Source organism: Roseofilum capinflatum BLCC-M114, from assembly GCF_030068505.1.
GTDB lineage: Bacteria > Cyanobacteriota > Cyanobacteriia > Cyanobacteriales > Desertifilaceae > Roseofilum > Roseofilum capinflatum.
Map to the genome: position 1 here is coordinate 1 of NZ_JAQOSO010000012.1, position 57,671 is coordinate 57,671.

At 45.8% G+C, this 57,671-nt stretch carries 53 protein-coding genes and 1 pseudogene; 19 read left to right on the forward strand and 35 right to left on the reverse strand.

Annotated features, from left to right (window positions below):
- The 3 genes from PMG25_RS03065 to PMG25_RS03075 all read left to right on the forward strand — a co-directional run.
- A partial coding sequence (locus PMG25_RS03065; RefSeq protein ID WP_283765443.1) for a WD40 repeat domain-containing protein occupies positions 1-410 on the forward strand: 410 nt, incomplete at its 5' end.
- Complete coding sequence (locus PMG25_RS03070) at positions 407-1,477, forward strand: ATP-binding protein (protein ID WP_283765444.1); 1,071 nt, start codon at positions 407-409, stop codon at positions 1,475-1,477. The genes PMG25_RS03065 and PMG25_RS03070, both read left to right, overlap by 4 nt.
- The gene (locus tag PMG25_RS03075; RefSeq protein WP_283765445.1) at positions 1,465-1,785 is read left to right on the forward strand and encodes a hypothetical protein; all 321 of its coding nucleotides are present in this window, start codon (positions 1,465-1,467) and stop codon (positions 1,783-1,785) included. The genes PMG25_RS03070 and PMG25_RS03075 overlap by 13 nt, the downstream gene beginning before the upstream one ends.
- On the opposite strand, the gene PMG25_RS03080 is transcribed toward PMG25_RS03075, so the two are convergent.
- The 3 genes and pseudogenes from PMG25_RS03080 to PMG25_RS03090 form a co-directional block, all read right to left on the reverse strand.
- Positions 1,747-1,968 carry a hypothetical protein gene (locus tag PMG25_RS03080; RefSeq protein ID WP_283765446.1) on the reverse strand — a complete coding sequence of 74 codons (222 nt, stop codon included), beginning with the start codon at positions 1,966-1,968 and terminating at the stop codon, positions 1,747-1,749. The genes PMG25_RS03075 and PMG25_RS03080 overlap by 39 nt on opposite strands.
- Before the next feature lie 368 nt (positions 1,969-2,336).
- Positions 2,337-3,439 (reverse strand): annotated as a pseudogene (locus PMG25_RS03085) (transposase).
- A gap of 205 nt (positions 3,440-3,644) precedes the next feature.
- On the reverse strand, positions 3,645-4,172 hold the full coding sequence (locus PMG25_RS03090; RefSeq protein WP_283765447.1) for a hypothetical protein: 528 nt from the start codon (positions 4,170-4,172) through the stop codon (positions 3,645-3,647).
- A gap of 78 nt (positions 4,173-4,250) precedes the next feature.
- Between PMG25_RS03090 and PMG25_RS03095 the strand changes: the two genes are divergently transcribed.
- A complete protein-coding gene (locus tag PMG25_RS03095; RefSeq protein WP_283765448.1) occupies positions 4,251-4,700 on the forward strand; it encodes a Crp/Fnr family transcriptional regulator in 450 nt (149 codons plus the stop codon).
- A gap of 60 nt (positions 4,701-4,760) precedes the next feature.
- On the opposite strand, the gene PMG25_RS03100 is transcribed toward PMG25_RS03095, so the two are convergent.
- The 7 genes from PMG25_RS03100 to PMG25_RS03130 form a co-directional block, all read right to left on the reverse strand.
- Positions 4,761-5,318: a hypothetical protein gene (locus PMG25_RS03100; RefSeq protein WP_283765449.1), complete on the reverse strand. Its 558-nt coding sequence runs from the start codon at positions 5,316-5,318 to the stop codon at positions 4,761-4,763.
- Between the two features lie 30 nt (positions 5,319-5,348).
- Positions 5,349-5,987 carry a transaldolase family protein gene (locus PMG25_RS03105; RefSeq protein WP_283765450.1) on the reverse strand — a complete coding sequence of 213 codons (639 nt, stop codon included), beginning with the start codon at positions 5,985-5,987 and terminating at the stop codon, positions 5,349-5,351.
- A 29-nt stretch (positions 5,988-6,016) separates the two neighbouring features.
- Positions 6,017-6,652: a hypothetical protein gene (locus PMG25_RS03110; protein ID WP_283765451.1), complete on the reverse strand. Its 636-nt coding sequence runs from the start codon at positions 6,650-6,652 to the stop codon at positions 6,017-6,019.
- Positions 6,653-6,662: 10 nt separating this feature from the next.
- Positions 6,663-8,543: a two-component system response regulator gene (locus tag PMG25_RS03115; protein WP_283765452.1), complete on the reverse strand. Its 1,881-nt coding sequence runs from the start codon at positions 8,541-8,543 to the stop codon at positions 6,663-6,665.
- A complete protein-coding gene (locus PMG25_RS03120) occupies positions 8,536-11,910 on the reverse strand; it encodes a PAS domain S-box protein (protein WP_283765453.1) in 3,375 nt (1,124 codons plus the stop codon). Before PMG25_RS03120 ends, PMG25_RS03115 begins: the two co-directional genes overlap by 8 nt.
- Before the next feature lie 76 nt (positions 11,911-11,986).
- The gene (locus tag PMG25_RS03125; RefSeq protein ID WP_283765454.1) at positions 11,987-14,827 is read right to left on the reverse strand and encodes an ATP-binding protein; all 2,841 of its coding nucleotides are present in this window, start codon (positions 14,825-14,827) and stop codon (positions 11,987-11,989) included.
- 117 nt (positions 14,828-14,944) lie between these two features.
- Positions 14,945-17,728, reverse strand: a complete 2,784-nt coding sequence (locus PMG25_RS03130) for an adenylate/guanylate cyclase domain-containing protein (protein WP_283765455.1) — start codon at positions 17,726-17,728, stop codon at positions 14,945-14,947.
- A 251-nt stretch (positions 17,729-17,979) separates the two neighbouring features.
- On the opposite strand from PMG25_RS03130, the gene PMG25_RS03135 reads away from it, so the two are divergent.
- Positions 17,980-18,240 (forward strand): DUF4351 domain-containing protein, encoded by a 261-nt coding sequence (locus PMG25_RS03135; RefSeq protein ID WP_283765456.1) that lies wholly within the window; start codon positions 17,980-17,982, stop codon positions 18,238-18,240.
- Between the two features lie 119 nt (positions 18,241-18,359).
- Complete coding sequence (locus PMG25_RS03140) at positions 18,360-18,605, forward strand: DUF4351 domain-containing protein (protein ID WP_283765457.1); 246 nt, start codon at positions 18,360-18,362, stop codon at positions 18,603-18,605.
- Between the two features lie 40 nt (positions 18,606-18,645).
- Here the strand turns inward: PMG25_RS03140 and PMG25_RS03145 are convergent, their stop codons facing one another.
- Both PMG25_RS03145 and PMG25_RS03150 read right to left on the reverse strand, forming a co-directional pair.
- Positions 18,646-18,942: a hypothetical protein gene (locus PMG25_RS03145; RefSeq protein ID WP_283765458.1), complete on the reverse strand. Its 297-nt coding sequence runs from the start codon at positions 18,940-18,942 to the stop codon at positions 18,646-18,648.
- A 28-nt stretch (positions 18,943-18,970) separates the two neighbouring features.
- Positions 18,971-20,119, reverse strand: coding sequence for a hypothetical protein (locus PMG25_RS03150; protein ID WP_283765459.1), 1,149 nt, complete (start codon positions 20,117-20,119; stop codon positions 18,971-18,973).
- A 64-nt stretch (positions 20,120-20,183) separates the two neighbouring features.
- Here PMG25_RS03150 and PMG25_RS03155 point away from each other — a divergent pair, with 64 nt between their 5' ends.
- Both PMG25_RS03155 and PMG25_RS03160 read left to right on the forward strand, forming a co-directional pair.
- Entirely contained in the window at positions 20,184-20,978 is a 795-nt protein-coding gene (locus PMG25_RS03155) for an ABC transporter ATP-binding protein (RefSeq protein WP_347178732.1), read from the forward strand.
- A 21-nt stretch (positions 20,979-20,999) separates the two neighbouring features.
- Positions 21,000-21,356, forward strand: a complete 357-nt coding sequence (locus tag PMG25_RS03160) for a hypothetical protein (RefSeq protein WP_283765461.1) — start codon at positions 21,000-21,002, stop codon at positions 21,354-21,356.
- Positions 21,357-21,397: 41 nt separating this feature from the next.
- On the opposite strand, the gene PMG25_RS03165 is transcribed toward PMG25_RS03160, so the two are convergent.
- A complete protein-coding gene (locus PMG25_RS03165; protein ID WP_283765462.1) occupies positions 21,398-22,084 on the reverse strand; it encodes a Uma2 family endonuclease in 687 nt (228 codons plus the stop codon).
- 142 nt (positions 22,085-22,226) lie between these two features.
- Between PMG25_RS03165 and PMG25_RS03170 the strand changes: the two genes are divergently transcribed.
- The 3 genes from PMG25_RS03170 (at position 22,227) to PMG25_RS03180 (ending at position 28,547) form a co-directional block, all read left to right on the forward strand.
- Positions 22,227-24,812 carry an ankyrin repeat domain-containing protein gene (locus PMG25_RS03170; RefSeq protein WP_283765463.1) on the forward strand — a complete coding sequence of 862 codons (2,586 nt, stop codon included), beginning with the start codon at positions 22,227-22,229 and terminating at the stop codon, positions 24,810-24,812.
- 93 nt (positions 24,813-24,905) lie between these two features.
- Entirely contained in the window at positions 24,906-26,048 is a 1,143-nt protein-coding gene (gene corA, locus PMG25_RS03175; RefSeq protein ID WP_283765464.1) for a magnesium/cobalt transporter CorA, read from the forward strand.
- A 78-nt stretch (positions 26,049-26,126) separates the two neighbouring features.
- Positions 26,127-28,547: an endonuclease MutS2 gene (locus PMG25_RS03180; protein WP_283765465.1), complete on the forward strand. Its 2,421-nt coding sequence runs from the start codon at positions 26,127-26,129 to the stop codon at positions 28,545-28,547.
- 293 nt (positions 28,548-28,840) lie between these two features.
- Here PMG25_RS03180 and PMG25_RS03185 read toward each other — a convergent pair whose 3' ends face one another.
- The 5 genes from PMG25_RS03185 to PMG25_RS03205 all read right to left on the reverse strand — a co-directional run bounded on the left by PMG25_RS03185 (position 28,841) and on the right by PMG25_RS03205 (position 33,159).
- Complete coding sequence (locus tag PMG25_RS03185; protein ID WP_283765466.1) at positions 28,841-30,574, reverse strand: diflavin flavoprotein; 1,734 nt, start codon at positions 30,572-30,574, stop codon at positions 28,841-28,843.
- 240 nt (positions 30,575-30,814) lie between these two features.
- Positions 30,815-31,051, reverse strand: coding sequence for a photosystem II protein, Psb35-related (locus tag PMG25_RS03190; RefSeq protein ID WP_283765467.1), 237 nt, complete (start codon positions 31,049-31,051; stop codon positions 30,815-30,817).
- 160 nt (positions 31,052-31,211) lie between these two features.
- Positions 31,212-32,510: a bifunctional folylpolyglutamate synthase/dihydrofolate synthase gene (locus PMG25_RS03195; RefSeq protein ID WP_283765468.1), complete on the reverse strand. Its 1,299-nt coding sequence runs from the start codon at positions 32,508-32,510 to the stop codon at positions 31,212-31,214.
- The gene (locus tag PMG25_RS03200; RefSeq protein ID WP_283765469.1) at positions 32,500-32,868 is read right to left on the reverse strand and encodes a hypothetical protein; all 369 of its coding nucleotides are present in this window, start codon (positions 32,866-32,868) and stop codon (positions 32,500-32,502) included. Before PMG25_RS03200 ends, PMG25_RS03195 begins: the two co-directional genes overlap by 11 nt.
- Before the next feature lie 168 nt (positions 32,869-33,036).
- A complete protein-coding gene (locus PMG25_RS03205) occupies positions 33,037-33,159 on the reverse strand; it encodes a photosystem II protein Y (RefSeq protein WP_283765470.1) in 123 nt (40 codons plus the stop codon).
- A 222-nt stretch (positions 33,160-33,381) separates the two neighbouring features.
- Here PMG25_RS03205 and PMG25_RS03210 point away from each other — a divergent pair, with 222 nt between their 5' ends.
- Complete coding sequence (locus PMG25_RS03210) at positions 33,382-35,034, forward strand: DUF3352 domain-containing protein (RefSeq protein ID WP_283765471.1); 1,653 nt, start codon at positions 33,382-33,384, stop codon at positions 35,032-35,034.
- Here the strand turns inward: PMG25_RS03210 and PMG25_RS03215 are convergent.
- The 12 genes from PMG25_RS03215 to PMG25_RS03270 form a co-directional block, all read right to left on the reverse strand.
- Positions 35,016-35,795, reverse strand: a complete 780-nt coding sequence (locus PMG25_RS03215) for a sulfite exporter TauE/SafE family protein (RefSeq protein WP_283765472.1) — start codon at positions 35,793-35,795, stop codon at positions 35,016-35,018. The genes PMG25_RS03210 and PMG25_RS03215 overlap by 19 nt on opposite strands.
- Positions 35,796-35,872: 77 nt before the next feature.
- The gene (locus PMG25_RS03220) at positions 35,873-36,847 is read right to left on the reverse strand and encodes an acetamidase/formamidase family protein (protein WP_347178733.1); all 975 of its coding nucleotides are present in this window, start codon (positions 36,845-36,847) and stop codon (positions 35,873-35,875) included.
- Between the two features lie 96 nt (positions 36,848-36,943).
- Positions 36,944-37,867: a DNA adenine methylase gene (locus tag PMG25_RS03225; protein WP_283765474.1), complete on the reverse strand. Its 924-nt coding sequence runs from the start codon at positions 37,865-37,867 to the stop codon at positions 36,944-36,946.
- Between the two features lie 407 nt (positions 37,868-38,274).
- Positions 38,275-39,249: a Gfo/Idh/MocA family protein gene (locus PMG25_RS03230; protein WP_283765475.1), complete on the reverse strand. Its 975-nt coding sequence runs from the start codon at positions 39,247-39,249 to the stop codon at positions 38,275-38,277.
- 12 nt (positions 39,250-39,261) lie between these two features.
- The gene (locus PMG25_RS03235) at positions 39,262-40,167 is read right to left on the reverse strand and encodes a substrate-binding domain-containing protein (RefSeq protein WP_283765476.1); all 906 of its coding nucleotides are present in this window, start codon (positions 40,165-40,167) and stop codon (positions 39,262-39,264) included.
- Positions 40,168-40,175: 8 nt separating this feature from the next.
- Positions 40,176-41,057 (reverse strand): ACP S-malonyltransferase, encoded by an 882-nt coding sequence (gene fabD, locus PMG25_RS03240; RefSeq protein ID WP_283765477.1) that lies wholly within the window; start codon positions 41,055-41,057, stop codon positions 40,176-40,178.
- A gap of 162 nt (positions 41,058-41,219) precedes the next feature.
- Positions 41,220-42,212: a beta-ketoacyl-ACP synthase III gene (locus PMG25_RS03245; protein ID WP_347178730.1), complete on the reverse strand. Its 993-nt coding sequence runs from the start codon at positions 42,210-42,212 to the stop codon at positions 41,220-41,222.
- A 48-nt stretch (positions 42,213-42,260) separates the two neighbouring features.
- On the reverse strand, positions 42,261-43,316 hold the full coding sequence (gene plsX / locus PMG25_RS03250; protein WP_283765479.1) for a phosphate acyltransferase PlsX: 1,056 nt from the start codon (positions 43,314-43,316) through the stop codon (positions 42,261-42,263).
- A gap of 90 nt (positions 43,317-43,406) precedes the next feature.
- The gene (gene rpaB / locus PMG25_RS03255) at positions 43,407-44,132 is read right to left on the reverse strand and encodes a response regulator transcription factor RpaB (protein ID WP_271937641.1); all 726 of its coding nucleotides are present in this window, start codon (positions 44,130-44,132) and stop codon (positions 43,407-43,409) included.
- Between the two features lie 918 nt (positions 44,133-45,050).
- Positions 45,051-45,395, reverse strand: a complete 345-nt coding sequence (locus PMG25_RS03260; protein WP_283765480.1) for a XisI protein — start codon at positions 45,393-45,395, stop codon at positions 45,051-45,053.
- Positions 45,396-45,439: 44 nt separating this feature from the next.
- Positions 45,440-45,799 (reverse strand): XisH family protein, encoded by a 360-nt coding sequence (locus tag PMG25_RS03265; RefSeq protein ID WP_283765481.1) that lies wholly within the window; start codon positions 45,797-45,799, stop codon positions 45,440-45,442.
- Between the two features lie 92 nt (positions 45,800-45,891).
- Complete coding sequence (locus tag PMG25_RS03270; RefSeq protein WP_283765482.1) at positions 45,892-46,233, reverse strand: XisI protein; 342 nt, start codon at positions 46,231-46,233, stop codon at positions 45,892-45,894.
- Positions 46,234-46,291: 58 nt separating this feature from the next.
- On the opposite strand from PMG25_RS03270, the gene PMG25_RS03275 reads away from it, so the two are divergent.
- Positions 46,292-46,474: a hypothetical protein gene (locus PMG25_RS03275; protein ID WP_283765483.1), complete on the forward strand. Its 183-nt coding sequence runs from the start codon at positions 46,292-46,294 to the stop codon at positions 46,472-46,474.
- On the opposite strand, the gene PMG25_RS03280 is transcribed toward PMG25_RS03275, so the two are convergent.
- The gene (locus tag PMG25_RS03280) at positions 46,471-46,731 is read right to left on the reverse strand and encodes a hypothetical protein (RefSeq protein ID WP_283765484.1); all 261 of its coding nucleotides are present in this window, start codon (positions 46,729-46,731) and stop codon (positions 46,471-46,473) included. The genes PMG25_RS03275 and PMG25_RS03280 overlap by 4 nt on opposite strands.
- 251 nt (positions 46,732-46,982) lie before the next feature.
- Here PMG25_RS03280 and PMG25_RS03285 point away from each other — a divergent pair, with 251 nt between their 5' ends.
- The 6 genes from PMG25_RS03285 to PMG25_RS03310 all read left to right on the forward strand — a co-directional run bounded on the left by PMG25_RS03285 (position 46,983) and on the right by PMG25_RS03310 (position 49,558).
- Positions 46,983-47,279 (forward strand): hypothetical protein, encoded by a 297-nt coding sequence (locus PMG25_RS03285; protein WP_283765485.1) that lies wholly within the window; start codon positions 46,983-46,985, stop codon positions 47,277-47,279.
- 3 nt (positions 47,280-47,282) lie between these two features.
- Entirely contained in the window at positions 47,283-47,687 is a 405-nt protein-coding gene (locus PMG25_RS03290) for a type II toxin-antitoxin system VapC family toxin (RefSeq protein ID WP_347178731.1), read from the forward strand.
- A gap of 236 nt (positions 47,688-47,923) precedes the next feature.
- Complete coding sequence (locus PMG25_RS03295; RefSeq protein WP_283765487.1) at positions 47,924-48,220, forward strand: hypothetical protein; 297 nt, start codon at positions 47,924-47,926, stop codon at positions 48,218-48,220.
- Positions 48,221-48,227: 7 nt separating this feature from the next.
- Positions 48,228-48,632 (forward strand): type II toxin-antitoxin system VapC family toxin, encoded by a 405-nt coding sequence (locus tag PMG25_RS03300; RefSeq protein WP_283765488.1) that lies wholly within the window; start codon positions 48,228-48,230, stop codon positions 48,630-48,632.
- Between the two features lie 217 nt (positions 48,633-48,849).
- Entirely contained in the window at positions 48,850-49,146 is a 297-nt protein-coding gene (locus tag PMG25_RS03305) for a hypothetical protein (RefSeq protein ID WP_283755854.1), read from the forward strand.
- Positions 49,147-49,153: 7 nt separating this feature from the next.
- Positions 49,154-49,558 carry a type II toxin-antitoxin system VapC family toxin gene (locus tag PMG25_RS03310; protein WP_283765489.1) on the forward strand — a complete coding sequence of 135 codons (405 nt, stop codon included), beginning with the start codon at positions 49,154-49,156 and terminating at the stop codon, positions 49,556-49,558.
- Positions 49,559-49,669: 111 nt separating this feature from the next.
- On the opposite strand, the gene PMG25_RS03315 is transcribed toward PMG25_RS03310, so the two are convergent.
- The 4 genes from PMG25_RS03315 to PMG25_RS03330 all read right to left on the reverse strand — a co-directional run bounded on the left by PMG25_RS03315 (position 49,670) and on the right by PMG25_RS03330 (position 56,842).
- Entirely contained in the window at positions 49,670-51,460 is a 1,791-nt protein-coding gene (locus tag PMG25_RS03315; protein WP_283755858.1) for a DUF262 domain-containing protein, read from the reverse strand.
- Between the two features lie 191 nt (positions 51,461-51,651).
- Positions 51,652-51,906 (reverse strand): hypothetical protein, encoded by a 255-nt coding sequence (locus PMG25_RS03320; RefSeq protein WP_347178734.1) that lies wholly within the window; start codon positions 51,904-51,906, stop codon positions 51,652-51,654.
- 109 nt (positions 51,907-52,015) lie between these two features.
- Positions 52,016-54,607, reverse strand: a complete 2,592-nt coding sequence (gene acnB, locus PMG25_RS03325; RefSeq protein WP_283765491.1) for a bifunctional aconitate hydratase 2/2-methylisocitrate dehydratase — start codon at positions 54,605-54,607, stop codon at positions 52,016-52,018.
- A 300-nt stretch (positions 54,608-54,907) separates the two neighbouring features.
- Positions 54,908-56,842: an ATP-binding protein gene (locus tag PMG25_RS03330; RefSeq protein ID WP_283765492.1), complete on the reverse strand. Its 1,935-nt coding sequence runs from the start codon at positions 56,840-56,842 to the stop codon at positions 54,908-54,910.
- Between the last annotated feature and the right edge of the window lie 829 nt (positions 56,843-57,671).

The following is a 57,671-nucleotide window of genomic DNA, read 5'->3' on the forward strand; positions in this document are numbered from 1 at the left end:
TGTGGAATTTGCCCAGGGGGGAATTAGAACAAACCTTCTCCGGTCATAGCTCCTATGTTAATGCCGTAGCGGTGACCCCGGATGGGGAGCGGGTGATTTCCGGTTCATGGGACAAGACCCTGAAACTGTGGAATTTGCCCAGGGGGGAATTAGAACAAACCTTCTCCGGTCATAGCTCCTATGTTAATGCCGTAGCGGTGACCCCGGATGGGGAGCGGGTGATTTCCGGTTCATGGGACAAGACCCTAAAACTGTGGAATTTGCACAGTGGGCAAGTGATAGCTAACTTTTCTGGAGACGGTTCTATCCGTTGCTGCGCCCTTTCCCCAGATGGCCAGACCATCATTGCCGGTGAATCATCCGGTCGCATCCATTTCCTACGCCCAGTGGGACTGGAGCCAAACCCATGAACACCGCTTCCCTGCTCGCGGCTACCCCTAGGGAGTTTCACGCCCATCTGCGGCAGGTGCTGAACCAGTTCCAGCCCCGTCCCCAGGTCTCGGCTGCCTTTGAGCGGTTTTGTACCCGCCACCCACGGGGCTACTTCACCCTCATCGGCCCCCCCGGAACCGGTAAAACCGCCCTCCTGGCCCACATGGCCACCACCCGTCCCCTGGTCATCTACTACAGCGCCCAACTGCCGGGAAAAGCCCAAGCCGACACCTTTCTGCATACCCTCTGCACCCAACTGGCCCAAATTGCTCGCACCCACGGCATCCCCGTGCCAGACTCTCCCAGGGCCGACAGTAGCCAGTTTGCCCACCTGCTGCAAACCCTCAGCGACCATCTCCCCCCCCAGGACAAGCTCATCCTGGCCCTAGACGGCTGTGACCTAATTGACCTGCGCCACCAACCCCCCGGCACGAACCTTTTTTATCTGCCCCGCTATCTCCCCCATCGGGTGTATGTCATCCTGGCCCGTCGTCCCTTCCTCCCCAGTCAATCGCGCATTTTAACGGAATCCCCCCAGCAGCGCCTACATCTGCTCGACGATGCCGACAGCACCCGCCAGGCAATCCGCGCCTATATCGATGCTTATTTTAATACCCATTCTCTCCCCAATAACCCCCAACTCTACGACGACCTGGTAAGGTTGAGCGAAAATAATTTCATGTTTCTGAGCCAAATTTTACCAAGTCTTCCGCAAATCTCCCACCCCTTCCAACCCTCTCCACCGGGCTTAGTCACCTACTATGAACAGCACCTCACCCAGATGAACCTCACCTCATCAAGCCTGAAACCGGCGCTCCTCCAGCACCTCGCCACTGCCTCAGATGCCTGCTCTGCGGAAGCCCTAGCCACCGCCCTCGATGAAGACGAGTACGACATCGAGACCATCTTGCAGGAATGGACACCCTTTTTACAGGTGGAAGAAGCAGCCAGTGAACCGGTGTATCGGTTGTATCATCGCCATTTTGCCCAGTGGATTGGGGTAGGGAGATGGGGAGATGGGGAGATGGGGGAATGGGGGGACTAGAAACCCAGTTTCAAAGGGGGACTTACCTATTGCCTATTGCCTATTGCCTATTGCCTATTGCCTATTCCCCATTCCCTATTCCCTATTCCCCCATTCCCCATTCCCCATTCCCTATTCCCTATTCCCCATTCCCCATTCCCTATTCCCCATTCCCCATTCCCCATTCCCCATTCCCCATTCCCCATTCCCTATTCCCTATTCCCCCATTCCCCCATTCCCCCATTCCCCCATTCCCCCATTCCCCCACGACAGCGCGAAGCTCTGTATTCTCAAAATGGGGGATCGTCCTCTTCATCTACCGATTCTAAATAGGGAGAGTCAGCCTCAAAACTTTCCGGTTGGGGTAACGTCACCTTTTCTGCAATATCCATGATTTCTCCCTGGAAAAACTCGGCGAATTGTTCGGCGGCTTGTCTAACTTTATGCTTTTCCTGTTGTTGTTCTGGATCTAAATTCGGTGCAGGTGGAGGAGTCGGCGATCGCTTCATCACCGATATCTACTTACTCTGTGCTGACTATGCCGATTATATCCACTGTCAAGAGCGCGTCAGTGATGCCTATCAAGACCGGGCAAGCAGGACAGCGCCCTTCGACTTCGCTCAGGACAGCGCCTGCGGGAGAAGGGGGTAGGGGGATGAGGGGCAATCGTTATATCACTCATTTAGGTTTGCTATATAGCTAGTCTAAATGAGTTGTGCAACTGGAAATGCCCTCTCCCCCCCTCCATAAATTTCTTCTGTCACTCTCCGATAATGAAGATAGAATAAAATAGAGTATCAATAGCTAAAAGCGAGATAGAGCAATGGATGTAGAGTTACAGATCTTAAAACATTTGCCGCTTTATCCCTCTTCTTTCACTCTAGGCAGAGGAAAATAAGAAATCAGGCTCAAGGGAGAGAGGAAAGAGGGCAAGACCAGCAAGATTAATCAAGGAAATTAATCGTGGGAATCCCAAAGATAAGTGACCAATAGGAAAGACCTCTAACCAAGAGAGAATTAAGTTAAAGCACATCAAAGGAAGAAGAAGTAGACGGAGATTGTTTAAGCCACTCTTCCAGTTTTTATTCGAGTCCCAATGGGGATGTTGATGACTCGCTTCAATCAAAATTTCTTCGGAAGGAGTTGGTGGTTGTGAAGCAGAAGAAATGAAAGGAGGAGCCATCAATGTAACCAACAAGTAGGCCGTACAAATCATTTCCCACCATCGTTCAATGTGAGGATAATGAGTCAAGCGAAAATCGGCCCACCCTAATTCATGTTTACACTGTCGAAAGCCATATTCAACCCAAGTTCTTTCTCCATAAATATTTCCCACGTTTGAGTATTTCAAGTGGGGAATATTACTCATGACAAAGCTGGTAGAATTGTCGGGTAAGGTCTGAGGATCTGTTGTCACTTCCCAATAAGTAGGCTTACCTCGTTGCCCAAAAATAATTTCTCGCACGTAGCGAATTTCTTTTTTTTCATCGCTCATAATGCGCTCGAATTTTCTCCATCGATTCGCTCTTACCCTTGCTCCAGAAGGAAGCCAGACCCCATGATTACTTCGTATAGCTACCATATAATCAAGTCCTAATCTTTCTAATTTCCTGATAAACTTTTCTTCACTTTCTCCATATAAGCTATCTGATAGAACTCCTTTAATCCCAAAACCTAATTCCACTATTTTTTCAATAAGTTCTCCAGCAATTTCCGGTTTAGTTTTATATTTCTCTCCTTCCTTTAGGCGTTTTTTAGGCTTGAATATTTTAAATAATATAGGGAACCCTATTCCTTCGAGAAATCCATAAGCAACTACGGATACTATCCCCGATTCTATTTTTTCCAAACGACCTAGATATTGACGAGATACATAGTCAGTTTTATATCCGATAATATCCCTACATGAAGTTCCTTGAATGCCTCATAACTTCTAACATCTGAAAATAGATTTCTATAGAAATCGCAATATTTATCAATCATAGAGAGGGTCGGTTGAACCGCTCTTGGTGCAATCCTAGTTCTGATCAGGCTTTCAGCCTTTTTTCTTTATTATACTCTTCCCAGAGTGAAAGAAGAGGGTTATACCCAAATCTTGTAGACTGACGACTATTTTGTATTCATGTCCGCTTGCGGAAACCCGCACGAACCCACCATGTCTCTACAGTAAACAGAAAGTAGCAACCATTTAAGGATTTGATATAACGGGGGGAATGGGAAAACCATGGTCAGGGGTGCAACTGTAACAGGGATAACCATCCGGGTCATACCATAATCCATCATTGGGTAGAAAAAAGAAACCATCCTGGGTGCTGGGAGGATTGGGAAAACCATTTTCAGGGGTACAGGAGTGGCAGATCCCACCATCGGGAGCAATCCACTGGCGAGCTTGAGTATGCCAATAGATTGCACCGGTTGCATGGTAAATTGGCATATCCCGATCGACTTCAATCCAGAGGAATTCATGATGGCGGTCAAAATGACATTTTCCTTTTCTTCCGGTACTATTGATTCGCCAGTAGACTTCATTGCCCTGTTGTCCGGTAATCTGGACATCAGCACGGTAAGTATCAAAGCGATTCATGACCTCGTTTTTGCACCATCCTGGACGTTGCTCTGGTAAATTGACTTGAGCGCGAACGGGAAGCGTGTCTAAAAAGAGGGTTGTCCATCCCGCTAACAGCCAGAAACCCATATGAACAATCTTTTTCTTCATAGAATTTTCATACCAATTGATAGAACTAGATTTGTAATATATTCAGTATATATCCCTCTTTTATCACTGTAAGTCCCTATGTTAGATCTTAATGAACGTTTGGCGATTGTGCGGCAAGTTCCCATTTTTCAGGAAATTGAGAACGAGGAAATTTTGGAACATCTTAATGCTGCTTTATTGGAGTTATGGTATCCTTCCGGTCATCTGATTCTGGATGAAGGGCGCAAGGGAGGATTGCTGTATATTCTGTTGTCGGGGAAAGTTGAAGTCGTGAAGGATCGTGCCGTGTTAGCCCAACTGGGTAAGGGAGATTTTTTCGGCGAGATGTCGATTTTCAATGCGGCTCCCCTGTCGGCTTCTGTGCGGGCGGTGGATGAGTGCGAGGTGTTGTTGTTAACTCAGCAACAGTTGTATGAGGCGATCGAGGTTTCCCCAGGGGTGGCTGTTTATATTATCCGCATTTTGTGTAGGCGGGTGAATCAGATGAATCAAGCGTTATCGGAGTTTCAACAGGCTCAGAAATCTTAAGGAACCAGAAACCCGACTTGTTGAAGAAGCCGGGTTTCTGAGGGCCCGATCGCTTAGATCTTAAGCACCCGCTAGGACTAAATCTACTTCGTCTGTGCCATCGGTTGCCCCTTGACCGGAGGTGATTTGCTCACCATTGACTTCTACTGCCAAAGGAGTATCGTCAAGGGTAATATTGTAGTCTGTTGCATCAGCCGTATAACCTACACTGGCAATCATTTGCCGCCCGGCATCGGTATAGACAAAGGCTAACATTTGATTTTTTTCTTGTTGATTATCGAAAGCCCAAATCACCATATACTGGGTATCTTGATAGTCGAAGATTTTGGGCGGACGGGTGGGCACATAGCGCCCTGGAGCGCCAAAACTTGCATCTAAGAAGCCTTGTACGGACTCTGGTTCAACGCTGACATATTGAATGACTGGCTCTTCAGGGGAGAAGGTGGCCATCTGAGCGGCAGCCGCTTGCTCTGCTTCTTCTGCTGCTGCTTCATCATTGAGGTCTCCTTCTACGGGTTCTTCTTTGTCTCGATTGCGTAAGTAGTCAACGGCTAGTTTTGTGCCAATTCCACCGACGGCGGCGACACCAGCGCCAATGAGTAGGTTGCGAAGCTTCATGTTTTCTCCTGATGGTTAGAGAGCATGGGTTTAATCTACCATTCCCCGCCCGTTTTGGTTAAATTCAACGACGGTTTGCTCGGAGAGGGGATGGGTGGTCATCTCTTGTAGAAGATTGAGGGGGACGGTAATCACGTTTGCCCCAGCTTGTAGGGCGGATGCGGCTTCGTCGGGGGATTTGAGGCTGGCGGCTAGGATTTGGGTATTGCTGCCTTGTAAAACTTGAGCCATGGCTTGGACGAGGGCTAGGCCATCCCCTAGGAGTCGGGTGGCGCGGTTGACGTAGGCGATCGCATATTTGGCTCCGGCATCTTGGGCGATCGCCGCTTGTGCTGCACTATAAATAGCGGTAACGGAACAGTTCATCTGTGGCGATAGCTTGGCAGTGGCTTGAAACCCGATCGCCGTTGCCGGAATTTTTAACACGGTTTTTTCGCCAATCATCTCATAGGCCCGTTCGGCTTCCGCAAGCATCCCCTCATAGGTGGAGGCGGTGAGTTGATAGAATAATTCGTAGGGAGCGATCGCCGCCAATTGGGTTAACGTTTCTTCTGGAGATGAGTCACTTTTGGCTAACAGGGTGGGGTTGGTCGTAATTCCCTTCACCCATCCCCATTGAATCGCGGTTTGTGCGTCAGAAATTGAGGCAGAATCGAGATAAATTGCCATGGATACTTAATCTTCTTCTAGGTTTAACCTTAATTGAGCGATCGCACTTGGAGATACCTGAGTATGATCTCAGCACGGGGAGCAAACCCATCTCCCATATCCCCAGCATAAGCCAGGGTTACCCGGAACACCTGTCCTTGAGATTGGCCCAGATAGACCATACCGAGGATATTATCTTCAGCATGAATAAAGGCGATCGCCTTTTTCATCCAAGGATAAACGAGAATCTCCGGCTCTGTATAGTCTGCCTGGTGTTGCCAACCATTACTTACCAACAATCCGCGATCGCCCGTGACTCCCGCTTCTAGCTCCTCCAAGGTCATTTCTCCAGGAGGAAAAAACACATGAACTTGAGCGTTAGGAACCTCAAAAAACACCCCACACCCCTCATCACTACAAGCCGTATTAACCATTAAATTCTCAGGATAGTACGTCAGCACAGGAATAGACTCTTGCTGATAGAGCTTTAGGGTAATCTCTTGTGGTTCTCCCTCCACAAAAATCGTTTCTGTCTTCGTTTGGGGTAAATCACTCACTAAGGAAGTCTCAGCAGAACTCACCGCCACACTCCCTGGGTTAGGTGCGGAGGCTTCCGGCACACTACACCCCACCATCAAGACTAACCCAACTCCCAAAAGGCGATCGCCTAAAAATTTATTCATCATTCCTCCTGCTTCAATAATCCAAGTAGTCCGACGACCAACAGGGAACCGTTGCTAACAATTCTCCCATAGCTTCACCCTCTAAAGGTTTAGACAAAAAATAACCTTGCACTTCTTCACACCCCATTTTAGACAATTGCGTTAATTGGGAAGCCGTTTCCACACCTTCAGCCGTCACTGTAATATTTAAATGATGCGCTAACGTAATAATCGCTTCGACAATCGCTGCATTTTCTCCCTGTTCCCCCATATGACTAATAAACGAGCGATCGATTTTCAACGTATCAATCGGAAACCGATGTAAATAACTCAAAGAAGAATAGCCCGTACCAAAATCATCAATGCTCAGTTTAATCGAACGTTGTTTAAGCTTCTCAAGGGCACTGGTTGCCAAGTCTGGATTATCCATGATCGCACTTTCAGTGATTTCTAACTTGAGATTTTTACTCTCAAAATTAGTTTTTACTAAAATTCGATCCATTTGATCGATTAAGGTCGATTGATTAAATTGCTTAACCGACAAATTCACACTCATGGTCACCGTATCATCGATCCACTCTTTTTTTCGCCAACACTCGAATTGACTACAGGCTTCTTGCACCACCCATAACCCAATCGGGACAATTAATCCCGTTTCTTCTGCAATCGGAATAAAAGCACCCGGTGAAATAAACCCCTGTTGGGGATGTTGCCAGCGAATCAGAGCTTCAAATCCAGAAATATAACCCGTTTTCAAAGAAATAATTGGCTGATAATGTAGCACAAATTCCTCGTTTTCAATGGCCAACCTTAAATCTGTTTCGATCTGAAACCTTTTTTGGGTATTGCGACGCATAAAGGCATCAAACACTTGATAGGTTTTATGGGTTCCTTTCGCCCGATACATGGCAATATCTGCATCCCGGAGAAGTTGCTCTGGTTCTTGATAGTCAGGAGTGCTAAAAACAATGCCAATACTGGCATTCAAGAAAATTTCTTGTTGATTCCAATGAAAGGGCCAGGTTAAAGAATTTTGGATTTTTTGAGCTAGGTTGATCGCGATTTGTACCGTTTCAATTTGATGCATTAAAATAGCAAATTCATCCCCGCCAAATCTCGCTAAAACTTCAGTCGAGCGTAAGCAAGATTGCAAACGACGAGCGACAGAAATCAGCACATGATCGCCAACTAAGTGACCCAAGGAATCATTCACCATTTTGAAGCGATCGCAATCTAGAAACAGAATAGCAAACTGATGGTTTTTATCCGATTTGAATCGGTCTAACGCTTGAATTAAGCAATCCATGAACCACACTCGATTGGGTAATCCCGTCAGAGCATCATGGGAGGCCATGTGGAGCAATTTTTGTTGAATTTTTTGGCGCTCTGAAATTTCAGATTCCAATTTTTTATTGGTACTAATCAATTTTTGATTCATGTCTTGCAGTTGCTCCGTTCGCACCTGCACCCGGTGTTCTAATTCGCTATTGAGTTTGGTTATTTCTGCTTTAGCTTGGGTTAGAGCCAACTGATTTTCTATGCGAGCAATAACTTCTTCGAGATGAAAGGGTTTGGTAATATAATCAATGCCGCCCACCTGAAAGGCCTTGACTTTATCGAAGACATCATCTAAGGCACTCAAGAAAATGACCGGAATATCCTGAGTTTTAGCATCTGCTTTGAGTTGTTTACACACTTCATAGCCGTCCATTTCCGGCATTTTAATATCGAGCAAAATCAAATCCGGAGGAATGGTCTTAGCCGCAGTGATCGCCATTTGACCATTGGTCACCCCTCGTACTTTATAGCCTTCTTCAATTAGGCTATTGGATAACAGTCGTAAATTATTTAGGGTATCATCGACAATTAATAGATTGCCCTTAGACGATGACGATATTGAACCAGGGTTATTCATGGTTAAAGTTACACTGAGCTATTTTCATAATTCGATCGAAACAAAATTGATCGACTAAACTCGCGATCGCCTGCTTGAGAGTTTCATGGTCTGCGGGCAATTGCTCCAAAAGTTGATAAATCCCCTCTGCATCAGCTCCCGCAGCACAATGATAAAGTTGAATCACCCAATTTTCAGAAAGTCCCTCAAGGTTAGTCTCCTCCACCAGAGTATGGGATAAAGTTGGGTGAGCATCCACAGTTGGATGCAAGCCCTCCACTGTCCCATAAACATATCGAACGGCAAGATACTTGGCCATTGTCTCAAAAATTTCGTTCTCTTGGAATGGTTTCATCATCCAATCATCACATTCACAGGAGCGATCGCATCTTGGCTCCGTTAAGGGATGGCCGGTTAAACCAATAATTGTAGTTGCTTGCCCCCGCAAAGACTGACGAATAAACTGGGTGGCTGCATATCCATCCATCACTGGCATTTGCATATCCATCCAAATTAAATGAGGCTGCCAAGACTCCCACACTTCAATGGCTTCTTGACCGTTACGCGCTTCGCGCACCTGAAAACCCACAGAACTCAGTACCTTCACTAAGAGCCGCCGATTTTCCCATACATCCTCAGCAACCAGAATGCGATAGCTAGGTTGACCGGGAGCTAGATCAATGACCGGTAAAGGCCCATTTGATCGGGGAACTTGCATCGGATCGGCTTCCTCAAACGGTATATAAAACCAAAAGCAACTTCCGCCCGCAGTCGGACAAGTGAAATTAATTTGCCCCCCCATCAACTGCACGAATTTTTGAGTAATTGACAATCCTAAACCGGTTCCTTCTCCTGACTGACGACCTAAACTTGCCTGTACAAATGGCTCAAAAATCCGTTGTTGCTCTTCAACGGGGATACCTGGCCCTGTATCTTCTACCTCAAAATACAATTTATTGTTATTTTTTTTGCCAACTTTTAAGGTAACTTTACCCTGGGAGGTAAATTTAATGGAATTACTTAAGAGATTAATTAAAATTTGACGCAACCTCCCCTCATCTGCATTGACCCATTGAGGCACATCTTTTTCCCAAACAATTTGAAAATCAAGGCCTTTTTTATAGGCTTTTAAGCTAAACATATCCTGAGTTTTTGAAAGCATTTTATACAAATCAAAATCAGAACAATTCACAAATAATTCACCCGATTCTATTTTAGATAAATCTAGGATATCGTTAATTAATGATAAGAGATGATGGGCAGAATTTTTTATAATGCTTAATGATTCTTGGTGTTCGATCTCTAGAGGTGAGCGGGACAGGAGTTGAGTAAAGCCTAAAATTGCATTAAGGGGAGTGCGTAATTCATGGCTCATGTTGGCTAAAAACTCACTTTTAGCCTGATTTGCTGCATCTGCCGCATCTTTGGCTTGTTTCATCTGAGCTTTCGCTTTTAAGGCTTGAATAATTTGTTGGGATTTCTGCTCAATTTCCTGAACGGATTGAGCTTGCTTGAGAGCAATCCCCACTTGTTTGCCTAAACGCACCATAGCCTTAATTTCCCAGGGCTTCCACATCCGAGGGGCTGCCGTTTGATAAGCCGCTAACAATCCCCAAAGTTGATTGCCTTGTAAAATGGGAGCAATTAAGTAAGAGCGAATTTGATGGCGCTGAAAGAATCTCAAATAGCAGCTAGGAAACCCTAGGGAAAAAATATCATTAGCGACATAACTTTCGGGTAAACTTTCGGGGACATCCTGAAACTTAAAAAAACATTCACTCAGTTGTTCGGTTAACTCTTGATTGGAATGGGAGACTTTAACGAGAGACCGTTGATTGGGGCCTAATGACTCAGCTACAAATTGACCGCTCCAATCGGAATTAAAACGATAGACGACCACCCGATCGCACTTGAGTAAGTGCCTGGCCTCATAGGTTACCGTGGTAAAAATGGTCTCGACATCCAAAAATGCTCTAGTTTTATCGACTACCATATCCACGGCCCGTTCTGTCTCTGCTTGTTGTTGCAATTGCCGTTTAATTTCTTTTTCTCTCTCTTGGGTTGCCTGTTGCAGGGCGACTTCCATCTGCTTACGCTCATTAATATTGGAGACTACCCCAATCAATTGAGTCGGTTCTCCCATTAAGTCTCGTACCACTGAAACAGCTAAATAGACCCATTGTACTTGACCATCTTTGCGTAGATAGCGCTTTTCTAAGCTATAGCTTTGACGAAGGCCATTTAATAACTCTTGCAGATAAGATTCTTCTATCTCCAGATCCTCTTGATGGGTGACTTGGCGAAAGGTCATGGAGAGTAACTCGTCCTCAGTATATCCGAGTAGCTCACAAAAGCGTTGATTGACCTGTACCAATTGTCCCGAAGGAACACTTAAGGCAATCCCGACGGCTGCTTGATCGAAAATGGCTTGTAATCGTTCTTCTCGCTCCCATAAACTCAATTGGGCTTGTCGTCGTTCGCTAATATCTCGCAAAGAGACGACTAAGGCCTCCATTCCATCCCATTGCACTGGAGCCAGACTAATTTCACTGACTCCTAAAACTTCTCCTCCATGGGTAATTTCAATCTCGGCGGTATGGTCAACGACCATGGGTAAGCCAAAAGGATAATAGATTAATTCAGACAGGGGTTTATGGATAATCTTGGCGGCGGCTGGATTGGCAAATAGGATCTTGCCTTGTGGGTTAACAATCATGATCCCGTCAGAGGTACTATTGACGAGGGTTTGCCATCGGGCTTCCACTTGGCGCAGTTGTTCGGTAGTCTTTTTATAGCCTGTCAGCACTTGAGTAAACATGATGATACCACCGATCGCCTGGGTCGGGGTATACCAGGGATGAATTTGCCAATTGACCCAATCTAGGGAACCATCCGCGCGATAAAAGGGGTCTTCTGCACACTCTTTAATCTGGCCGGCGAGACACTGTTGATGAATGTCTTTCCAGCGTTGGGGAATGTCTGGAAAGACTTCGTAGTGAGACTTGCCGATGATGTGGGCTTCTGGTATATTATAAAGCTTTAGCCACTGCTCGGAGACGTAGATGTAGCGCATCTGGCGATCGAAAAGGGCGATCGCTCCTGGAGAATGTCGGATGGTTAACTTTAATAGCTCCTCCTGGGCCCTCAACTTCTGCCCTTGCTGCCGCGCATAAGCGTACCATAGCAACAGATTGGTACTGATCAGCAGAATACCGACGCTACCGATCGCAAAATAAAGATGACACTGGACTTGGGATTGAACCCTGGGACGATTCCCAGAGGCTTCAACGGGTAAGCACTGCACCGGAAGCGCTAATCCGAGGATCAGCAATAGACTGGAAACCCCCCCCAGGAATTGGGGGCGTAAGATTTGAGTCTTGACCCACAAGGGTTTTAATCTTAGTTTTAATCTTAGTTTTAATCTTAACTGTGTTTGCGTCTTCCCCCACTCCATAATTCCCTACCTAAGTTCTTGACACTTGATGATTAAGCTTCAAAGCGGCTTGAGAGACCTCGACCAATTGTTCAAACTGAAATTGATTCACCCAACCGGTCAGGGTTTCACGTAACTGCATCTGTTCCTCAGAGAGAGCCTCCAGCAAGTGCAAAATTTGCTCGCCATCGGCTCCTGTGGCAAAATACTCCAATTGTTCAATCCATTCATGGGGCATGAGGGCTAACTGCACGGGATAACTTTCGGCTGGTTCTCCAGAAACCGCCGGAGATTCTTCTAGGGTTTCATAAATATAATCCACTCCAAGATAATGGTTCATTTTCTCTAAAATGACTGATTCTCGGAAGGGTTTACGCACAAAGTCATCACATCCAGAGGATAAGACGAGGGCTTTTTCTTCCTCGAAGACGCTGGCCGTCAGGGCAATAATGACGGTGGCTTGGCCGTGAATATGTTGTTTAATGTACTCGGTGGCGGTATAACCATCCATAACAGGCATTCGCATGTCCATCCAAATTAAGTGGGGTTGCCAATTTTCCCAGATTTCAATGGCTTGTTGTCCATTTTCAGCGTCTTGCACATCAAATCCTAAAGGGCCGAGCAGTTGTAATAATAGTTGCCGATTGCTCCAGCGATCGTCAACGACAAGAATACGATAGGTGGGTTGACCGGGAACTAAGCCTATAACCCTCTGAGTGATGACAGGCTGAAAGCTGAGATTTTCTGCTGGTTCTACGGTAATCTCAAATTCAAATCGGGTTCCGATGGGTGAGTCGGCAAGGGCAACCGGTTGGAGTAGATCGTCGGATTGGGCAGAAACGGGAGTGAATTGATACCCGCGACTGATCGCTTTGATCTGTCCCCCCATCAATCCGATAAACTGATGGGTGACGGTCAGACCTAATCCGGTTCCCTGTTGGGAACTGCGCCCGGACTGGGTTTGGACAAAGGGGATAAAGAGACTAGAGAGTTCTTCTGGTTCAATGCCGATACCGGTATCTTCGACTTCAAAGTGGAATTGATGGGGAGATGTTCCCGCTTCAACTCGTAAAATTACTGTCCCTTCAGAGGTGAATTTAATGGCATTGCTCAGGAGGTTCACGAGGATTTGGCGCAGTTTACCTTCATCGCTGCGGATATAGGTGGGTAGAGCGGGATCGAGTTGGACTTGTAGGGTGATGCCTTTGACTTGGGCTTTGAGGGCAAATAGTTCTTGTACGGTTTCGAGTAGATGTTTGAGGTCAAAGTCGTTGGCGTTGAGTTGCAGATGTCCGGCTTCTATTTTGGACATTTCTAGGACTTCGTTAATCAGTCCGAGCAGGTATTCGCTGGCTCGATGAATGATGTTCAGATGCTCTTGTTGTTGCGGGTTATGACTGCAATGGCGCAACATCAGTTGGGTAAAGCCGATGATGGCATTGAGGGGCGTTCTGAGTTCATGACTCATGTTGGCTAGGAATTGGCTTTTGGTTTGATTGGCTTGTTCGGCTGCTTGTTTGGCTTGTTCGAGTTCTAGGGTGCGCTCTTGTACTCGTTGTTCTAAGCTGTTGAAGGAGTCTTGAAGCTGTTGAGCCATTTGGTTAAAGGAGTGGGAGAGTTGTTCTATTTCTCGAATCCTGGTGATTTTTAGGGGGGGATTTCCAGGGGAGAGTTGCCCTTGGGGGTTCTGGTCTGTGATGCCCAGCATGATGGCTTCGCTGGCTGCGGCTAGGCTTAAGATGGGGCGGGTAATCCAATGGGCTGTGAGAATCCCGATCGCGATCGCCACCATTAAGGCGATCGCACATAATGCTATGGTGTTGCGGGTATTGGCTTCTATTTGTCCCATAAAGTCGGCTTCTGGAACTACGACCACGATTAACCAATCGAGACCATAGTCATCTTGATAGGGCATCAGTTGCACAAATTGCCGTTGTTTCTGGAGATAAAAGTCGAGTTGTTGAGACTCTTCGATGCGATCGAACGATCCCAGAGCCTCTAATAAGTGAGCGGTGGTTGCTTGAATGATCGGATCTTCACAGTTGATGGCATCAATGCGTTGGGCGACCCCGTTTTTAATCACAAAGGGTTGGGGCAAGGTGGAACTGGCGACTAATTGTCCGGAGCGCTCTATGATAAAGGTTTGCCCCGATCGCCCAATTTTTAGGGTGGCCAGAAATTCACTAATTTGGGTGAGAAAAAAGTTATTGCCTAAGACTCCAATCAGGTTACCCGCATCGTCACGAATGGCCACACTGGCAGGGATGGCCATGCGAGGATAGGCATGGTAGGTAAAGATGGGCCCCCATACTTCTTGTTGGCTTTGGACTGCGACTTTGTACCAGGGGCGATCGCGAATGGGAAAATTAGGGGTTTCGTTGATCAGTTCAATGGGACGATCTTGCTGATTGAGCAAATGAAATTGAATGCTGCCTCCTGTTGCTTTTCCAGCTCTCATGAGTTGCAGTCGATTGTCTCTCCCATGGGCAATGCCAATAAACTCATTTTGTTCGCTGCCAAAAAACACGGAATCAATTCGATCGAAGCGTTGGAGCTGTTTGAGAAAATGTTGTTGTAATTGGGGAAAATTTTCGATCTGCAAATATCCGAGTTCTAGAGCATCTAGGGTCATATAATTGACTTGATGGGGAAGGGTCAGATATTCTGAGAGTTTTTGATCGATCCGGTGAGTGACTTCAGAGCGCAATTGGGTTGCCACTTCATTGACTGCCTTTTTGCCATAGCGCACGGAAAACCATCCCGTTAAACCGACAACTAGGACAATTTGGAAAACAAACGGGACAATCAGCAACAGTTTTAAGGGGAGCTTGGCACTCAGATCCCAACTATTTTGATGATGTAAAACAGCCATAAAGGTTTATAAAAAAAATCAAAAAACAGGTGAAATTTTAAAGTGATCTTAAAAAAGAAAGTCGAAAATTCGACAGGGATCGGGTGTAATTGAGGGAAAAATGATTAAAATTTGAGTTTATTGGCCTAACAGCCAATAGGTGAACATTTCTCCTTTGCCCTTAACTTCTATTTTACCCCGTTCGTGAAAATGATAGGTATTTCTTAATAATTCATAAGTTTGATGGGTTACCTGAATCTGGCCGGGTTCGCCTTGGGACTCCATCCGAGAAGCGACATTAACGGCATCTCCCCAGAGGTCATAAATGAATTTGCGCCTGCCAATGACCCCAGCCACAACGGGGCCGGTATTAATACCAATGCGAATTTGGAAGGGTTGCTTAAAGGGGGTTTGAAACTGACGGATAATGTTTTGCATCTCTAGGGCCATATTGGCGATGGCCTCAGCATGATCGGAGCGGGGTAGGGGAAGTCCTCCAGCAACCATATAGGCATCGCCAATGGTTTTTATTTTCTCTAAATGATATTTTTCGCAAAGCTGGTCAAATTGGGAAAAAATCCGATTGAGTAATTCAACCAATTCATGGGCCCGTAAATGACTAGAGAGGGGAGTAAATCCGACTAAATCGGCGAATAAGATGGTGACAGATTGGAACTGTTCGGCAATCACAACCCCCATTTGCCGATCTGTGAGGTCATTCTGTTTGAGTTGTTCGGCGATCGGTTCAGGTAAAATGTTTAAGAGCAGTTTTTCCGATTTGGTCTGTTCAAGTCGTAGGGCATCTTCGGCATTTTTTCGTAAGGTAATATCTTCGATCACTCCTAATAAGCCAATGACGTGCTGCTGGGAATCATGGATGGGAATTTTACTAATATCGAGCCAAATGGGTTGACCATCGTTTCCGGGTTTGACCTTTTTGGCGATCATATGTAATTGTGGGGTATCTGTTGCCATAATTTCCAGGTCTTTGGCTCGAAATTCATCGGCTAAATGACGCGGCAATAAGTCATAATCAGTTTTGCCAATCACGACTTCTGGACTCTCTAATCCGGCTGCTTCTGACCAATTGCGATTACAGCCTAAAAAGACGCAATCGGTATCTTTCCAAAAGACTTGTTGGGGAATATTGTCTAAAATGAGCCGTAAATATTGCTGCTGTTCGCGCAAGGCGGCTTCACTGCGCTGTAAGGCTAACAGGGCTTGTTGGCGATCGCTAATATCATAGGCGGCATAGAGAATACAAGGACATTGATCCCATAAAATACTTTCAGCAGATAATAATAGGGTTTTGATCGCTCCAGAGGCGGTTTTCAGTTCGACTTGTTGGTGGCGTAGGGTTCCCTGGGTTTCTATGACTTGGACTAAGCGCTGATGCTCTTGAGGATTAACCCATAATTGCAGTTCGGTTTCCCGACGGTGCATCAGGGTTTCTGGGGAATAGCCGAGGATTTCACAAAAGCTATCATTGACTTCAAGTAAACAGCCATCGGCGATCGCACTAATAAACAGGGGATGGGGACTTAAACGAAAGGCCGTTTGAAAATGCTCTTGAGCTTGTTCTAAGGCTTGGGTGCGCTCTTGAATTTGATCTTCTAAGTTTTGATTCATTTCTTCCCAAGCTTGGAAGGAGATATTGAGTTGATAGACCATCTGATTAAACCCTTGGGCCAGTTGGTCAAATTCCTTGATCCGTCCTCCGTAGATTTTGGGCGCTGTTTCGCTTTTCGCAATGGCTTTGACTCCTTGACTCAGTTGGGAGATGGGGCGAGAGAGCCAGCGACACAGGAGCAAACCCAATGCTAAAGCCACTATTAAGGCAACGATACACAGGGCGATCGCGCTGCGAGTATTGGCGTTAATCTGAGCCATAAAATCGGCTTCAGGAATAATCACCACCATCACCCAATCGAGTCCCCTTAAAGACTCTTCTCCCGGTTGCAAATTATGGCCGACGGTGGTTACCTCTAAGAAGTAGCGCTCTCCCTCCCATTTCATGATTAGATCTTGATGCTCGTCCAGGGAAGCTAACCGGGCAATATGGCTGGCAGCTTGCTGGATTAACCGATTTTGACTTTCAGAGGCTTTAATCCGTTGACGACCGTCTGGGGTGTCAATAAAGGGCAATTCCGGGGCAGAACTGGCCACGAGTTTACCCGATCGCTCCATAATAAAGGCTTCCCCCGTGGCGCTAATTTCTAAAGTGGCTAAAAAGTTACTAATCTGGGTGAGAGTATAATCTACCCCTAGGACTCCTTTTAGGGTTCCTTGGTTGTCATAGATGGGTAAAACCGGGGTAATGCCTAAATCCTCGGACGCAGAAAAGAGATAAATAGATGACCAGGTGGCAGTTTGAGCTTCGACTGCGGCTTGATACCAGGGACGGGTACGGGGATCGTATTCGGCACTGCGGATCGGGTCATCAATGGGGTTGCCTTGTTCGTCTAAGTGATAGATATTACGGATGGGGGCGCTATTGCGATCGCGACGATAAAGGCGGGGGGTGGGGTCGCGGTTAACCATGATAAAATCTCCTTGGGTATTGCCCCAGTAGAGCGATCGCACCCAGGGATGGATGTGTACCTGTTGCCAAAAGTAGGGTAAGGCAACCTCAAAATTGTCGGGGTCAAAGCGTTGGGAGGCGATCGCCGCTTCATTCATCTTCAGAAATAAATGGGGCGTATCAGCAAACCGTTTTAGATGCTCTTGGATGCGATGGGTCACTTCCCCACTCAGACGACTCGCCAATTCATTGACCGATTTTTGACCATTGCGGAACGACAAATAGCCAATCAATCCCACCACTAAACATAATTCCAGCACAAAGGGAACCACCAACAGGAAGCGCAAAGATAGGGTTGAGCGGCCTTTGAAGGGAACAGAAATGGGTTGTTTGGCGGACATAAGCATTGCCCCAAGGACTATTGATCATCATACCCATCCCTTGGGAAGACTCCACTGATTCCTAATTACTGGCGAACAGAGAATTTAGAGTAGTTCTTGCTCTTAGCCGTTGCTGATAACATAAACAATACCCTTCCCATTCCCTAATCGAGGAAAGTAAACAACAAGCAGATGTCCTCGCTTGTAGCCAAGTGTTGGCGGGTTTGAGATTTGAGAAGAAGTTAATTAGACAATTATTGAGGAAAGAGACGATGCGCGAGTCAGTAATTTACCAAGAAATTCATGAAGAAGGTTTGCTCGAAGGAATTCAGCGAGGAATTCAGCAAGGCGTACAACGGGAGGTCTCTTTAATTACTCGTCAATTGACGCGACGAGTGGGGGAACTGTCTCCAGAATTGGAAGCCCAGATTCAGTCTTTGTCGGTGGAAACTTTGGAAGATTTGGGGGAAGCACTGCTCGATTTTACTGGAGTTGAGGATTTAGTGTCTTGGTTGAGCGATAATGCTCGGTAGCGATCGCCCAAATTTCCCCTAAATCCCTGCAACAAGCAGATGTCCTCGCTTGTAGCCAAGTGTTGGCGGGTTTGAGATTTGAGAAGAAGTTAATTAGACAATTATTGAGGAAAGAGGCGATGCGCGAGTCCGTGATTTACCAAGAAATTCATGAAGAAGGTTTGCTAGAAGGACAAAAAAGAGAAGCGGTCTCTTTTGTCACTCGCCAATTAACGCGACGAGTAGGGGTGCTTTCTCCAGAATTGGAAGCACAGATTCAGTCTTTGTCGGTGGAAACTCTGGAAGATTTGGGGGAAGCGCTGCTCGATTTTACTGGAGTTGAAGATTTAGTGTCTTGGCTTGGGCGATCGCCGAAACTCAAATAAAACCAGTAAAGTTCACTCTCATGAAACCTAATGTTGCCCTTCAGAGTTTCAGCATTTTCGTCATCCGAAACCAATCCGGTTGGGATAGATCGTTAGCAATAATCGTCAGTTGCACCCTATCCCCACTCTGAATTTGCTCATCCCCCTTTTGAGTCGGGTAAATAAAATTGAGGGTCTCTACCTTCACCTGTTCGGCCAGATCGGCTGGGAGAACTTGCTCCAGACGCACCGTAACATAGGTTTTTAAGTTTTTTACTCCCGCTCTCTTACTCACATCGGCGATCGCCATTTCCACCACCGTAGCGATCGCCTCAAACGTAATCGGTTTAGCGCTCATGATCTTTGGGTCAGCCTCCCCCTATTTCCTATGTTTTCTTAATCGAACTTTTCTTACTCGTTTTTTTATCTCCCTTCTTATCATGGGAGTGACCTTCCTCCAAAGGCCCTAACGTCACATCCGTATCCCCATCTTTCGATAAAGCCAGCAAATTCTTGTACAGGGAATTCGGAAGCATAATCTCTCCATATTGACCTGCTCCACTCGGTGCAGACTTACCAATAGATTTAACTGCTTCTACCGCAAAATTGGTGCAATTATACTTAAATAAATTATACTTAGCATCCTTTTTCGCTTCCACATATTCCATCAAACCATCCACTTCCGGCTGAGTTAACGCATAGGATTTTTCACCCTTAGAAGCATGGGCTACATCGGGTTCTTCCACGCGCCCAGGAACCCATTTTTTCGGATTTAGTGAAAAGCCAGTATGACGGCGATCGAGACTGGTTCCACTCCCTGGAGTTTCTAAACGCTTCATCCGTGCGGTGCTATCATACGTCCATGTACTGGCTCTGTAAATCAGAGGATAAAACCCAAAAGAAGAACCGGTTGGCGACTGCAATAATCGTTTAGTCGGTTGACGCATAGCATCGGGCACATCGGTTGGATTGTTATAACTGAGCTTCAAAAACGTATGGCCCACATTCGCCTTCGCGAGGTCTGTTAACCCCAATCTACTGCGATCTGCTGTTTCCACATCTGCACAGAGCTTCAAGGTCGCAACCGGTGCTGTTACCGTTGTATCTTCAGTCGTGGTGGGAGCTGGCGTTGCAGTGGTAGGTGTAGATGTATCCGTTTCATCACCATCAGCCCGTTGAATTGAGGATTGAGTCGATTGGCGAGTAAGGGGGTGTGAAAACCATAGATTATGGTGGTCTCCTAGGGGATAGCGCTGGATGGGCGAATTCGGTGGAGATGCAGACTGAAGCGGGATCTTGCTTTTCCACCGATCGATATGAGCTTGCATATCTGGAGCCAGTTCCCTAGGGGGCTGATCGGTTTGTAAGTCAAAATTGGCCCCAGAGGGTGTTCGTTGAGCAAAGGGTTGACGATCGCCAGTCGGTTGTATGGGTGTGGGTTTTCGAGACACTATAGGAGAGGGACTAAACCGAGGTGTTTTAGAACCCGTGCCCAGATTTTGAGAGGACTTCCGACGTATTCGCTGAGTAGACATACTCGCACTTTGCCTCTGATATAAAATTTAAGTCTTGAATTTAAGCTTAACAGAAAAATTCTTCATGATTGAAATCGATCGCGCTTGTGTTACCTTTAATCCCGGTACTGCTCTGGAAACTCCCGCCCTCCGCCAGGTTTGCTTGAGTGTTCCGGCTGGGCAGTTTGTCACCGTTATTGGCTCTAATGGAGCGGGAAAATCAACGCTACTCAATTTAATTAGTGGCGATCGCCTGGCGGACTCTGGACGCATTGATATTGCCAGTCAAAATGTTACCTCATGGCCCACCCAAAAACGGGCTAAATTGGTCGCCAGAGTGTTTCAAAATCCCCTGTTGGGATCTTGTGCAAATTTAACCGTAGAAGAAAATATGGCTTTAGCCGTTCAACGGGGAGGCTTTCGGGGCTTAAAATTAGCCCTTCCCAACCGTCGTCGCGCCCAATTTCGGGAGCAGTTAGCCCGTTTGGGATTAGGCTTAGAGCGTAGATTAGGCGATCGCATGGGATTATTATCCGGGGGACAACGACAAGCGGTAAGCCTGCTCATGTCTACCTTAGCGCCGACTGAGGTCTTATTATTAGATGAACATACCGCAGCCCTCGATCCAAAAACTGCCCATTTTGTCTCGCAGTTAACCCGCAACATCGTCAAAGAGCAACAGTTAACTACGATTATGGTCACCCATAGCATGAGTCAGGCCTTGATCATGGGCGATCGCACGATTATGTTACATGAAGGACAGATTATTTTAGATATTGCTGGAGAGGAACGGGAAGGCTTAGAAGTCGCCGATCTCCTGGAGCGGTTTAATCAGCTTAAAGGGGAAGAGTTATCCGATGATTCCTTATTATTAGGATAATCCCCATTTTTGTTCAACTCGATGGCTCGGATCATGAAGCTAAACCTTAACCCCAGTTGGCAAGAGAAGATTGCCCAGATCGCCAGCGATCGCCAGAAAACCTCAGAAGAGGTCGTCCAAGAGGCGATCGCCCTCTATTTAGGAGAAGTGGCGGCTAATTCTGGCGATCGTCTGCTTGCCTTAGAACAAGAAGTCGCTCTTCTAAAGCAAACTGTCAATCAACTCCATACCCTAATTACCGTCATTCGACAACAGCAACTCAAAGATACATCCAACCAAAAAACACCCGTTTCAGAAACTGTTTTTATGCCCGAAGTCGATGACGATATAGAGGATGAACCCGATGAAATCCTTTATGATTTTCTCGAACCGAGTTAACCCCCATTTTTTGGGGCTTGGAATTGATCAATAATCCTCACCTATTTTTGCGATAGAAGCTGCACGAATTTTTCGTGTTCGTCTGTTGCTATTCCTGCTTGCAATACCTGCAACACCTGAGCTAAATTACCGCTCAACAGCGCCCGAACATCTAACCACAATCCAGGATAGACTTCACTGCGAATTATCCCCTCCTCGTCGGCTTCGAGTTTCTCAAATTGACCGGCTCTCAGGCGAAACCAATCGATCGCATGATCCTCAACCCGCCATACCAAATATTCTTGCACCTGATGGCGACAATACACCTGCAATTTATCTTGCATATCCAGAGAGACAGTCGAAGCAGCAATTTCTACCACTAACTCCGGCGCTCCCACCACATATCCCGCATCATTGACGATCGATTGTCCTTCTCGCTCAACCCGAAGGAGGATATCGGGTTGGGGTTCATTGTTACTATCGAGAACTACTGTGGTATTATCGCCTCCTTGACACCCTGGAGTCATAGACGCATAAACTCCCAACCAAGCGATCAGGTTGAAGTGAGGTTCGCCATGTTGGTTAATGCGTAACGGTGATGCCATATAAACCACTCCTTCGATTAATTCCGCTTTCTTCAATTCCGGCATGTTGGAATAGCGCCGTTCAAATTCCGTGCGCGAAAGGCGATCGCCATTTTCTAATCGCGGAATACTTTGCGATCGAGTGATCATTGTGTTCACAACCATAGTTTTCCCTCCTATCCTTAAATTATAGAAGCTCAGTTTAGGATTCCAGCCCAATTCTTGCCAGCTCTGAGTTAACTGTTTATGCTACAATTACACTACAATTGCAGATGTCAGAATAAGAAATTGGTTATAAATGTGCTTTATGATACTCAATATTGACCGCCAACTGATTGAAGCTGTTAAACATGAAAATCTTTCTCTGGTGCAGGAATTGCTCGATGCTGGAGCTAATCCTAATGTGAAGGATGGCAACCAACATCTCCTAGAAATATGTGAATACAAGAGAGAGATTCGCTACGAATTAGTCAAAGCCGGAGCTTGGAAAAATAACCTCAAAACTGAATTGGTGATGGCCATTCCCTACGGGATTGAAGTCGTTCGCACCCTAGTTGAGAAAGGAGCAGATGTCAATGTACAGACCTTTAGTGGTACTCCCCTTTCCGTAGCGGCTGGTAGGGGTGAACCAGAAATAGTCTCCCTGTTGATTCAGTCGGGAGCCGATCTGGATGCCAAAGCTCCTCTACTTAATGCTCTCAAAGGTAAGCATTTTGAGATTGCCTTGGAATTACTACGCGAGGGGGCCGATCCGAATATAACCGATACTTTTGATAAAACACCAGCGATCGCCTTAGCCACAGCCGCAGGTAACGATCCAAAAGCCAATCAGGTCTTAAAAGCACTCCTAGCTGCCGGGGTTAATGTCAATCAAGGGATCTCCGGTATCACCATCAATGATGCTGAGGTGAAAAAACAGGCCGGAGAAGCATTAGGAACGCTGTTCAAATCCCTAGAAGCAGTCGGTGAGGTATGGGAAAAAATTGAGACCTTAGAAGAGACAGACGATCCTGAAGCTGAAGCCAAACAAGCTCTAGAAGAACTCGAAGCCATCAAGTCTCAATCCTCTGCCTCTCCTAGCGTCCAACCCATTCATATCAGGGATACCGTTCCCTTGATTTTGGCGGCTCGATGTGGATACGCTCAAACGGTTGCTATCCTTCTAGAAGCTGGCGCTCATCCCCATGAAAAGGATGGTGAAGGTTTGAGTGCCTTTGATTGGGCAACTCGCAATCAAGATACCCAAGTTTTGGACGTGCTGCGCTCTTTTGGCATTGTCGATACTCCAATCTCTCAAGATGAAATTCTGCTCAAAGCAGCCGTTGCGGGAGCAGTCGATGCGGCGCGATCAGCAATTGAGCAAGGAGCAAATGTGGATACTCGCGATCGCCGACGCGATACCCGCAACAAAACACCCCTGATGTTAGCAGCAAGAGAAGGCCATGTAGACATGGTAAACTTGCTTCTCTCGGCTGGCGCTCATCCCAATCTCGACGACCTAGCTGGGGGAGAAGTACCCTTCCTATTGTCTGGTTCTTACAGTGCGGATTCCTTAAACCAGTACGGTTACCAAGCCGGGAGAACTGCCCTGATGTTAGCCGTCGAAGCCGGTCACCGAGATGTAGTAGAGGCTTTGTTGGCAGCTAAACCGGACTTGAATCAACAGGATGGCTTGAATGTAACTGCCTTGATGATTGCCTGTGAGAAGGGGCATCTGGACATTGTGCAACAGTTGTTAGCTGAAGGAGCTGATATAAATTTGAACATTAAAGGAGTCAGTGCGTTAAGCATTGCTGTTTGGGAGAAACAGGAAGAAATTGCTATGTTCTTGATTAACCAAGGGGCTGATTTTCAGGTTCAGAGTGAAGATAGGGAAAATCTGTTGATGCGAGCTGCGAGTATGGGTTCTTTACCCTTGGTGCAGCTCTTGTTAAGTAAAGGGATGGATGTGAATGCTAGGAGTGGCGACAGCACTGCTCTCATTGATGCCTTGAATTACTACAATTCAGAGGAAGAAAATCTTGAGGTAATTGAGACTCTGTTAGCCGCAGGTGCCGATCCCAATCTGGGTAACTATGAGGGAGGAACGGCTTTGACTGCGGGGGTTTATCGAGGGAGTGTCGATGCGATCCGTGCATTACTGGCTGCGGGGGTGGATATTGAGCAACGAGACCGGGAGGGTCGAACCGCGTTGAGTTTAGCTAAGGTTTTTGGGCGCTCTAATGTCTTAAACCTATTGCGGGAATGGGCGGGCGATCGCGCCCAAGAATTAGAAATAGACTTAGAACAACCGGATGATGAATATGAAGAAGATCCCCGCGCTGATATAGAGTATGACTATCCTGATTTTTCCGAGCGCGGACGCGATCCGGCCTATGGGGAAGCGGTGCAAGAATTAGCCGAAATTTGTGGCGATCGACCCATTGAGTTTAGCGATCTTGAAGGTGGATTTTACATCAATGTTAGGGTGAATAAACGCAAGGATTTAGATGTAGAAGCCCTGCAAAATCAGTTTATGGCTAAGGGATGCTATGTTTTTGCTTCGAGTCGCACCCTCTTTGAGCATTTGCCCGAATGTTTGACGGTCTTTCCCACGACGGATAAATATGAGGCGATCGCCGCCATGGGTACAAATGGCTGTAACTATGGTATTGGCACAGGCTATGTGTTGCAATGGTTGCAAGCATTGGAAGCCAAACAGCCGTTTATTATTACCTATATTCGTTATGATTCCTTAGCCCTTCGCTTTCTCTCTCCCCTAGAAGATGTCGAGTATTGGGCTGATGAAATGTATGAGTTTTGCCCTGACCTTATTGACCAGGGAGTTATGGAGCGCGATAGGCTGATTGAATGCCTGAAAACCAGCGATCGCATCAGCTTTTGGTGGGATTAAGTTTATGGAAGGAAAATCAAACCCCCATTAGACGCGAATCTGTTATTCCCTAATTGCCTACACAACCAGACTGACCTCTAATCGACATTAGCCGTGATTAATCTCTCTAAACCGACTGACGATGATTTATTTGACTATCACTATGATGAACCGGGAAGTTTGCCGGGAACCCTAGAATTTGAAGAAGATGCGACTCCCTCTCAGCTCATTCTGATTGATTATACGGAAAGTCAAACGGAACGTACAGAATTAACGACTCCAGAAGAGTGTTTATCCTACTTAAAGAGTCCCTCGGTGTCTTGGGTCAATGTTTTAGGATTGGGTTCCCAGGAGATTTGGCCAGGGGTTCGTCAGGTGTTTGGGTTACATCCTTTAGCCTTAGAAGATGTGGTCAATGTCCCCCAACGACCGAAAGTAGAAGATTATGGCGAGTATCTGGTGATTATTACGCAGATGGTGCGCTTAAAGGAGCCAGGTAAGGGATTTTATATCGAACAGGCCAGTTTAATTTTAGGCGATCGCTACTTACTGACGGTGCAAGAGAACGATCGCGGGGAGGGGTTGCGTCAGGTGCGCGATCGCATTCAGACGGGTAAAGGAATTATTCGTAGCCAGGGTGCAGACTATTTGATGTACAGTATTTTGGATGCGATCGTCGATGGATTTTTCCCCGTTTTAGAAGCCTATGGCGATCGCATTCACGATCTAGAGCAGGAAGTGGTCACGTCTCCCAGTCACAAAACCTTAAAGACTCTCTATCGTATCCGACGGGAATTACTCGCTCTGCGTCGGCAAATTTGGCCCCTACGAGATGCCATAAAACTGTTAGTCCGTAATCCCAGTCCCTTAATTGGCCAAACCGTGCAAATTGAATTAAGAGATTGCTATGACCATACCCTACAAGTGATGGATTTGGTGGAAACTTATCGCGAATTGACCTCAGAGATTATGAATGTCTACTTGTCTTCTGTGAGCAATAAGACCAATGAAATTATGAAAGTCTTAACTGTTATTGCCACGATTTTTAACCCGCTCACCTTTGTGGTTGGGGTTTATGGCATGAATTTTAATCCCGAAGCCTCCCCGTGGAATATGCCAGAACTGAATTGGGCCTGGGGATATCCCATGGTTTGGGGAGTCATGTTGAGTATTTCTGGGGGGTTAATTTATCTGTTTTGGCGCTGGGGTTGGTTTCAAGACCTCTCTACCCATTTGGATATAGAGGACGATCGTTAGGGATACAGCGCTTTGCGCTGTCCAGAGTGGCAAAAGTCGATACAATAAACAGTGTGGCGTTAAATCGATAGAACACGAGTGATCCAAGACGAAACCCTAGAGCTGTTAGAATGGTCGCGGTTGTGCGAGCATTTATCGACGTTTGCAGCGACGAAAATGGGGGCGATCGCCGCCCGGAATTTGCCGATCGCCGAAACTCAAGCGGAAAGTTTAACCCTGTTGGCGCAAACTCAGGAAGTCTACACCCTGGAGCAAACCCTAACCGCAGAGATCCCGTTTGGGGGAATTCGGGATATTCGCAAGATTGTTAAACGAGCGACACTCAAGGGGGTGCTGTACGGGGATGAACTGCTGGATGTGGCGAGTACATTGGCGGGGATGCGACGACTGCGCCGGTTTATTGAGGAACAGGATGATGTGCCGATTTTGCTGGATTTGATTAGCACGATCCGTACTTATCCGGAGTTGGAACAGGAGATTAACCACTGTATTGATGAGCAGGGAAGAGTTGCCGATCGCGCTAGTGTGAAGCTGGGTAATGTGCGCCGTCAATTGAAAACTCAGCGCGATCGCATTACGCAAACCCTGCAAAACCTGCTGCAACGGAAATCCCACGCCATTCAGGAGAATTTAGTTACCCAACGGGGCGATCGCTATGTGTTGCCGGTGAAAGCGAATCACAAGGAAACCATCCCCGGTATCGTTCATGACTCCTCTGCAAGCGGTGCAACTCTGTATATCGAACCCCATGCGATCGTCTCCCTGGGGAATGATTTGCGACAGTTGCAAAAGGAAGAAAGCAGGGAAGAAGAAGCCATTTGTCGCGCCCTCACGGAGAAAGTTGCGGAGGTTTACGACGATTTAGAACATTTGGTGGAGGTTGCCACTATTCTCGATTTAGCGACTGCCAAAGCCAGATACAGTTATTGGTTACAAGCCAATCCACCTCGTTTCATTGAATCCACGGAAATGATTACCCTGCGGCAATTGCGTCATCCTTTGTTGGTGTGGCAACAGCGTCATGAACAGGGGAAAGAGGTGGTTCCGGTGACGGTGTGTATTGAACCGCCGATCCGAGTCGTGGCTATTACGGGGCCGAATACGGGGGGTAAAACGGTAACCTTGAAGACCTTGGCTCTGGCAGCACTGATGGCAAAAGTCGGCTTATTCGTGCCAGCGCGGGAACCGGTGGAACTGCCTTGGTTTAGCCAGGTTTTAGCCGATATTGGCGATGAGCAGTCCTTAGAGCAAAGTTTATCGACGTTTTCGGGACATATTCGCCGTATTTGTCGGATTTTGGACAGTGTTGCCGCTTGTAGGGGCGAACGGCCGTTCGCCCCTACATTGGTACTATTAGATGAGGTGGGTGCGGGAACCGATCCCTCCGAGGGCACTGGGTTGGCGATCGCCCTCTTGAAACATCTCGCCACCAACGCCCAACTTACCATTGCCACCACCCACTTCGGCGAACTCAAAGCCCTCAAGTATGAGGATGAGCGGTTTGAGAATGCCTCGGTGGAGTTTGACGAGGTATCCTTGCAACCCACCTATCGCCTGCTGTGGGGCATTCCGGGGCGATCGAATGCTCTGGCTATTGCCAGCCGTTTGGGGTTAAATGCGGAGGTGATCGAAGAGGCGCACGAATGGGTAGACACGGGTTCCGAAGACGTGAATCAGGCGATCGCCGGTTTAGAAGCCGAGCGTCGTCGTCAGGAAACCCAAGTCAAAGAAACCTCGACACTCCTTTCAGAAACCGAACGACTCCACCAAGAAGTCGCACTCAAAGCGCAGCAACTGAAAGAGCGGGAGCAAGAGCTACGCCAACAACAGGAAATCGAGATCCAAAAGGCAATTTCGCAAGCCAAAAAAGAAGTCGCCCAAGCCATCAAACGCCTACAACAAGGTACTGCCCAAGACACCCACAAAGCCACCCAAGAACTCGATCGCATTGCCGAGCAATATTTGCCCTCCAAAGTCAATCCCCCCAAACCCAAACCCGGTTATAAACCGCAAGTTGGGGAACGGGTACGCATTCCCAGTTTAGGACAAACCGGAGAAGTTCTACAAATGGACGAAGAAGGGCAAGAATTAACCGTGCGGTTTGGGTTAATGAAAATGACCGTAGGACTCGCAGAAATCGAATCCTTAGACGGCAAAAAAGCCGAAGTTTCCACTAAGGAAACGAACAAAAAAATAGCTCCTGAAAAAGAGAAAACGCCCCCTCCCAAACCCACAGCCCCAGTCATCCAAACCTCTCGCAATACTTTAGATATCCGAGGATTGCGCGTGGTGACGGCAGAAGCCGAACTCGATCAAGGGATTACCAAAGCCTACAATGCCAACTGTACGAATGTCTGGATTATTCACGGCAAAGGCACGGGTAAATTAAGGGAAGGAGTCCATGAATTTCTGAGGAGCCATCCCCAAGTCGAGCGCTTTGAATTAGCCGATCAAAAAAACGGCGGCACAGGCGTAACCATTGCCCATTTAATCGACTAATTCCATCACCGTAGATACTGTCTTGGATGTCAAGGGGAGGCGATCGGGACGGCGATCGGAGCGGCGATCGTGTAATTGGGGTCAAAAGGCTTTTGGGACTTCAGCAAGGCAAAGGCCAAATGAAGAAGTTTACGCATAACGGCCCCAATCACCTGCATTTTCACCTTCCCTCGACTTAATATAGCGCTGCGCGCTATAATTCCCAAGCGGATAAGGTGGGCAGGGCTTGTGGTAGGGGTTGGGGTCGATCGCCTCTTTTCCTGCCCACCCTACGACTACCCCTACGAACCCCCTTAATAATAACTGCCGGTTTTGCGATGGTGAACGGCGGTTACCCCACTTCTATCAAAGACTTTACCGCTCTCAACGGTGGCGTAAACCATCCAATGATCGCCGCATTCCATGCGATCGCCTACCGTACATTCGAGGTAAGCAAGGGCATCCTTGAGAATCTTACCGCCATTTTCCGCTATTTCCGTTTCCAAGCCTGCAAACCGGTCTTCTCCGGGGGCAAACTTGCGGGTAAATTGGCGGATTAAAGGACTCTTTTCGGGCAAAATATTCAACACAAAGCGATCGCCTGAATGGGTTAACGACTCCATTGCTCGGTCTTTAGCCACCGCAATTGTTAACCCTGGAGGATTAAACGTTGCTTGAGACACCCAACTGGCAAGCATTCCGCTATGCAGGTCTCCCCGATGGGCCGAAACCACGCACAACGATCCGACCACTCGGCCAACCGCTTGTGCGGTGCGATCGCTACTCGACACATTCACCGAGCGCTTCGGAGTCCGTCGTTTGAGATCCTTCTTCAACTGTTGGGCAAAATCAATCCCCGCTTCCTCACATTGCTGCAAAATGGCATCCGTGGGGGCAAACTTCACCCGGATCGGCTCAAACCCAAACTGATATCCCGCATCCTCCAACTTGCTCTGCAAAATATCGATCGCTTCTCCACTCCAGCCAAACGACCCAAATACGCCCGCAAGTTTCGTTTTCGCTGCCGTTGATAGCACAATTCCTAAAGCCGTTTGCACCTGGGTGGGGGGATGGCCCGCTAAGGTGGGAGAACCTAAAATAAAGCCATCACATTTTTCCACCTGAGCCTGAATCTCAGCCGGATCGGCCAGTTCACAATCAATTAACTCAACCCCCACACTCGATTTCGTAATTCCACGGGCGATCGTCTGGGCTAAAGTTCCCGTATTCCCATAAGCGGATGCATAAATTAGAGCCACCGATAACTCCTGTCCGCTTTGCTTCTCGCTCCAAGAGCGATAGAGCTGGGTTAACTCCTGTTTCCCGTAGCGTAGCAGCGGCCCGTGACCAGGAGCATAGAAGCGAGTCGGTTTATCTTTCATCCGGTCTAGGGCCGTCAGTACCTGCCGAGGTTGTGCCGCATGGAGACAATCAAAATAATACTGCCGGTCTTCGCTATAGAGTTTCCATCCTTCATCAAAGACTTGATCCCCACAGACATGAGCGCCAAAAAATTTATCTGTAAATAGAATTTGCGAGAGGGGATCGTAGGTGCAAATGCCATCGGGCCATCGGGGGGTTGGGGTGGGGATAAACTGAAGATGATGACCTTGGCCCAGGTCGAGGTCTAGATCTGAGCGGTTAACCAATTGCACCTTTACCTCTAGACCTTCCTCTTCCCAAAGCTTTTCCAGGGCTAATTTAGCAGCTTTCGAGCAGACGAGGGTTAGTTGAGGAGCCAGCTTAAGTAAGGCTTTGAGAGTGGCTCCCCGATTGGGATTAAAGTGGTGAACAATCACGTAATCAATGGACTTGAGATCCAGTCGATCTTGGAGGGCTTTAATATAGTTATCGGTAAAGGATTCTCCTGGGGGATCGATTAAGGCAATTTTATCGCTTTTAATCAGGAATGAATTCGCGGTTGTTCCCTTTTGTAGGGAATATTCAACTTCAAATTTCAGACGATCCCAGGTTCGCGATCGCAATAAAGTGGTTTGATGATCGAGATAAACGACTTGGACATCACGGGGTTTAATTGTAGATGACATAGGATCAAGGCGGTGAGAGTACAAGGATGGGTTATCCCATAGTATAACTTTCTGGCTTACACCAGAAGCCACCCTGATTCCTTTAGTAAAGTTTATATCTGTGATTAATAATGTACCCTATAGCAGCGACAACTGCTGTATTGCCAAAAAACGATAAAAAACGCTAACTCCAGAAAAGGAATTAGCGTTAAGACGTGGAGGTGAGTACGGGAAGTTGGGGTACTCACGCTACCGAGATGATTAGCTGGCCAGGGTGTTACTGCCATAACTATCCAAGCTATATCCAGGGACGCGGTTGGTGTAGTCGGTTTCTTGACCGGTTACAGATTTGGCGATGCTGTTGAAGCCATCAGAGTCCCAGTTGCGTTCGTGGATAGATTTGGTTTGTTCTCCCATGAAGTAGGCTTGAGTTCCGATTACAGAAGCAGCAACCCAACCAGCGATAAACAGTAAGGAAAGAATAACTAAGTTAACCATGTTGTTCTCCTATGTGTGAACTTTTGTTTCGTTTCTTGCAAACTAATGTAACAAAGTCTTGCAATATTTGTCAATATGATGTTAATCACAAGGGACTGTGACGCAGATCGCTGGAATCTAGGCAAAAGATTCTGATTTCACCCTTACCTTTAGGAGAGGTTTAGGAGTCTATGGCCAGGGAGAAATAATAACCGAGCAGATATAAGGAACCGCAAACCACGGTTAACCCAGAAGAGTCGATCGCGGCCGCATCTAGAGCATCTGCGAGATCTGCATAGGGTTCACCACTGCATAAGTCTGGTTGTAGGGTTTGAGCGAGTTCGACTAGCTCTTGGGGGGAAGCGCAATTGCTATCGGGAACGGGGACAGTGAAGAGGCGATCGCCCGGACGCAGAAGAATTTGTAAGATTTCTGTATGGGATTTGGTCGAGAGCATTCCCATCACCCAATGAATGGGAGTAGGCTCTAGGGTATCGAGATAGTGCCGCAACACGATCGCCGATTCGGGATTATGGGCCCCATCAATCAGGATGCGCTGGTGTTTCCAGATACTCCATTCTAGGCGACCGGGCCATTGGGTACGGGCGATTCCCTGTTGGATTGCTTGGGGAGAAATCGTCCAGCCTGAAGGGGGTAAGCTTTGAATGGTGGCGATCGCCAAAGCAGAGTTTTGTAGTTGATGCGCTCCTACTAAAGGCAGTTGATACTCGATATCAGCAAATCTGGCTTTTCCTCCACCGAGATCTTGGGCGGCTGGGGGATAAATCGCTGGGCAGTTTAACGCTTGAATTCTTTCCTGGATGACGGTTTTTGCTTCTGGAGGGACAGCACCAATAATCGCGGGACAGTCGGCTTTGAGGATACCGGCTTTTTCTCTGGCAATATCTCCTAGGGTGGGGCCCAACACTTGCCAATGATCCCAACCGATGGAGACAATCACAGTCGCTAAAGGGCGATCGCAGACATTAGTGGCATCTAAACGGCCCCCTAATCCCACTTCCATCACCCCTACATCGCACTCCTGGTCAGCAAAATAGAGCCAAGCGGCCGCTGTAAAGAGTTCAAACTGAGTCGGTGAATCTTCAGGATTAACGACTTCTAAAACCTTGACTAAATTGTTATAGAGGTCTTCTGGGGCGATCGCCTGGCCATTAATACAGATTCTTTCCGTCCAATCTCGCAAATGGGGGGAAGTATAGCGCCCCACGCCATAGCCTGCGGCTTCTAAAATCGAGCCGATATAAGCGCAAACCGACCCCTTACCATTGGTTCCAGCCACATGGATTAACGGAACCCGATCCTGGGGGTTACCGAGGGCTGCTAACAGGTGCTTAATCCGATCTAACCCAAGATGGACAGCCACATGCTGATGGGGGGGTAACAAATCGGCGATCCGGCTCCGCATCTCTGGTGAGATCGCCTGCCCCCATTGAGAGGTTTTAGGGTTCTTATTCTTCAAGTTGCAATCTCAAATTCACGGTTCCAGAGGGTCTAACATCCCCAGGAGAGCGAAATAAGCCCAGGTCTTCCCCCGATCCGGCACTGTCTTGGTACATCACATCCACCTTTTCATTGAGTCGCACTTGGGGAATAACCGATCGCGATCGCCCAGTGGATAAGCGCGGATCAATTCTCACAGAAGAGTCTGTATATAAACCCGGAAAATCTTGGGTGCTGCGACTCTCCACCGTTTGTAAAGAGTCTCCTTTTAGAGTCACTCCCTCTTCTTCTTGAGAGAGAGCAGGGGAACTCAAGAAGGCAAAAACCGCGCTCCAGGCGATCGCGGCACTCACGGGCCAAAAGAATAAAGTCTTCATCTGTAACCTTGACATTTAGTCTAAAGATACGGGTACTTTCTATTATGGTGCGCCATAGAAACCTCTCGCAATCCTTTATTTATAAACTCTTAATAACCGTTTGAGCAAAATTAAGGGGTTAGGAGTCTAGACTCCTAACCCCCAAGGGATTAATCCCGAAATAAGGATTTATGCTTCCCGGCTGTTTAAGAAGTTCTGAATCTGAGTGAGAGCTGCTGCACCAATATTAAAAACAGCCCATCCTCCAGCAACAGCGATCGGTAGTAAAACAACGACAACACGCCAATCCATAGTTCTATCCTCCAGATTCAGTAAAGTTTTTTATCGGTTTTTCATACTTCTAGTTTTACCGCAAAGTGAGACAATTGTGTACTCATGCTACGAGCCTTTGAGCCTATGGACAGATCCCATAGGCAGATCCCATGGGCGTTCCATCTTTATCAACCCCATTGTCGCGGGCAAAAGTATAGTATCATGGGGCTTGGCTCATCGAATGGTAAGGGTGAGGGAATCATGAATCTAGCCCCGATCGCCCAATGGGGTAAAGCGGTATTCGTCAATGTCTTCAAACTATCTGCACTTGTGGCCTGCGGATTGGTCTTGTGCCTTAGTGGATGCGCCCGATCGCAGTTTCCGGGAGATTCGGCAGCAGTGGAAGCCTTATCTGCGGCTCGGTTTATTTCTAAACAAGCGCCGGTCGTCGTCTCCTTATCCGAGAAGCCGGATCGGGTGTTATCGGAAATTAAAGGATTCGATCGAGGGAAAAAACTGCTACAAAATACCCTCCTTGATAGCACCGGTTTAGAGTATCAGCAAGATATTCAGCCTTGGCTGGATGGGGGCGGAATTTGGGCGATGACGAGTACGGATCTCGATCGCCAAGGGGACAATGGACAACAACCGGGTTATTTGGTGGTGCTACCGACGAAAAACGCCCAACTTTCCCAAGAATTATTAGAAGTCTATTGGCAACGGGAGGCGATCGCCGGCCAAGATTTGGTGTTTGAACCCTACAAAGGCACACAGTTAATTTATAGCCGCAAAGAAAACACGATTGCTACCACGGTAGTGGGATCGCGGTTTGTGTTATTGGCAAATCATCCTAAAGTCCTGCGCGAAGGGATTAATAATGTGCAAGTTGCCGATCTGAGTTTAGGCGCAACCCCAGACTATCAACAGTTGCAGGAACTCAATAGGGATAAAGGAAAGGCGATCGCCTGGATCAATCTGCCTCAGTTTGCCCAAAAGTTGGGTATGGATGTCAATCATCCCTTGTATGCAGCCTTGGGGATGAGTGTGCAATTCCAACAAGATGGACTGTTAGCCAAAACAGATTGGTTACCCACCGATCCAGCTTTGCTCGCAGGAGGAGAAGCGCCCTTAAATCCCTCTTCCCTGTTAACGTATCTGCCCCCTAGCAGTTATTTAGCCATCAACGGTGTTAACCTGCGTCAGTTTTGGCAACAGGTGCAAACAGAAACGGCAGGTTATGGGAACATTTCCGAGATTCTGCGCCAACCCTTGCTCGACTGGGGAAAACAATGGCAATTAGACGTGCAAGCCGATATTCTTGATGCCATTGAAGGAGAATATGCGATCGCCTTGTTACCCGATGAAGAAGAAGGGGATTTAGATTGGATTATCATTAGCGAGAAAACGGGAGAGAGTTTAACCGATCGTTTAGATGCGATGGTGAACCAGCAAGGCTTGAGTGTTGGCTCTTTTAAGTTAGACGATCGAACCCTGGTGGCTTGGACGAAATTAATCGCCGATCCGATCGTGGAAGGGAAAGAAACGGCTAAAAGTCGGTTATTAAAAGCCAAAGTGCAAGGGGTGCATACAACCGTTAACCAGTATGAGATTATCACCTCATCTATTGCTGCTATGGATCGGGTACTGAAAGCCAAAAAGACAGGCAATTCCTTAGCTACCGATGCCCTCTTTCAAGACAGTATCGCCGCTTTACCTCCAGTCAACCATGGCTATTTCTTTGTCAATTGGCGATCGGCTCAAAAACCCCTGGAGCGTCAAATTCCTCTGTTAAGGCTGGTAGAATTGGCAGGCAAGCCTCTCTTAGACCCCTTAGAATCGGTGGCGATCGCCAGCTCTAGCACTTCCGAGGAACGTCAAGCCGATATCTTCTTCAACTATATGGCTGTCCACTGAGTCCACGCTTGCCAAAAGACGTAAGTCGCCAATAGTGCCAACAGCAGACGAAAGCCAAAGGTAATCACCCGATCCTCCAATGTCGGTAAAAATCGGGTACTGATTTGTACCCCAATTAATCCCCCCGTTCCTAATAAAATTCCAGCTAAAGGAACCACATTGTTTTGTAGCGCATGACCGATACAAGCGGATAAAGCGGTGAGAACAATCACGCCTAAACTGGTGCGGACGGCATCTTTAATGGTTTCTCCGAGCCATAAAATCTGTAGGGGAACCATGATCACTCCTCCCCCTACCCCTAAAAACCCGGCCATAAATCCGGCGATCGAGCCGGTAATCATTCTCGCCAAGGTGGGATTAAACTGGGGTTCTTCGATGGTAGGTTCGGACTGGGTGAGGGTTTTGCGGACTTGGACTAAATAGAGGTTGAGCAGTAAGAGCAGTCCGAAGCAGAAGAGGAGAAGATAGGAGGGGAGGCGATCGGCGAAAATACTGCCCACTTGAGCCGTAATCATTGCTGGGAATCCTAAGAGTAGGACTTTAGATAATTTTAAGTAACCCATGCGCCAATTTTGCACCGTTCCCGAACTAGCAGTGATTAAAATCGAGAGGCTACTGGTGGCCACAGATTCGACCGGGGAATAGCCTAATGTGGTTAAGAGGGGAACTAAAACGGTTCCGCCACCAATGCCTAAAAAACCCGCGAGAATTCCGGCTAAGAGTCCTCCACTGGCTAATAAAATAATTTGGGTTACAGTCATGTCAATTAAAAATTAAAAATTAAAAATTAAAAATTTTTATGTCGGCGACAGCCGAAACAATTAACAATTCATAATTTTCAGAATTGAAAACCTTGGGGAAGCATCTTCAGGGGAAATAGGCCATGAACCCCTTTTTGCGGTCGATTCACCACTTGGGTAATCCGAAAAGAAGCGGCTAAACTACAGAGAACATAGGCTTCTTCTGGGGTGAGACCTCCGCAGTATACCAGCACCTGGATCATCTGTTCTAAGGCTTGTTCTAAGGCTTGATCGAGGGTGGGGGCAAATCCCATGGTAATCAGGTCGGTGGGGGTTTGGGCGAGGGGGACAGGAAGGGGAAAGTTTTGATGCAGAATAACTTGAATTGTGCCATTCATGGAGGTTTCGATCGCCGTAACATTAACTTCCCCATCCCCTTGGGCCCCGTGACCATCGCCAACCGAGAGGAGGCCCCCAGGGACTTGGACGGGGAGAAAGAGCCGAGATCCAGCTTGCAATTCTCGGTTGTCCATATTGCCGCCAAATGTGCCCGGAGGGACGGAAGAATGGGGTTCTGAGGGGGGGGCAACGGCTAAAATGCCAAAAAAGGGCTGAAGGGGGATTTTAATTTCTGGATGACCGGGAAAGTAGGCAATTTGTTGGTCGAGGTCTAGGGGAATGAAGCGCAGCGCGGGGTCGGGGAACTGTTGGGGTAAGGCTCCCCAACCGGCTCGAATGGCGTTAAACCCGACGGGTAAACTGGGGGTAATGCGCTCTAGACGAATTTCGAGAATGTCCCCAGGTTGGGCATTTTGGATGTGGATGGGGCCGGTGAGCAGGTGGGGGCCGGGGCCGATTTTGCGCTCAGGGGGGAGATGGTGGCAGATGTCTAGCAGTTCTGGAGGGAAGAAAGCTTGGGGGGCGCGATGATGCTCCTCAATGAGGTAAAATCCAGTATAGGTCTCGATCTGGATGCGATCGCCTGACTCCACCGTAAGCACAGGCGGAACTTTATCCGAAAATCCCCCCAGATGCACAGTCTCGCAGGTTGCTCTTAAAATATGTTCTTTCATGGCCATGGGTGGGGAATCAGTAATTCGTCAACTCTTTTTCTCTGAAAGTCCCCCTTTTTAAGGGAGATTTAGGGGGATCGTATTTCTCTATAATTTTCAATAATTTTTCACCACAATCTCCTGAACCAATCCCCGTTTCTTACCCTTACTATTAATCATCCGATTCGCCGATACCCGCTCAATGGTAAACCCCTCATACAACCGTTCAAAAAAATCATCAGTTGGGTCTTCATTTTTCGGATCGGAATTACTCAACATCATCTTCACATCATACAGTCGATCTAACTTGCGGAAAAACTGCCCTAACCTTTCCTGCTCCCGCTCTGCAAACTCCGATTGAGCATAAGCGGTAAACTTCGCTGTTTGACTCAGGGGGCGATAGGGCGGATCAAAATAGATAAATGAATCGTCTGTCATCACAGATTCACAGCTCTGAAAATCTCCACCGATAATTTCTGCTTTCTGCAACACCTCAGACGCTACTCGCAAGTTGTCTGCATCCAAAATTTTCGGATGTTTATATTTCCCCGGAGGCACATTAAACTCCCCCTTACTATTGATACGAAACAGACCATTAAAACAAGTGCGATTCAGAAAAATTAGCCAACTCGCTCTCACGGTAGAATCTGGAGAATACTTTTCATAGTTAAAGTCTAGTCTTTGGGTATTATACTGTTCCCGAATCAGAAAATAGAAGTCTTTGCGCTCAGAATGGGTCAAACCATGATATTTATTTTCCAGTTGTTCTAATGCCGCCATCAAGTCGTCTGGATAGTGCTTCACCACCTGATACACTAACACCAGTTCCGGATTCACATCATACAGAAATACAGAGCCAAAATCATAGGTTTGCGCTAAGTCAAAAAAGACCGCACCCCCCCCTAAAAATGGCTCAATATAGCGCTTTATTTTTCCCTGTTTTAATTCAGGGGGATAGTGTGCTTCAAATTGAGAGAGCAGTTGAGATTTACCCCCTGCCCATTTTAAGAAGGGTTTAGCGCGTTGATTTTTTGATGTCATATTATTTCCCCTCATCCTTCTACCCCCTTGTCCCGCAGGAGAAGGGGGGGAAAGTCAAGAATTCCATGGGAGAGGGCATTTCTGATTTTATCTATAAAACTAATACCATTTCTCTTTAAGTTTGCACTTAATTACTGTCGATTCTAGTAGACCATTTCATCTAATTTGATGCATTAGATTTTGTTTGTAGTGAGCGCTTTAGCGCTAACACCGAACCATGTTTTCTATAAATAGTGAGCGTAAGGAGCGCACCGAAGACTATAAGCGCTAAAGCGCTTACTACGAACTGGGCTTTCTATTGAACTATTTTAGGTGAAACAGTCCACTACGGCAAAATCATTAAACGCATCATCATAGAGAAATGGCATAAGGTTAATCCTAACCGATGGAGAAGATTAAATCAACGCCTAATTTACAGTAACTTTTTGTCCCGTTAATGCCGATCTTTCGGCAGCGCAAGCGACTTTAAGGGCGTATAAACTGGACTGAGGATTAACATAGAGTTCTGTCCCTTCTGTTAAATACTCTAAGACTTGCTGAGTGTCTTGGGCAAAGAGTCCTCGGCGTGTGCCTACGGGGATTTCTGTGGTTTTGTCCAGTTGAATTAAGGAGCCTTTCTCCCCTTCAAAGATTAGGGTTCCTTGATGGCCATGGACTTCTAATTTTCGTTCGGGTTGCCAAAAAATATCCCCTTTACCATAAACAATATCGGCAATTGTACCGCTAGTAAATTGGAGTTGGGCAGTGCAGAAACAGCCGTGATAATAGTCAGAATTCTCCGGCCAATAGCGGTTTTGGGCGTAAACTGTTTCCACAGTACCTAATGCATCGGTGAAACGGTGGATAGAAGGGAGGGAGGCGACTAAGGGAAAGCCGAAGAGGTCTTTGTGATAATTCCAGCGCTGGGGTGCGGGATGAATGGGGGCAATTTTGCTATAGCGTAGATAGCTGATTTCTCCGAGTTGGGGGAGAGTTTGCTTAAAGGCTTGGTGGAGTCCGCCTAAGAGTTCGATATGCTCGATATGGAGGAGTTTGTGTTGGGTTTTAGACAGTATCCAGAGGCTTCTGGCTCCCTCGAAGTTGAGGGATAGGGGATATTCAACGATGACATGCTTTTGAGCGGTTAAGGCGGCTTTGGCGATCGCCCCATGATCTCGATTGATGGTACTAATTATAACTAAATCTAGGTCATCAAGCTGCACCAATTCTTGCCAAGATTCTAGTACCCGCGCCCCATATTTTTGGGCAAACTCAGCCGTTTTATCTGGATTATAACCCACCACTGCCACCAGACGGCTACGGGAATCACTCTGTAAAGTTTCTGCTCTCAAGCGAGCCGCAAATCCCGTACCAATTAGACCCACATTCAAAGGATTCTGCACTAATTTCCCCCATCAATTCATACTGTCTACATAGCCTAAAAATGCCGTTACCGCCTCATTGGGGGGACTTTTATAGACATAATATAAGGTGCGCGAATAGGGATAACCCGAAAATCCCGGTAATACCCCATCAATTGCCACTGCTCTGACGGTTTGCTGATTGACAATTTGATCGGCTGTGGCATAACCGATGCCATCCTCACCTAATGCCTGTAACATGGGAGTTGTAGCATCTCGGTCTAAGGTTGCAACATTAGAGCCTGTACCAAAATTTTCTCCTTGTAGGGCCAATTCTTGAAACGCCTGACGGGTTCCACTGACTACCGGTCGATTAATGACGCGAATGGGACGATTAGATCCCCCAACTTCTGACCAATTGGTAATTTTACCTTGAAAAATGTCTTTCACTTGTTGCATCGTTAACCCAGCAGACAGGGGATTACTGTTGCTGACGGCGATCGCAATTTGATCGCTCGTCACCGGAAACGCCATTAACCCCTCCTGCGTCTCCTGCGCTGACAGGGGACGAGACACTGCCGCTAAATCCAACTGTCCCATCAACACCCCTTGAATCCCCTTATCCGAACCATTGGCTTGAGTTTCTACCGTGGTATTCGGAAATTGCCCCTCAAACCCCTGTTTCAGAGTCCGATTTAACGTCACCATGCTGGTACTGCCATCCATGCGAATCACTGTACCGGCTGCCACCGATGTCGGTTGGGTAAATTCAGGGGTTGAGGAATTGGGGGCAGTTTGTTCTGTCGGGGTGGGTGCTGCGTTGGGTTCACTCACCACTGGGGGATTATCTCCAGAGGGTGAAGGAGGTTGGCGCAAGAAAAACCAGTAGCCTCCTCCCGCTCCCAAGATCAAAAACAGGCCAATAAACAGAAACGGAGATGGATCATTATTTTGAGCCATAATCTCAGTTAGCTCGGTACTTGAGCTAAGGTCGCAATATTCTCTAAGGCTAACCCCGGACAGGTGCGTTTGACTAGACCTGTCAACACATTACCGGGGCCAATTTCTACCACTTTTTCTATTCCTTCCTCCACCAGTTTTAAGCAGGTTTCTCGCCAGCGCACAGAACCGGTCATTTGCTTGAGTAGACGGGTTTTCAGGGTATTAGAATCCGTAGCTGGAGACGGATCGACATTGGAGAGAACGGGAACCTTGGCTTCAGCAAAAGATGCTGTTTCTAGAACCGCTTGAAACTTTTGTGAGGCCTCTTCCATAAAGGGAGAATGGAAAGCTCCAGAAACGGGGAGAGCCACGGCTTTTTTCACTTTAATTTGCCCCATCACCTGCTCGACGGCTTCGGGTTTGCCCGAAATTACGACTTGCATGGCGCTATTGTCGTTAGCGAGTACCACATCGGGGTTTTTTTCTAAGGCTTCCTGGAGTTGGTCAGATTTAAAGCCAATCAAGGCGGCCATTTTGCCCCCAGAAGCATTTTCCATCAGTTCTGCCCGGCACTTAACTAATTCTAGTCCGGTGGCAAAATCAAAGACTCCAGCCGCATAAAGGGCGACGTATTCACCGAGACTATGGCCGGCGACTAGATCGGGGGAGTGTCCTTTTTCTCGTAAGAGGTCAATTAGAATGGTTTCGATCGCATACAAACAAGGTTGAGTATACAGAGTTCGAGATAAAGTTTCCGCTTCGCTTTGACAGAGGTCTAGAACTGACCATCCTAAAATTTGTTCGGCTTGAGCCAAGCGATCTTGAGCGATCGGGGTATCTTTAAGGTCGATACCCATACCCGTTTTTTGCGATCCTTGTCCAGGGAATAACCAGGCTGTTTTTGTCATAAATTGATTGGGTAATGAGTAATGGGTAGTGGGTAATGGGTAATGGGTAATGGGTAATAGTCAAAACTTAAGGCTGTAAGTTATTGGAAAGGGGGGAGGCAAAAGGCAAAACTTGGTTTTCTCTATTCCCTATTCCCTATTCCCTATTCCCTATTCCCTTAATTAACGTCCCCAGCGAAAGATAGCCGATCCCCAGGTTAAGCCGGCTCCAAATCCAGAAGCGGCGATTAGATCGCCGGGTTGGATTTTTCCAGAGCGGACGGCTTCATCGAGTACCAGGGGAATGGAGGCAGCCGAGGTATTGCCATAGTTGGCTAAGTTACTCAATACTTTTTCCTGGGGAATATTGAGCCGTTTGGCCACAGCATCGAGGATACGTTGGTTGGCTTGATGGAGAATCAGCCAATCGATTTGCTCGCTGCTGATTTGGGCATGAAAGAGGGCTTTCTCAATCACTTCAGGCACTTTTTGCACGGCAAAGCGATAGACTTCTTTGCCGTTCATGGTGATAAATTGATAGGTTCCTTGACCGACGCTGAGGTTAGGAATGATTTCCTCATATTTGGGTTGGTAGGCCAGTTGCAGACAGTGGTTTTGAGTGCCATCACTTTTGAGTTCAAAACCGAGCAGGCGATCGCCTGGGTTGGCTTCCATGACGATCGCCCCTGCACCATCGCCAAATAGGACGCATGTGGTGCGATCGCTCCAATTGACCCATCGAGAGAGTAGATCTGCGCCAATCACTAACACCTTTTGGTAAGTTCCGGTGCGAATATATTGGGCAGCCGTCACCAAAGCAAAAAGGAACCCAGAGCAAGCCGCCGTTAAATCAAAGGCGACGGCTTGATGGGCCCCTAATGCGGCTTGGATTTGACTAGCATTGCCAAATAGATCGTCGGGGGTGGAGGTAGCCAGCAGGATCAAATCGAGATCGGTGGGGGAAATTCCCGCTTGCTCTATGGCTTTGAATCCTGCTTGGGTGGCGATCGCCGTTAAGGACTCACCCTCACCAGCCACGCGACGATTTTTAATTCCCGTCCGAGTGCTAATCCACTCATCTGAGGTTTCCACTCGCTCCGATAGTCCCTGATTGGTCAGTTTCGCTCCAGGGGTAGCCGAACCACTACCGGTTATTGCAATGCCCATATGTTTCATATATTTGTTTATTTTTTCAAGGGAAATTTTCCGGCTTGAAAACCCAAGTTATCCCTCACTATCCTGGTCTCCCGAACTTGCTCCTAAACCGGCCACCGTTTTTTGGTATTGTCCTCGGAGTCGGTCTAAGACCCGATTATCTACGGCCTCTTTGCCTAAACGAATGGCATTAAAAATGGTTGGCGCTTGGGCAGAGCCATGACTAATAATACAGACTCCTGCCACTCCTAAAAGAAGGGCCCCACCATGTTCGGCATGATCTAACCGTTGTTTAATCCGTCGCAGATTGGGTTTCAAGATTGCTGTCCCAATTTGGCCATGGAGACCTTGAGGCAGTTCTTCTCGCACAATCTGTAACATGACGCTCCCTACTGCTTCCGCAAATTTGAGCAACACATTACCGGCGAATCCATCACAAACGATCACATCATAATCACCGGAGAGAACATCCCGGCCTTCAGCATTGCCGATGAAGGGAATTAGGGGATTTTGATCTAATAACTGGTGAGTGCGAATGGCTAAGTCATTTCCTTTACAGGATTCTTCGCCAATGTTTAATAGTCCTACTTTGGGCTGGTCAATTCCCAGGACGTATTGACTATAAACCGTACCCATGAGGGCAAACTGTTCTAAAAATTGGGGGCGACAATCGACATTAGCCCCCACGTCTAGAATTAAAACCGATTTATTGGCCATCAGAGTCGGAAACATGGCCCCGATCGCCGGTCGGTCAATCCCTGGTAAGCGACCTAAACGCAGCAGAGCTGCTGCCATCGCTGCTCCAGAGTGACCCGCCGATACCACGGCATCGGCTCGGTTTTGCTTGACTAAATTCATCGCCACACTAATGGAGGCGTTTTTCTTGCGTCTGAGGGCAACCAGGGGTTCCTCATTCATGGAAATCACGCCTTCGGAAGGAACGATTTCCAGTTGGTGGGAGTGGGTGTGCTTACCAATTGATTCTTCAATCTGCTCTGGATCGCCCACCAGCAGGATTTGGACATCGAGTTCTTCTTTTGCCCTTAGCGCTCCTGCGACAATTTCATCGGGGGCGTAATCCCCACCCATTGCGTCTATTGCGATTCTTGCCGGAGTTGATCCCATTGCTCGCCAGTGATAAAAGCCTTACAAATTCTACCAAATCGTTTCACCCCAGAGATCGCCTTCTGAGAGCGATCGCCTATTTTTGTGGGGTTATTCCTCTGCGCCCGCTTCCAGAATACGTTGGAATAAATACCCTGTACCCCTAGCGGTGAGGATTAATTCCGGATTACTGGGATCTTCCTCTAACTTAGCTCGCAGCCTTGAGATATGAACATCCACCACACGGGTATCTACATGACGTTCTGGGGTATAGCCCCATACCTCCTGTAGAATCTCGGAACGGGAGAAAGGTTCTCCCGAACGACTCACCAACAGTTCCAGAAGACTAAACTCCATCCCCGTCAGGCGAATGCGTTCATCTCCTTTATAAACTTGTCGTTTATTGGTATCGATGCGGATATTGCTCACCTGGATCACGCCAGAGCTAGGAATGCCAGAGGTGCTGGTTTTATCTACTCGGCGGAGAACTGAACGAATGCGAGCTTCGAGTTCTTTGGGGGAAAAAGGTTTGACGACATAATCATCGGCTCCCAATTCCAGACCCGTGATGCGATCGGCCACATCTCCCAGGGCAGTTAACATAATGATGGGTACATCCGATTCTTTACGGAGTTCTTGGCAGACTCCATAACCATCGAGCTTGGGCATCATCACATCCAAAACCACCAAATCCGGTAGGATATGGCGAAAGGTTTCTAGGGCTTCTTCCCCATCACCAGCCGTGACCACATCGTACCCGATCATCGATAATCGGGTTTCTAAGATGCGTCGGATACTGGCTTCATCGTCAACAACCAGAATTTTTTCTTTGTCCAAGTGCCGTAACTCTCCTTGACCTCTGAATTCTGCTGCAAAAGTTTACTTAACTACTCTTAACACTACGATATTATGTTATTGGGCGTTTGAGCAATACAGAGGGAAAATCGAGGTAAACCTCTCGCTGATAACAACAACCCGGCTTCACGAAACCGTTGGATGCGATCTCAAGCCATGTGACTATGAGTCAGTGGACTAGGAGTCACTATTCACAGAGACAGCGCTTTGCGCTGTTAAGTAATGAGTAATGAGTAATGAGTAAGAAAGTTCCTCTGAGTGTTGTGTAAGGGCAGATTGAGGGCGATTCAAATGTATCGCATAACACTGAAAACTGCTGTATAGCATAAGTTATGTTCCTCTAGTTTTCTCACAAATTCACTCCCTTCACCATAGAGACTAAAGGTGATATTTTGATAGACTCCATAAGCATTAACTTTAGCTATTGATACTCTATTTTATTCTATCTTCATCCTCGGAAAGTGACAGAAGAGGGATATGCCACTACACACAGATATGTCCTAACTTGCTAATGCAGGAATTTTCAATGGAACCAGAGCCTTATGCAACACGCTGGGCTTGGCACTTCAGTATACCTCATGGCCATTACTCTCATTATATCCAACTACAACTGCACCTACAGTTGTCCCAATTTCTGGATACATTGCTTATCATACCGATATTCTAACAACCTAAAAACTTGCTCGTAGGTTTGGAGATCGATTAACACCTCAAGAATCCCTTCTTTGTAACTCTGGTTGAACTCCTCAGCAATGCTATTGTGATGGTTTGAGTGAGCGGTAAGTTACCAGATGGCATGATACAGTATCTGAATTGAGACAAGCGATCGCACTTTGAACTACTGTACCTGATCGGGCGATCGCCCCTCTCCATTCTCCCTATCCTAGGGAGTATCAGGGTTTAGGCGATCGCAAATTCCGTATACTTCCGCTTCTCTGGAGAATAAAACGCCAACACAATATCTTCTTTCGGCACTCCTTCTCTCAATAACTCAGTCGCAATACCTTCCTCTGTCCAGTCTTCTTCAATATGAATCTTCTCATTTTTGATTCTAATATAAACCGAAATCGCTCTGACTCGCTTTCTGGAAGTCCAACCAATATCAAACCAAAGGTATTGATCTCGTTCTTCATCAAAGGATAATATTGTATCTATTCCCTCCAAGTTGGGGGTTTGGCTGGCAATGCGATCGTATTCGGTTAACGTTTTTTTCACTAGAGAGCGATAGTTTTCTAATTTATCCATTGGACAATCTCCTCATGGTTAATATCGATGACAATCAACCATATTTAATACTGTTGAATGACTAACTCAATACCTTTTTTCTGAAAAAATGTTTCATAAATATCTTGGTCAATAGCTAGGTAGAGAAAGTAAGTTGGATGAATTTGAGATAATAGAGTTCGATATAAAATGTATTGCCCTAAAGCACATTGAAATTCATGAACCGCAGACGGATTGATGAAACTTTTCATCTCGACTACAATATTGCTATCTTCTTTCTGTGCGGAAAATAGCTTTTTCCCTGCTACATCAGCAAATAAGGTCATTCCTTCGTATCTGATTGTATAGGGATCGCGAACAATTTCCCAACCATCTTTAATCAATGCATTCTTAAAGCTTTCATGATAAGTGTCTTTGGCTGGCATTTTCCTCCTATGTGTGAGTTGAGGATACTGGTATTATAGCATCGCCCCCAGACCTCCTACCCCACTATCCCTATCCCAGTGAGTAACAGGGTTTAGGCGATCGCAAATTCCGTAAACTTGCGACTTTCTGGCTCATGAAACGCTAGTACAATGTCTTCTTTGGGGACACCTTCTCTGAGTAACTCAGTTGCAATACCGTCCTCTGTCCAATCTTCTTCTATGTAAATTTTCTCATTTTTTATTCTCACATAGACAGAAACAGCTTTAATTCTTCTGCTATCTTTCCAGCCAATATTAAACCAGAGGTATTGATTTCTTTCATCATCAAACATTAACACTTCATCGATATCTGGATCGGGGACTTGTGCAGAAATGCGATCGTACTCAGTTAAAATATCCTTGATCAGTGTTTGATAGTGGATTAGTTTGTCCATTTGGTAATCTCCTCTTGATTCAGATCCACAACTAATAATGTTATGAGGACAGACAAGTATGAAACCAGAGTATAATTTTTCTCAAGCTGAACAAGGTAAATTCTATCATCCTCAAGCGAAATTGCAATATCCGATTTATCTGGAATCAGATATTGATGAATTTTTCAGGCAAATTGCACAAGAGAAAGAAATTGATGTTCAAGTGTTAGTGAATGAATGGTTACGAAAATTTTTCATTTAGAGCGGTTGACGGCGTTCAGCTTGATAACGAATTTGACGAGCATAGTTTTGACTATCCTCAATTTCAGGACGAGAATTGATTAATCCTTCTTTTTGCCAATAAGAAATCAACTCCGAGCCGGTTTTGGGAGTGTTATTCAAGACTTGTCTTAGAGAAAGGAGATGTAAAATATATTCGGATAAGGAGAGGTTAATTTGTTGGGCTTCAATCGATAATTCTTGTTCTAGTTCTTGAGGTAAATTGATCTGAATGGTCATATTGTGAAGTTAGGGATTGGGTATTGTAAATTTGGGTTTATTGTAACTTAAGATTAAGGCGATCGCCCTCTCCCTACTCTACTCCATCAGGCGATCGCCCCCACACCCCCCTCCCCATTCTCCCTATCCCAGTCAGTGTCACGGTTTAGGCGATCGCTTTCCTCCGTAAACTTCCCGGTTTCTGGCTCATGAAACACTATTTTAGGTTATGATGAGACTATCTTAATCCAAACTGCATGGAGGTAAGTATCATGTTATCCACCGAGCTAAGACAAGAATCAATGGTTAAAAGAGTTGAAAACGTTGTATCTATAATTATGGCAGAAAGTCCTTTATTTAAGGAAGATCTCGATTATGTAAAAACCGTACAAGATTTAGTAAGACTTTTTCAAGAGAATTTACCTTTTGAAGAATTTAATACCATGTCAGATGGAGAATTAAAAGAACATTGTAGTTTTATTATGGCGACAGAACTATTCACTAAAATTGGTGAAGATTTTACTCCTGAACAAATGGCTATTTTTGAAGATGCAGTTAAACGGAAATAGAAGATGAATTACTTGTTAGACACTAATATTGTGTCTTTAATAGTCAAACAAAATCGTCAAATTTTAGAAAAAATTAATAATATTAAATCGCAAAGAAAAAGTATATTTATAAGTTGTATTACTTATTTTGAAATGAGACGGGGTTTTTTAGCGGTTGATGCTCCTAAACAAAGAGAAAGGTTTAATCTGATTTGTCAAACATATCCGATTATTTTCTTAGATGATTTAGCTATATTAGAGAAAGCTGCTGAAATTCATGCTAATTTGAGATTAAGGGGTTTACCGATACAAACTGAAGATGTTTTAATTGCAGCGAGTGCAATGGTTAAGAATTTGATTATGGTTTCTAATGATACGGATTTAGCCAGAGTTGAAGGTTTGAGTTTAGAGAATTGGTCAGAATTATAAACATTGAGTTTAGCCTCTCTTGGATAAGAGATCGCCCCCACACCCCCCTCCCCATTATCCCTATCCCAGCGAGTATAACGGTTTAGGCGATTGCCTCCGTAAACTTCCGCGTTTCATGCGCCTGAAACGCCAGTACAAGGTCTTCTGTGGGTACACCTTTCATCCCTAGTCATCGGTTGGAGTCATTTTAGGTTATGATAAGATTATTTGAATGTGGCTACCTGGAGGTAAGTATCATGTTATCCACTGAGCTGAAACAAAAATCGATAGTCAAAAGAATTGAGGATATTGTTTCGATTTTGATGGCAGAAGACTCCTTATTTGAAGAAGATTTAAATTACTCACAAATGGTAAATCTTTTGGTTAGTCTTGCTCAAGAAAACCTGAGTTTTGAAGAGTTTAATAGTATGCCAGATGCTGAATTGAAAGAACATTGTAGTTGTGTCATGGCTACGGAAGTCTTGTCAAAGATAGGGCAAGAGTTTACGCCTGAGCAAATGGCTATATTTGATGAAGCAGTTAAGCGAAAATAGTTTTTCTATGACCTATCTATTAGACACAAATATTGTTTCGTTAGCAGTCAAAGATAATTTGAAAATAAAGGCTAAACTAGAAGCAATAAACTTTCAAGGTAAAACCATTTATATTAGTTGTATCACTTATTTTGAAATTAGGAGAGGGTTTTTAGCGGTTGATGCACCTAAACAAAGGGAAAGATTTAACAAATTTCGCCAAAAGTATCCGATGATTCTCTTAGATGATTTAGCCATATTGGAAAAAGCGGCTGAAATTCATGCTAATTTGAGATTAAGAGGTTTACCGATTCAAACTGAAGATGTTTTAATTGCGGCGAGTGCAATGGTTAAGAATTTGATTATGGTTTCTAATGATACGGATTTAGCCAGAGTTGAAGGTTTGAGTTTAGAGAATTGGTCAGAATTATAAGAATTTATTGAGCTGAACCCAAAAAGCGATCGCCCTCTCCCTACTCTACTCCATCAGGCGATCGCCCCCACACTCCCCTCCCCATTCTCCCTATCCCAGTGAGTACCAGGGTTTAGGCGATCGCGAATTCCGTAAACTTCCGAGTTTCTGGCTCATGAAACACTATTTTAGGTTATGATGAGACTATCTTAATCCAAACTGCATGGAGGTAAGTATCATGTTATCCACAGAGCTGAGACAAGAATCGATAGTCAAGAGAATTGGGGATGTAGTTTCGATTTTGATGGAAGAACGCCCTTTATTCCAAGAAGATCTTAATGATTCAGAAATGATTCAACTTTTAGTTAAACTTGCTCAAGATAACTTAAGCTTTGAAGAATTTGATAGTATGCCAGATGCTGAGTTAAAAGAACATTGTAGTTTTGTTATGGCTACAGAACTTTTGTCAAAAATTGGTCAAGATTTTACTCCTGAGCAAATGGCTATCTTTGATGAAGCGATAAAACGAAAGTAGTAGACTTATGAGTTATTTATTAGACACCAATATTATTTCTTTAGCTGTCAAAGATAATTTGAAAATAAAAGCTAAACTAGAAGGACTAAAATTTCAAAGAAGAAAAATTAATTTTAGTTGCATTACTTATTTTGAAGTCAGGAGAGGCTTCCTGGCTGTTGATGCTCCTAAACAACGGGAACGCTTTAATCAAATTTGCCAAGATTATCAAATTATTTTCTTAGATGATTTAGCTATATTAGAGAAAGCTGCTGAAATTCATGCTAATTTGAGATTAAGGGGTTTACCGATACAAACTGAAGATGTTTTAATTGCAGCGAGTGCAATGGTTAAGAATTTGATTATGGTTTCTAATGATACGGATTTAGCCAGAGTTGAAGGTTTGAGTTTAGAGAATTGGTCAGAATTATAAACATTGAGTTTAGCCTCTCTTGGATAAGAGATCGCCCCCACACCCCCCTCCCCATTCTCCCTATCCCAGTCAGTGCAACGGTTTAGGCGATCAGAACAGCAACTTCCCCGACTAAATATCTAGTCCCCAAACTTTCATAGCGATATTTACCAACATTTCTTGGCGTTGATCAATAGAAGAATCATCCCATACTTTGAAATTAACTAAACCAAGCTGACTCATAGCACGATTTAGCTGTGTATCGTTACCAACATGAGGAATTTCCGATAAAGAACGAGTTATTAAAATTTGAGATTGCTGATATCCCGATAATTTATCATCATAATCATTGTCAGAAATAGAACTATTAATTGTTTTTTCTAACAAAGTTAAATTTCCTAGTTTTTGTGATTTTAAATTCTTCCTAGATTGTGGTAGTATATGTTCAATGGTAATATTCTTATCAAGATAAAATCCTAATTCTTTACTATTTCCATATGCTGTTTTTTCAACAAATTGTGAAATTTTAGCTAAAATATAGCGAAGACGATATTTCGCTAAATTAGATTCAGATAGTTGAAGCAAAGATTGCCTAAAATCGTCTTTTAAAGAATTAAGTTCAGGAATAAAGTATTTTTCAATAAAAGAATCTAGTTCCTCACTCGTCTTCACCAATCTTAAGTGTTTTGACCAACGCGCAAACTCACGACCCAAATTAAAATCTTTGCGTCTAGTTTTTCTTGTAATAGCGTAAACAAAAAATAAGTTTTCAAGATACAAGGATAATTTATTAAAAAGATCTATTCTTAAAAAACGTCCGCTTAATAATAATATTAATTGTTGTTTGGAACGTCCCTGGATTTGAGCAAGATTTTTTAAGTGATAATTGTCAGAATTATCAATATTTTTAGCTATTGTAAATTTACAATAGTGTTCAGCAGCCAACGTTAAAGTTTCAATGAATTTTATTGGATTTTTCTGTATTTCATGTTTTTCTTGGTTTTCAAGAAACCAATCATAAATTTCTTCTTCTGGAAAAGTATTAGACAAGTTAACTGGATAATGAGACATTAAGTAATATCGCATAAATGATAAAGGTTCTTGCTTATGTTGAGAGAGTATTGTAAGAAATTCTTGCCATTTTTTAGTTAAGCTACTCCAGTCTCGATTATAGTTATTGCCGTTAGAAGTATGAATAAACAAATAATTTTTTAGTAAATCTACAGGATTCAGTCCGATTCCTCTTTCATTAATGGTCTCAAAAACCTTAAGGGCATTTTTAAGATTTGGACTTTCTATTCTAATCAACTTAGTTCGATTAGCAATAAATGAACAAGCTTCTTTGAATTTTTTAGAGTTAGCTTCTAAGTTATCATTCAAGAAATTTTTGATGAGTTTCCATGCTTTATCTATGTTTTGAGCAGATTGTGAAGATTTAAGTAAGGATTGTTCATACTTATCTCCTTCTAAAATACAATCCAGTATTTTTTGCCCTAAGCTATCATATTGTAGAGACAATCTATATTTATCAATATCCTCACCTGTGTTCATATCTTGAGCAAAACCTTTGATTAAGTTTTCAGTTACTCTTGATTCATCTCCTAATTCTTTAATACAGTCTCTAATGGCGCAAAAAATCAAATAAACTGTAGTTAATCTTTGTTGTCCATCGATTAACTGAAATGTTTTTTTATCATCAGTTCTATCTGGACAAACAACAATAGAACCTAAAAAATATTCCGAGAACTGATTAGAGCTTTCATATTCATATAGTCCTAATCCTTCAAATAAATCTTCAAGTAATTTTTTTACGTTATCTTCCTTCCAAACATATTCACGCTGAAAATTAGGTACAGTATAAAAATCTTGAAACAAGTCTGCAATACTCAAATTTTTCGATTCAATTGTTGGAATATTAGACATAAAATATGTATACTTAAGATTTAATCAACAGATATCTGAATTTTGAAGGTGAGCCGTCATCCGGCTCACCCTAACCATTATACTACACTACAGCCTCTTCTAGCTTCGGCATTTGATCGGCGGGAATGACGCGACCAAAATCCTAGAAACCTTCAATTTCATTGAAATTCAGGTAACGGTACAACTCAGCCTTAATTTTCATCATCAGTTAAAGATTCTAACTCATCAGAAATTAAATTTTGCCAATCCTCATCACAGTGAGAATGTAAATGAATTGAGGTTACTAATAACTCTGATAAAATTTGACCTTTTTGGCGATCGCTTAACTCAGAAAGTTGTAATTGATTAATCAAAGAAAGAACATTTTGACATTCTTCCTGTAATTCTATAATTAATTGATTTAAAGTGGAATTTTGAGTGCTAATTTTTTTAGTAATTAATTGCATTAGTTTTTCCCTAACCTTTTTAATGCTTGTTGAATACCTTTTTACCATAAATTATAATCTTGATCAATCAAGGTGAGTCCATAAAAGACCCACCTCAATAATTATACTACTACACTACAGCCTCCTCTAACTTCGGCATCTGATCGGCGGGAATGACGCGACCGAAATCCTCGAAACCTTCAATCTCATTGAAGTTCAGGTAACGGTACAACTCAGCCTTGAATGGATCGACCTTCTTAGCCACAATATCTAAATACTCCTCAACAGTGGGGATTTTACCGAGAAGAGCGCAGACGGCAGCCAACTCGGCCGAGCCTAGATAGACTCGCGCACCTTTACCCATGCGGTTGTTAAAATTACGGGTCGAGGTTGAGAAAACCGTGGCATTATCTTCCACGCGGGCTTGATTTCCCATGCACAAGGAACATCCCGGCATCTCCGTTCTTGCACCAGCAGCCGCGAAAATACCGTACACTCCTTCATCCCGTAACTGTTGTTCATCCATGCGGGTTGGGGGACAGATCCACAGGCGACCTTTGACCGTTCCTGCGCCTTCCAAAATCTTCGCCGCCGCCCGATAATGGCCGATATTGGTCATACAAGAACCGATGAATACCTCATCAACTTTATCCCCGGAACATTCGCTCATTAACTTCACATTATCCGGGTCATTGGGAGCCGCCACAATCGGTTGTTTGATCTCGTTTAAGTTGACCTCGATAATATCAGCGTATTCGGCATCTTCATCGGCTGACATTAACTCTGGGTTCGCTAACCATTGCTCCATTTTGGCAATACGACGAGTCAAGGTAACCGCATCCTCATAGCCCCTGGCGATCATGTTTTTCATCAGCACAATATTAGAGCGCAGATATTCTGCCACGGTTTCTGTACTGAGCTTAATGGTAGAGCCAGCACACGATCGCTCTGCCGTGGCATCCGTTAACTCAAACGCCTGCTCCAACTTCAAGTCCGGTAAGCCCTCCATCTCCATCACCCGACCATTGAACACATTTTGCTTGTTCTCGGTGGCGACAGTGAGCTTACCTTGTTGCATGGCTACCCAGGGAATGGCGTTGACGATATCCCGCAGGGTAACCCCCGGTTGCAACTCACCGGTAAACTTGACTAATACGGACTCTGGCATATCCAAGGGCATCACCCCCAGAGCTGCCGCAAACGCCACCAACCCGGAACCTGCGGGGAAGGAAATACCCAGGGGGAAACGGGTGTGGGAGTCGCCCCCCGTGCCTACGGTGTCCGGTAAGAGCATCCGGTTGAGCCAGGAGTGGATGATGCCATCTCCCGGACGCAGGGCAACCCCTCCGCGAGTGGAGAAGAAGTCCGGTAAGTCCTTGTGGGTTTTGATGTCTACGGGTTTGGGATAGGCGGCGGTATGGCAGAAGGTTTGTAAAGTGAGGTCGGCATTAAAGCCCAAACAGGCCAGTTCTTTCAGCTCATCCCGCGTCATCGGCCCGGTGGTATCCTGGGAACCTACGGTGGTCATGATTGGTTCGCAGGAGGTTCCGGGACGCACACCGGGCAGTCCGCAGGCTTTGCCCACCATTTTTTGCGCCAGGGTAAACCCTTTACCGGTATCGTTGGGCAGACTGGGACGGGTGAACAGTGGACTCGGTTCATACCCCAGGGCTTCACGGGTTTTATCGGTTAAGCTGCGTCCGATGAGTAGGGGAATGCGTCCACCGGCACGAACTTCATCGAGAATGGTTTCGGGTTTGAGGGTGAAGGTGGAAACGACTTCTCCCGCTTGGTTGGTAATTTCCCCTTTGTAGGGATGGATGGTGATCACATCGCCGGTGTTGAGTTTGCTGACATCGCATTCGATGGGCAGTGCGCCAGAGTCTTCAGCCGTGTTGAAGAAGATGGGGGCAATTTTACCGCCGAGGATGTATCCTCCTGCCCGCTTGTTGGGTACAAAGGGGATATCGTCGCCAATGTGCCAGAGAACGGAGTTAATGGCAGACTTGCGAGAGGAACCGGTTCCGACAACATCGCCGACATAGGCGACGGGATGGCCGTTTTCTTTCAGTTTGGCAATGGTTTCCAACCCTTCCGGCATCCGCGACTCTAGCATAGCCAGGGCATGGAGGGGGATGTCGGGGCGGGTGGTGGCATGGGGTGCGGGGGAGAGGTCATCTGTGTTGGTTTCTCCGGGCACTTTGAAGACGGTGACGGTGATGGCTTCAGCCAGTTTGGGACGGCGGATAAACCAGACGGCGTTCGCCCAAGCGTCGATCGCTTGTTTGGCGTAGGGGTTCACGTCTGAGAGTTCTAGAACTTCATTAAAAGCATCAAAAACCAGGGTGATTTTACTCAGAGCGCCAGCCGCTTCACTGGCCATGCCGTTATCATTGCTTTTGAGGATATCGACGAGCGATCGCACATTATATCCTCCCACCATGGTTCCCAGCAGGTCGATCGCCCCCTGATGGGAAATGAGCGGACACTGGATCTCATCCTTCGCCACAGCAGTCAGGAAACCGGCTTTCACATAAGCCGCTTCATCCACACCTGGCGGCACGCGATCGCGTAATAACATCAGCAGTTCTTCTTTCAGTTCCTCCTGCGGCTGTTTGAGCATCTCGCACAACTCGGAGGTTTGAGCGGCATCCAAAGGCAGGGGAGGGATACCGAGAGCAGCGCGTTCTTGGGCGTGTTGACGATAGTCATCTAGAAACATAAGCGTTGCAGTTCTCCTGATTCGTTTCTATCATTATGAAGGAGTTTCCCAGTGTAGCGCTTCATAGACTCAGCAAAACGTATCCTCTGATCCGTAACCGTTATCTTCTGCTAATTTCACCACTCCCTTGCTGAGTCACTATTCCTCCATGCCCAACTTAGGCATCACCTTACAAGAATCAGGTTTTCTGTTGCAATTTACGTGGCATTATACGATTCTGGCGATCGTGTTATTGAAGAAACCCGGTTTCTGGTTCCCACGAGAATCAACGCTGTAACAGCGCAAGCTGTCAAGACACGCCTAAGTGCGGGTGGCTATCCAACGGCGGCAGAGTTCTACTTGAATCTGCCATCGCTCACCAGTTTGATTAATCACATCATGGCGTTTCAGGGTCTCTAGGGCGGCGGTAAGGTCGGGCACAGGGGGACACTGGGACTGGAGTTGCTCCGTTGTTAGGCCGGTGGGGTGAGGGGCGAGGGCTTTCAGGATATCCGTTTGTCCTGGTGGGTCTTGGCTGGCTTGGTTCCAGATGCCGTCGAAGTAGTAGCGACCATTGCGGAACAGGTCGCCTTGGGTAATATCGGTAACAGCGGCCACATCCTCTAAGGTAAGTCTGGCATTCCGTTCATTGAGCGGAGTTGAAATACGTTCATTGAGCGAAGTCGAAATGAACGTAGGCGTTTCAAACATCAGCTCATTAAAACGGCGCACCAGTTGAAAGCCTATCAGTTGCACCAGGTAGGGTTGACCGTGGGTGAGGCGATAGATTTCATCCACCGCATCCGGGTGATATTCCAGGGGGAAGTCCTCGCTGGGATTTTCCAGAATTTGCCGGGTGGCGGCGCTGCTGAGGAAACCGACACGGAGGGCGTAGGTGCTGCCAAAGAAGGGTTGGAAATAGTCGCGGGTCATTTCTTCGAGGGTGTGCAGTCCAGCCAGGGCAAAGGCTAGACGCTTATCCATTTGCATCAGACCCCGCAGGTAACCCATAAAGTCGGGGGTGAGTTGTCCCGCTTCGATGAGGTCTTCGATAATCTCAAATTCATCCAGGGCAATAATCAGGGCGCGACAGTCCAGTTGCTTAAGGACATCTCGCAGGTAGCGCTCAAATGTGCGTTGGGGAAACGTGAGAAAGGCTTCATCGGAAGGCGCGGCAATGTCCAGATGTTGGGCAATATCGTCGGCAATGGTCAGCAGGACTTCACTGATACCCTGGGTAACGGAGCCGAGCAGTTGCAGGTTAACGTAAATCAGCTTGAGGTCAGAACCGCCCGTGAGGTTGCGGAGAATGGAGCTTTTCCCCATGCGGCGATGACCGTAGATGAGGACAGAGGGGGGGTTGGCTGCACCGAGCCAGAGGCTTTCCAGTTCCCGGAGGATGTCCTCACGACCCACAAACCGGTCACCTTCTACCGGGTCGCCGATGGTGTAGGGGTTTTGGACGGGTTCGAGAATTTCCACATTGCCAATATCGCTGGCAATCTGAATAACAAATCTCAACCATCGTTGTAAGATTAAGATAATTAACATCCCTTCAGGTTGAGCAAGTTGATCAATATTATTAATGATGTGTTGGAGTTCTCCTTGGGCACGAACTAGGGCTTTGGCGCGAGTTCCCCGGCTACTACTACGCTCAATAAGTTGAGTTTCTTCGATGACGCGGTTAAATGCTTGGATAGCTTGCCAACTTGTTGGATGGAAGCGTTTTTCAGGCTCTGTTTCAGGGCAAGGAGGAAGGATAAGTGAAGAAATTTGCTTAAATTCTGTGGCTTGGTTGCATAAGTTAAGTGCATAGCTTAGGGTATATATTTGATTGCCATACGGGATGTGTGAATTTTTTTCAAAAACTAGAGTAGCTTCACTTAATTGCTGTGAATACATTAGATAAAATCCTGCGGCAATTGAGTGATGGGGTAAATCCAACCGAAGATCTGTATTAAGATTGGCAGTGAGTCGTTCCCGAACACTTCTGGGTAAGATAAAGAAACTATCCCAGAAATGTTTCTTTAGTATGTTATTAATACATACAGAGCAAAAACGAAGGATGCTCCGGTTGTCAATCTGTGCTATTTTACCGATAATTTCTTCTTTCGGAATTTGAGTTAGTTCTTCATTGATACATTCAATAACAGTGGTAACCTGTAAACTATATTTCAAGAGTTCATTACTGTTATACAGTCCTTCTTCCCAATTGGAGTGTAAACTCTGTTTCAAAAATTCTTGTAAATGAGGCAAAGGTAAAGGAGTAATTCGAGAAAACAACAAACTTATATTTGGAAACGTAAATGAATTGATCAGTATACTGAGTAACCAACTATCAGGGCGCAAGGAAAATAAAGTAGTTAAAGATATAAGTATACAACCAGATATCATACCTTGCATGAAGCCATATATTACACCATGTATCACGGCTAATATAACACTGTATATCAGTCCAAATACTACAGAAGTGGCTATACCATCCAGAATTTCTTTAGTTATACCGTAGATTGATATTATATTTTTATCAGCATATTTCTTAACTTGATCTATTGCTAATGAGTTAGTCTTTATGATAGAAGATAGTACAGCCACTAGCCCAACAAGGGTTTGTTTTTCTGAATCTCCAGTTTGATTTGGCGCTATAGCTGCTTCGTCTGTTATATACCTACTCAGATATTTGTTGAAATATAAATTAAGACCTAATTTTAGACCGGAACAGACATTGTAGAAACAGCCTAAAAACAAGCCATATTGTATACAGAAAAAAAATAATTTTGCATTCGATGTTATCATTGGATTAATCATCCATAATGAAGCCAGTATACAAAATAACCACACAGAAACAAACAAACTAAGCATAACTTGTAAAATCACATCAAGCCATAAGCTTAAAAATAAGTAAAATATAAAAAAAGACGTAACGACAAGAAGCAAAGATAATCCATTCAAAACAATTCCTATTTTTGACAGAATAAAAACAGACAATAAGATCAAAAATGTTTGAAAAATAAAAGACTGAATTAGTAACTTAATCTCAATACTATGACCTTGAAAAATCGAAAGATTAGGCTGCCATTTTTTT

What these genes read in the sequence shown, in the direction of transcription:
- PMG25_RS03070 (WP_283765444.1), top strand. Translation starts at nt 407, where the DNA reads ATGAACACCGCTTCCCTGCTCGCGGCTACCCCTAGGGAGTTTCACGCC.
- PMG25_RS03075 (WP_283765445.1), top strand. Translation starts at nt 1,465, where the DNA reads ATGGGGGGACTAGAAACCCAGTTTCAAAGGGGGACTTACCTATTGCCT.
- PMG25_RS03090 (WP_283765447.1), bottom strand. Translation starts at nt 4,172, where the DNA reads ATGAAGAAAAAGATTGTTCATATGGGTTTCTGGCTGTTAGCGGGATGG.
- PMG25_RS03095 (WP_283765448.1), top strand. Translation starts at nt 4,251, where the DNA reads ATGTTAGATCTTAATGAACGTTTGGCGATTGTGCGGCAAGTTCCCATT.
- PMG25_RS03100 (WP_283765449.1), bottom strand. Translation starts at nt 5,318, where the DNA reads ATGAAGCTTCGCAACCTACTCATTGGCGCTGGTGTCGCCGCCGTCGGT.
- PMG25_RS03105 (WP_283765450.1), bottom strand. Translation starts at nt 5,987, where the DNA reads ATGGCAATTTATCTCGATTCTGCCTCAATTTCTGACGCACAAACCGCG.
- PMG25_RS03110 (WP_283765451.1), bottom strand. Translation starts at nt 6,652, where the DNA reads ATGATGAATAAATTTTTAGGCGATCGCCTTTTGGGAGTTGGGTTAGTC.
- PMG25_RS03115 (WP_283765452.1), bottom strand. Translation starts at nt 8,543, where the DNA reads ATGAATAACCCTGGTTCAATATCGTCATCGTCTAAGGGCAATCTATTA.
- PMG25_RS03125 (WP_283765454.1), bottom strand. Translation starts at nt 14,827, where the DNA reads ATGGCTGTTTTACATCATCAAAATAGTTGGGATCTGAGTGCCAAGCTC.
- PMG25_RS03130 (WP_283765455.1), bottom strand. Translation starts at nt 17,728, where the DNA reads ATGTCCGCCAAACAACCCATTTCTGTTCCCTTCAAAGGCCGCTCAACC.
- PMG25_RS03135 (WP_283765456.1), top strand. Translation starts at nt 17,980, where the DNA reads ATGCGCGAGTCAGTAATTTACCAAGAAATTCATGAAGAAGGTTTGCTC.
- PMG25_RS03140 (WP_283765457.1), top strand. Translation starts at nt 18,360, where the DNA reads ATGCGCGAGTCCGTGATTTACCAAGAAATTCATGAAGAAGGTTTGCTA.
- PMG25_RS03145 (WP_283765458.1), bottom strand. Translation starts at nt 18,942, where the DNA reads ATGAGCGCTAAACCGATTACGTTTGAGGCGATCGCTACGGTGGTGGAA.
- PMG25_RS03150 (WP_283765459.1), bottom strand. Translation starts at nt 20,119, where the DNA reads ATGTCTACTCAGCGAATACGTCGGAAGTCCTCTCAAAATCTGGGCACG.
- PMG25_RS03155 (WP_347178732.1), top strand. Translation starts at nt 20,184, where the DNA reads ATGATTGAAATCGATCGCGCTTGTGTTACCTTTAATCCCGGTACTGCT.
- PMG25_RS03160 (WP_283765461.1), top strand. Translation starts at nt 21,000, where the DNA reads ATGGCTCGGATCATGAAGCTAAACCTTAACCCCAGTTGGCAAGAGAAG.
- PMG25_RS03165 (WP_283765462.1), bottom strand. Translation starts at nt 22,084, where the DNA reads ATGGTTGTGAACACAATGATCACTCGATCGCAAAGTATTCCGCGATTA.
- PMG25_RS03170 (WP_283765463.1), top strand. Translation starts at nt 22,227, where the DNA reads ATGATACTCAATATTGACCGCCAACTGATTGAAGCTGTTAAACATGAA.
- PMG25_RS03185 (WP_283765466.1), bottom strand. Translation starts at nt 30,574, where the DNA reads ATGTCATCTACAATTAAACCCCGTGATGTCCAAGTCGTTTATCTCGAT.
- PMG25_RS03190 (WP_283765467.1), bottom strand. Translation starts at nt 31,051, where the DNA reads ATGGTTAACTTAGTTATTCTTTCCTTACTGTTTATCGCTGGTTGGGTT.
- PMG25_RS03200 (WP_283765469.1), bottom strand. Translation starts at nt 32,868, where the DNA reads ATGAAGACTTTATTCTTTTGGCCCGTGAGTGCCGCGATCGCCTGGAGC.
- PMG25_RS03205 (WP_283765470.1), bottom strand. Translation starts at nt 33,159, where the DNA reads ATGGATTGGCGTGTTGTCGTTGTTTTACTACCGATCGCTGTTGCTGGA.
- PMG25_RS03210 (WP_283765471.1), top strand. Translation starts at nt 33,382, where the DNA reads ATGAATCTAGCCCCGATCGCCCAATGGGGTAAAGCGGTATTCGTCAAT.
- PMG25_RS03215 (WP_283765472.1), bottom strand. Translation starts at nt 35,795, where the DNA reads ATGACTGTAACCCAAATTATTTTATTAGCCAGTGGAGGACTCTTAGCC.
- PMG25_RS03220 (WP_347178733.1), bottom strand. Translation starts at nt 36,847, where the DNA reads ATGAAAGAACATATTTTAAGAGCAACCTGCGAGACTGTGCATCTGGGG.
- PMG25_RS03225 (WP_283765474.1), bottom strand. Translation starts at nt 37,867, where the DNA reads ATGACATCAAAAAATCAACGCGCTAAACCCTTCTTAAAATGGGCAGGG.
- PMG25_RS03235 (WP_283765476.1), bottom strand. Translation starts at nt 40,167, where the DNA reads ATGGCTCAAAATAATGATCCATCTCCGTTTCTGTTTATTGGCCTGTTT.
- fabD (WP_283765477.1), bottom strand. Translation starts at nt 41,057, where the DNA reads ATGACAAAAACAGCCTGGTTATTCCCTGGACAAGGATCGCAAAAAACG.
- PMG25_RS03245 (WP_347178730.1), bottom strand. Translation starts at nt 42,212, where the DNA reads ATGAAACATATGGGCATTGCAATAACCGGTAGTGGTTCGGCTACCCCT.
- plsX (WP_283765479.1), bottom strand. Translation starts at nt 43,316, where the DNA reads ATGGGATCAACTCCGGCAAGAATCGCAATAGACGCAATGGGTGGGGAT.
- PMG25_RS03260 (WP_283765480.1), bottom strand. Translation starts at nt 45,395, where the DNA reads ATGGATAAATTAGAAAACTATCGCTCTCTAGTGAAAAAAACGTTAACC.
- PMG25_RS03265 (WP_283765481.1), bottom strand. Translation starts at nt 45,799, where the DNA reads ATGCCAGCCAAAGACACTTATCATGAAAGCTTTAAGAATGCATTGATT.
- PMG25_RS03270 (WP_283765482.1), bottom strand. Translation starts at nt 46,233, where the DNA reads ATGGACAAACTAATCCACTATCAAACACTGATCAAGGATATTTTAACT.
- PMG25_RS03275 (WP_283765483.1), top strand. Translation starts at nt 46,292, where the DNA reads ATGAAACCAGAGTATAATTTTTCTCAAGCTGAACAAGGTAAATTCTAT.
- PMG25_RS03280 (WP_283765484.1), bottom strand. Translation starts at nt 46,731, where the DNA reads ATGACCATTCAGATCAATTTACCTCAAGAACTAGAACAAGAATTATCG.
- PMG25_RS03285 (WP_283765485.1), top strand. Translation starts at nt 46,983, where the DNA reads ATGTTATCCACCGAGCTAAGACAAGAATCAATGGTTAAAAGAGTTGAA.
- PMG25_RS03290 (WP_347178731.1), top strand. Translation starts at nt 47,283, where the DNA reads ATGAATTACTTGTTAGACACTAATATTGTGTCTTTAATAGTCAAACAA.
- PMG25_RS03295 (WP_283765487.1), top strand. Translation starts at nt 47,924, where the DNA reads ATGTTATCCACTGAGCTGAAACAAAAATCGATAGTCAAAAGAATTGAG.
- PMG25_RS03300 (WP_283765488.1), top strand. Translation starts at nt 48,228, where the DNA reads ATGACCTATCTATTAGACACAAATATTGTTTCGTTAGCAGTCAAAGAT.
- PMG25_RS03305 (WP_283755854.1), top strand. Translation starts at nt 48,850, where the DNA reads ATGTTATCCACAGAGCTGAGACAAGAATCGATAGTCAAGAGAATTGGG.
- PMG25_RS03310 (WP_283765489.1), top strand. Translation starts at nt 49,154, where the DNA reads ATGAGTTATTTATTAGACACCAATATTATTTCTTTAGCTGTCAAAGAT.
- PMG25_RS03315 (WP_283755858.1), bottom strand. Translation starts at nt 51,460, where the DNA reads ATGTCTAATATTCCAACAATTGAATCGAAAAATTTGAGTATTGCAGAC.
- PMG25_RS03320 (WP_347178734.1), bottom strand. Translation starts at nt 51,906, where the DNA reads ATGCAATTAATTACTAAAAAAATTAGCACTCAAAATTCCACTTTAAAT.
- acnB (WP_283765491.1), bottom strand. Translation starts at nt 54,607, where the DNA reads ATGTTTCTAGATGACTATCGTCAACACGCCCAAGAACGCGCTGCTCTC.